At 50.7% G+C, this 57671-nt stretch carries 47 protein-coding genes, 1 other RNA gene and 1 pseudogene (1 of these 49 running past the window's edge); 29 read left to right on the forward strand and 20 right to left on the reverse strand.

Features of this window, described 5'->3' with window-relative positions:
- Together ACNAU7_RS08260 and ACNAU7_RS08265 are read right to left on the reverse strand one after the other, a co-directional pair.
- On the reverse strand, window positions 1-1184 hold a 1184-nt coding region (locus tag ACNAU7_RS08260), incomplete at its 3' end, for an aldehyde dehydrogenase family protein (RefSeq protein ID WP_416301924.1).
- Between the two features lie 4 nt (window positions 1185-1188).
- Entirely contained in the window at window positions 1189-1842 is a 654-nt protein-coding gene (locus ACNAU7_RS08265; protein WP_107819002.1) for a MarC family protein, read from the reverse strand.
- Between the two features lie 149 nt (window positions 1843-1991).
- On the opposite strand from ACNAU7_RS08265, the gene gatC reads away from it, so the two are divergent.
- The 7 genes from gatC to ACNAU7_RS08300 all read left to right on the forward strand — a co-directional run bounded on the left by gatC (window position 1992) and on the right by ACNAU7_RS08300 (window position 8251).
- Window positions 1992-2282 (forward strand): Asp-tRNA(Asn)/Glu-tRNA(Gln) amidotransferase subunit GatC, encoded by a 291-nt coding sequence (gatC, locus tag ACNAU7_RS08270; protein WP_101123396.1) that lies wholly within the window; start codon window positions 1992-1994, stop codon window positions 2280-2282.
- 62 nt (window positions 2283-2344) lie between these two features.
- Entirely contained in the window at window positions 2345-3790 is a 1446-nt protein-coding gene (gene gatA, locus ACNAU7_RS08275; RefSeq protein WP_416301925.1) for an Asp-tRNA(Asn)/Glu-tRNA(Gln) amidotransferase subunit GatA, read from the forward strand.
- Between the two features lie 132 nt (window positions 3791-3922).
- Entirely contained in the window at window positions 3923-4792 is an 870-nt protein-coding gene (locus ACNAU7_RS08280) for a VirK/YbjX family protein (RefSeq protein ID WP_416301926.1), read from the forward strand.
- A 12-nt stretch (window positions 4793-4804) separates the two neighbouring features.
- A complete protein-coding gene (gene gatB / locus ACNAU7_RS08285; RefSeq protein WP_416301927.1) occupies window positions 4805-6235 on the forward strand; it encodes an Asp-tRNA(Asn)/Glu-tRNA(Gln) amidotransferase subunit GatB in 1431 nt (476 codons plus the stop codon).
- Window positions 6236-6326: 91 nt separating this feature from the next.
- Window positions 6327-7337 carry a 2Fe-2S iron-sulfur cluster-binding protein gene (locus ACNAU7_RS08290; RefSeq protein ID WP_211709513.1) on the forward strand — a complete coding sequence of 337 codons (1011 nt, stop codon included), beginning with the start codon at window positions 6327-6329 and terminating at the stop codon, window positions 7335-7337.
- Between the two features lie 187 nt (window positions 7338-7524).
- Window positions 7525-7884 carry a hypothetical protein gene (locus ACNAU7_RS08295; RefSeq protein ID WP_416301928.1) on the forward strand — a complete coding sequence of 120 codons (360 nt, stop codon included), beginning with the start codon at window positions 7525-7527 and terminating at the stop codon, window positions 7882-7884.
- 13 nt (window positions 7885-7897) lie between these two features.
- Entirely contained in the window at window positions 7898-8251 is a 354-nt protein-coding gene (locus tag ACNAU7_RS08300; RefSeq protein WP_118811633.1) for a hypothetical protein, read from the forward strand.
- A gap of 400 nt (window positions 8252-8651) precedes the next feature.
- Here ACNAU7_RS08300 and pdxH read toward each other — a convergent pair whose 3' ends face one another.
- Window positions 8652-9284 carry a pyridoxamine 5'-phosphate oxidase gene (gene pdxH / locus ACNAU7_RS08305; RefSeq protein WP_003707815.1) on the reverse strand — a complete coding sequence of 211 codons (633 nt, stop codon included), beginning with the start codon at window positions 9282-9284 and terminating at the stop codon, window positions 8652-8654.
- A gap of 204 nt (window positions 9285-9488) precedes the next feature.
- Between pdxH and ACNAU7_RS08310 the strand changes: the two genes are divergently transcribed.
- Together ACNAU7_RS08310 and ACNAU7_RS08315 are read left to right on the forward strand one after the other, a co-directional pair.
- Entirely contained in the window at window positions 9489-9641 is a 153-nt protein-coding gene (locus tag ACNAU7_RS08310) for a hypothetical protein (RefSeq protein WP_003752481.1), read from the forward strand.
- Window positions 9642-9649: 8 nt separating this feature from the next.
- The gene (locus ACNAU7_RS08315; RefSeq protein ID WP_416301929.1) at window positions 9650-10699 is read left to right on the forward strand and encodes a pseudouridine synthase; all 1050 of its coding nucleotides are present in this window, start codon (window positions 9650-9652) and stop codon (window positions 10697-10699) included.
- 68 nt (window positions 10700-10767) lie between these two features.
- On the opposite strand, the gene ACNAU7_RS08320 is transcribed toward ACNAU7_RS08315, so the two are convergent.
- Window positions 10768-12309, reverse strand: a complete 1542-nt coding sequence (locus ACNAU7_RS08320) for an OFA family MFS transporter (protein WP_416301930.1) — start codon at window positions 12307-12309, stop codon at window positions 10768-10770.
- A 705-nt stretch (window positions 12310-13014) separates the two neighbouring features.
- Entirely contained in the window at window positions 13015-14370 is a 1356-nt protein-coding gene (gene xseA / locus ACNAU7_RS08325; protein WP_416301931.1) for an exodeoxyribonuclease VII large subunit, read from the reverse strand.
- 196 nt (window positions 14371-14566) lie between these two features.
- Between xseA and nadE the strand changes: the two genes are divergently transcribed.
- On the forward strand, window positions 14567-15388 hold the full coding sequence (gene nadE, locus ACNAU7_RS08330; protein WP_416301932.1) for an NAD(+) synthase: 822 nt from the start codon (window positions 14567-14569) through the stop codon (window positions 15386-15388).
- Between the two features lie 69 nt (window positions 15389-15457).
- Here nadE and dnrN read toward each other — a convergent pair whose 3' ends face one another.
- The gene (dnrN, locus tag ACNAU7_RS08335; protein WP_416301933.1) at window positions 15458-15931 is read right to left on the reverse strand and encodes an iron-sulfur cluster repair protein DnrN; all 474 of its coding nucleotides are present in this window, start codon (window positions 15929-15931) and stop codon (window positions 15458-15460) included.
- A 296-nt stretch (window positions 15932-16227) separates the two neighbouring features.
- On the opposite strand from dnrN, the gene trxA reads away from it, so the two are divergent.
- The gene (gene trxA, locus ACNAU7_RS08340; RefSeq protein ID WP_416301934.1) at window positions 16228-16560 is read left to right on the forward strand and encodes a thioredoxin TrxA; all 333 of its coding nucleotides are present in this window, start codon (window positions 16228-16230) and stop codon (window positions 16558-16560) included.
- A gap of 51 nt (window positions 16561-16611) precedes the next feature.
- On the opposite strand, the gene ACNAU7_RS08345 is transcribed toward trxA, so the two are convergent.
- Window positions 16612-17559 (reverse strand): class I SAM-dependent methyltransferase, encoded by a 948-nt coding sequence (locus ACNAU7_RS08345; RefSeq protein ID WP_416301935.1) that lies wholly within the window; start codon window positions 17557-17559, stop codon window positions 16612-16614.
- Window positions 17560-17895: 336 nt separating this feature from the next.
- Between ACNAU7_RS08345 and ACNAU7_RS08350 the strand changes: the two genes are divergently transcribed.
- The gene (locus tag ACNAU7_RS08350) at window positions 17896-19284 is read left to right on the forward strand and encodes a DEAD/DEAH box helicase (RefSeq protein ID WP_416301936.1); all 1389 of its coding nucleotides are present in this window, start codon (window positions 17896-17898) and stop codon (window positions 19282-19284) included.
- 595 nt (window positions 19285-19879) lie between these two features.
- Here ACNAU7_RS08350 and ACNAU7_RS08355 read toward each other — a convergent pair.
- Together ACNAU7_RS08355 and ACNAU7_RS08360 are read right to left on the reverse strand one after the other, a co-directional pair.
- Window positions 19880-20434: a hypothetical protein gene (locus tag ACNAU7_RS08355; protein ID WP_025458473.1), complete on the reverse strand. Its 555-nt coding sequence runs from the start codon at window positions 20432-20434 to the stop codon at window positions 19880-19882.
- Window positions 20435-20518: 84 nt separating this feature from the next.
- On the reverse strand, window positions 20519-21019 hold the full coding sequence (locus tag ACNAU7_RS08360) for a hypothetical protein (protein ID WP_416301937.1): 501 nt from the start codon (window positions 21017-21019) through the stop codon (window positions 20519-20521).
- A gap of 96 nt (window positions 21020-21115) precedes the next feature.
- Between ACNAU7_RS08360 and ACNAU7_RS08365 the strand changes: the two genes are divergently transcribed.
- Window positions 21116-21346, forward strand: a complete 231-nt coding sequence (locus ACNAU7_RS08365) for a hypothetical protein (protein ID WP_416301938.1) — start codon at window positions 21116-21118, stop codon at window positions 21344-21346.
- Window positions 21347-21422: 76 nt separating this feature from the next.
- Window positions 21423-22616 (forward strand): aspartate aminotransferase family protein, encoded by a 1194-nt coding sequence (locus tag ACNAU7_RS08370; protein ID WP_416301939.1) that lies wholly within the window; start codon window positions 21423-21425, stop codon window positions 22614-22616.
- A 106-nt stretch (window positions 22617-22722) separates the two neighbouring features.
- On the opposite strand, the gene clpX is transcribed toward ACNAU7_RS08370, so the two are convergent.
- Entirely contained in the window at window positions 22723-23967 is a 1245-nt protein-coding gene (gene clpX / locus ACNAU7_RS08375; protein ID WP_416301940.1) for an ATP-dependent Clp protease ATP-binding subunit ClpX, read from the reverse strand.
- A gap of 189 nt (window positions 23968-24156) precedes the next feature.
- On the opposite strand from clpX, the gene rbfA reads away from it, so the two are divergent.
- The 3 genes from rbfA to truB are packed head-to-tail and all read left to right on the forward strand — an operon-like array spanning window position 24157 to window position 26041.
- Complete coding sequence (gene rbfA / locus ACNAU7_RS08380; RefSeq protein ID WP_416301941.1) at window positions 24157-24528, forward strand: 30S ribosome-binding factor RbfA; 372 nt, start codon at window positions 24157-24159, stop codon at window positions 24526-24528.
- Between the two features lie 10 nt (window positions 24529-24538).
- Window positions 24539-25063 (forward strand): hypothetical protein, encoded by a 525-nt coding sequence (locus ACNAU7_RS08385; protein WP_416301962.1) that lies wholly within the window; start codon window positions 24539-24541, stop codon window positions 25061-25063.
- Between the two features lie 57 nt (window positions 25064-25120).
- Window positions 25121-26041: a tRNA pseudouridine(55) synthase TruB gene (gene truB, locus ACNAU7_RS08390; protein WP_416301942.1), complete on the forward strand. Its 921-nt coding sequence runs from the start codon at window positions 25121-25123 to the stop codon at window positions 26039-26041.
- Window positions 26042-26105: 64 nt separating this feature from the next.
- Here truB and ACNAU7_RS08395 read toward each other — a convergent pair whose 3' ends face one another.
- Window positions 26106-27278 (reverse strand): alpha-hydroxy acid oxidase, encoded by a 1173-nt coding sequence (locus ACNAU7_RS08395; RefSeq protein WP_416301943.1) that lies wholly within the window; start codon window positions 27276-27278, stop codon window positions 26106-26108.
- A 288-nt stretch (window positions 27279-27566) separates the two neighbouring features.
- Between ACNAU7_RS08395 and iscR the strand changes: the two genes are divergently transcribed.
- The 6 genes from iscR to iscA all read left to right on the forward strand — a co-directional run bounded on the left by iscR (window position 27567) and on the right by iscA (window position 31282).
- A complete protein-coding gene (gene iscR / locus ACNAU7_RS08400; RefSeq protein ID WP_416301944.1) occupies window positions 27567-28013 on the forward strand; it encodes a Fe-S cluster assembly transcriptional regulator IscR in 447 nt (148 codons plus the stop codon).
- Between the two features lie 28 nt (window positions 28014-28041).
- The gene (locus tag ACNAU7_RS08405; protein WP_416301945.1) at window positions 28042-29256 is read left to right on the forward strand and encodes an IscS subfamily cysteine desulfurase; all 1215 of its coding nucleotides are present in this window, start codon (window positions 28042-28044) and stop codon (window positions 29254-29256) included.
- Window positions 29257-29361: 105 nt separating this feature from the next.
- Entirely contained in the window at window positions 29362-30117 is a 756-nt protein-coding gene (locus ACNAU7_RS08410; protein WP_416301946.1) for a DUF3944 domain-containing protein, read from the forward strand.
- Window positions 30118-30292: 175 nt separating this feature from the next.
- Window positions 30293-30421 carry a hypothetical protein gene (locus ACNAU7_RS08415; protein ID WP_003712319.1) on the forward strand — a complete coding sequence of 43 codons (129 nt, stop codon included), beginning with the start codon at window positions 30293-30295 and terminating at the stop codon, window positions 30419-30421.
- 67 nt (window positions 30422-30488) lie between these two features.
- Window positions 30489-30875 carry a Fe-S cluster assembly scaffold IscU gene (gene iscU / locus ACNAU7_RS08420; protein WP_002213175.1) on the forward strand — a complete coding sequence of 129 codons (387 nt, stop codon included), beginning with the start codon at window positions 30489-30491 and terminating at the stop codon, window positions 30873-30875.
- A gap of 86 nt (window positions 30876-30961) precedes the next feature.
- Window positions 30962-31282: an iron-sulfur cluster assembly protein IscA gene (gene iscA / locus ACNAU7_RS08425; protein ID WP_002216984.1), complete on the forward strand. Its 321-nt coding sequence runs from the start codon at window positions 30962-30964 to the stop codon at window positions 31280-31282.
- Here iscA and ACNAU7_RS08430 read toward each other — a convergent pair.
- Window positions 31242-31463 carry an alternative ribosome-rescue factor A gene (locus ACNAU7_RS08430; RefSeq protein ID WP_003751095.1) on the reverse strand — a complete coding sequence of 74 codons (222 nt, stop codon included), beginning with the start codon at window positions 31461-31463 and terminating at the stop codon, window positions 31242-31244. The two genes, iscA and ACNAU7_RS08430, sit on opposite strands and share 41 nt — an antisense overlap.
- Before the next feature lie 81 nt (window positions 31464-31544).
- On the opposite strand from ACNAU7_RS08430, the gene hscB reads away from it, so the two are divergent.
- From hscB to ACNAU7_RS08455, 5 genes and pseudogenes are all read left to right on the forward strand, one after another.
- Window positions 31545-32045, forward strand: a complete 501-nt coding sequence (hscB, locus tag ACNAU7_RS08435) for a Fe-S protein assembly co-chaperone HscB (protein ID WP_416301947.1) — start codon at window positions 31545-31547, stop codon at window positions 32043-32045.
- 181 nt (window positions 32046-32226) lie between these two features.
- Complete coding sequence (locus ACNAU7_RS08440) at window positions 32227-32481, forward strand: hypothetical protein (protein ID WP_153063546.1); 255 nt, start codon at window positions 32227-32229, stop codon at window positions 32479-32481.
- Between the two features lie 144 nt (window positions 32482-32625).
- Window positions 32626-33150 (forward strand): ankyrin repeat domain-containing protein, encoded by a 525-nt coding sequence (locus tag ACNAU7_RS08445; RefSeq protein WP_070814418.1) that lies wholly within the window; start codon window positions 32626-32628, stop codon window positions 33148-33150.
- Window positions 33151-33390: 240 nt separating this feature from the next.
- The gene (gene gyrA / locus ACNAU7_RS08450; RefSeq protein ID WP_416301948.1) at window positions 33391-36141 is read left to right on the forward strand and encodes a DNA gyrase subunit A; all 2751 of its coding nucleotides are present in this window, start codon (window positions 33391-33393) and stop codon (window positions 36139-36141) included.
- A gap of 364 nt (window positions 36142-36505) precedes the next feature.
- A pseudogene (locus ACNAU7_RS08455) lies at window positions 36506-36715 on the forward strand (TonB-dependent receptor); the annotation flags it as partial.
- Window positions 36716-37281: 566 nt separating this feature from the next.
- Here ACNAU7_RS08455 and ACNAU7_RS08460 read toward each other — a convergent pair.
- The 8 genes from ACNAU7_RS08460 to ffs form a co-directional block, all read right to left on the reverse strand.
- Window positions 37282-49443: a YadA-like family protein gene (locus ACNAU7_RS08460; protein ID WP_416301949.1), complete on the reverse strand. Its 12162-nt coding sequence runs from the start codon at window positions 49441-49443 to the stop codon at window positions 37282-37284.
- Between the two features lie 350 nt (window positions 49444-49793).
- Window positions 49794-49964 carry a rubredoxin gene (locus tag ACNAU7_RS08465; RefSeq protein ID WP_002217326.1) on the reverse strand — a complete coding sequence of 57 codons (171 nt, stop codon included), beginning with the start codon at window positions 49962-49964 and terminating at the stop codon, window positions 49794-49796.
- 588 nt (window positions 49965-50552) lie between these two features.
- Complete coding sequence (locus ACNAU7_RS08470; RefSeq protein ID WP_308031799.1) at window positions 50553-51644, reverse strand: acyl-CoA dehydrogenase family protein; 1092 nt, start codon at window positions 51642-51644, stop codon at window positions 50553-50555.
- Between the two features lie 133 nt (window positions 51645-51777).
- Window positions 51778-52326 (reverse strand): carboxymuconolactone decarboxylase family protein, encoded by a 549-nt coding sequence (locus ACNAU7_RS08475; RefSeq protein WP_416301950.1) that lies wholly within the window; start codon window positions 52324-52326, stop codon window positions 51778-51780.
- A 159-nt stretch (window positions 52327-52485) separates the two neighbouring features.
- Window positions 52486-52857: a DUF2628 domain-containing protein gene (locus ACNAU7_RS08480; RefSeq protein ID WP_416301951.1), complete on the reverse strand. Its 372-nt coding sequence runs from the start codon at window positions 52855-52857 to the stop codon at window positions 52486-52488.
- A gap of 190 nt (window positions 52858-53047) precedes the next feature.
- Entirely contained in the window at window positions 53048-54739 is a 1692-nt protein-coding gene (dld, locus tag ACNAU7_RS08485) for a D-lactate dehydrogenase (protein WP_416301952.1), read from the reverse strand.
- A 96-nt stretch (window positions 54740-54835) separates the two neighbouring features.
- Window positions 54836-55255 (reverse strand): hypothetical protein, encoded by a 420-nt coding sequence (locus tag ACNAU7_RS08490; protein WP_301669056.1) that lies wholly within the window; start codon window positions 55253-55255, stop codon window positions 54836-54838.
- Window positions 55256-55475: 220 nt separating this feature from the next.
- An RNA gene (gene ffs, locus ACNAU7_RS08495) (signal recognition particle sRNA small type) lies at window positions 55476-55572 on the reverse strand.
- Between the two features lie 262 nt (window positions 55573-55834).
- Between ffs and ACNAU7_RS08500 the strand changes: the two genes are divergently transcribed.
- Window positions 55835-57671: the beginning of a DUF3683 domain-containing protein gene (locus ACNAU7_RS08500; RefSeq protein WP_416301963.1), read on the forward strand. It continues 1997 nt past the right edge of the window; the window shows 1837 of its 3834 coding nt (coding positions 1-1837); its start codon is at window positions 55835-55837; its stop codon lies off the right edge, out of view.

Genomic DNA, 57671 nt, shown 5'->3' on the forward strand with positions numbered 1-57671 from the left:
AACCGCCAGGCGCGTTCAGTATCGGCGGTATAAATGCAGGCTCCGAGCCCGAACGGGGAATCATTGGCAAGGCGGATGGCATGTTCTTCGTTTTCGGCGCGCAAAATCAGAGCGGCCGGCCCGAATACTTCTTCTCTCCAGACGCGGCAGGCAGGATTTATCCTGTCTAAAACCGTCGCGGGGTAAAACCACCCCGTCCCCGGAGGGACTTTACCCCCGGTCAGACATACCGCGCCGTTTGAAACGGCATCTTCGACCTGCCCGTGAACCCAGTCCCGCAAATCTTCACGGTGCAACGGTGCAAGCGTGGTATCGGGATGTTTGGGGTCGCCCATTTTCAATTTGGCGCATTCGGCGAGAAACAGCGGAATAAAGCGGTCGGCTACTGCTTCGGTTACGATGATGCGTTTGGCGGCGTTGCACGATTGTCCTGCGTCGCGGAAACGGGAATAGCAGGCTTCTGCGGCGGCGCGTTCCAAATCGGCATCGGGCATCACGATAAAGGCGTTGCTGCCGCCGAGCTCCAACACGGTTTTCTTGAGGTTTGCGCCCGCGTGTGCCGCAAGGATGCGCCCCGTATGCGTCGAACCGGTAAACGCCATCGCATCGGTATCTTCAACCGCCTTGAACGTGTCTGCCTCATCCAGCCACGCGCCTGCCAAAGGAATGCCGTCTGAAACCAAATCGAACAGTGCCTGACTGACGCGCGCCACACTGGGCGCGGGTTTGACGGCGCACGCATTGCCCGCGCAAACGGCAGGTACGGCAAAGCGCAATACCTGCCAGACGGGGTAATTCCACGGCATAACGGCAAACACCACGCCCAAAGGCTCAAACCTTACCTGACTCAAACTCGCCTGCGTCGCAATGGTTTTGTGGGCGAGCAGTTCGGGAGCGAGGCGGGCGTAATAGCGTATCAGTTCGATAGACTTGCCGATTTCCGCACGGCATTCGTGCAGGCAGCGTCCGACTTCCTCACACACCATTTCCGCAAAACGCTCTTTCTCCGCCTCCAAACGGCCGGCAAATTTTTGCAGACGGGCAGCACGTTCGGTTACGCCCAGTTGCGCGAACGCCCCGCCGCGCATTTTCAAATCCGCCAGTTGCCGTTCAAACTCCGCATAATCTTGGGCGGGGCGGCGGTAAAGCGTTTCGCCCGTAAATACATTGACACTGTGAAACATCGAATCAACCTGCCAGTTGCGGGAATATCGTTTTCAGTCCCGACACAATAATCTCCACCGATACCGCCGCCAGCATCATACCCATAATGCGGTTTAAAATCGTCAGCCCCGTCGTGCCCAGCAGGCGGCTGACCTTCCCGGCAACGATTAAAATGGCATAACAAATCGCACTGACCACCAAACCGGCCGCGATAATCAGCGCGATGTCGCCGTATGTTTTAGCCGCCGATGCATAAATAATCACGGTTGAAATACCGCCCGGGCCGATGGTAATCGGTATGGCGATGGGCACGACGGCAATCGCCCCGGCATTGCGGGCGGGGCGCGCCTGCCCCGTTTCCGGTTGCGCGCCGAGATTCTGCTTGGCGGGATTGTCGTTGCCGTTCATCATCGAAATAGCAATCAACAGCACCAAAATCCCGCCGCCGACCTGAAACGAACCGACGCTGATACCCAAAACCTTCAACAGCGCACCGCCGATCAGCGCAAATACCGCAATCACGGCAAACACGGCGACGGCGGCCGTCCGCGCGACCTTCCTGCGCTCCTTCGTACTGTGCCCGTTGGTCAGGTCAAGGTAAAGCGACAACGCGCTAAACGGATTAATCAGCACCAAAAAAGCCACAATCAGCTTGCCGATTTCCATACCCAATCCCATTATTTCCCCTCCTTCAAACCCGTGCGGCAGGCATTCGATGTTGCAAATTGCCGCCGCAACGGATTTTTCCGTTATAATTAAAAATTCAAGCAATACGCCCCATCATACCCGAACGACGGTATCTTTACCATCAGACAAGGATGCTTTTCATGGCACTGACACTTGCCGACGTAGACAAAATCGCCCGACTCTCCCGACTGCACCTGACTGCGGCAGAAAAAGAAAAATCGCTTCAAGAATTAAACGACATTTTCACTATGGTCGAACAGATGCAGAACATCAACACAGACGGCATCGAACCGATGGCGCACCCGCACGAGGCCGCCCTGCGCCTGCGCGAAGACGAAGTAACCGAAACCGACCGCGCCGCCGAATATCAGGCGGTCGCTCCGGAAGTACGCAACCGTCTGTACATCGTACCGCAAGTTATCGAAGAATAATCCGAATACGCTTCAGACGGCATCAGCAATACCGCCCGAAGCCCTTTAAGGATGGAAGATTTATGACACAATACACATTGAAACAGGCAAGCGTCCTGTTGCAGTCCAAACAGATTTCCGCCGTCGAACTGGCAACCGAATACCTCGCCGCCATTGCCGAAAAAAATCCCGCCCTTAACGGCTATATCACTATCGACCAAGATAAAACCCTCGCAGAAGCCCGTGCCGCCGACGAACGCATCGCGCAGGGCAACGCCTCCGCGCTTACCGGCGTTCCCGTCGCCTACAAAGACATTTTCTGCCAAACCGGCTGGCGCAGCGCGTGCGCTTCCAAAATGCTCGACAACTTCATCTCCCCCTACACAGCCACCGTCGTCCAAAACCTGCTCGACGAAGGCATGGTAACGCTCGGCCGCACCAATATGGACGAGTTCGCTATGGGTTCGACCAACGAAACCTCGTTCTACGGCGCGGCCAAAAACCCGTGGAATCTTGAGCACGTACCTGGCGGTTCTTCCGGCGGTTCCGCCGCCGTCGTTGCCGCGCGCCTCGCCCCTGCCGCACTCGGTTCGGACACGGGCGGCTCTATCCGCCAACCCGCGTCGCACTGCGGCATTACCGGCATCAAACCCACATACGGCACGGTTTCCCGCTTCGGTATGGTCGCCTACGCCTCCAGCTTCGACCAGGCCGGCCCGATGGCGCAAACTGCCGAAGACTGCGCGATTCTGTTAAACGCGATGGCAGGTTTCGACCCCAAAGACTCCACCAGCCTCGAGCGCGAAAAAGAAGACTACACCCGCGATTTGGACAAACCGCTCAAAGGCGTGACAATCGGCCTGCCCAAAGAATACTTCGGCGAAGGCAATAGCGCCGATGTTCAAACGGCATTGCAAAATACTATCAACCTCCTCAAAACCCAAGGCGCGGAATTGGTCGAAGTTTCCCTGCCGCAAACCAAGCTGTCCATTCCCGCCTACTACGTCCTCGCCTCTGCAGAAGCCGGCACCAACCTTTCACGTTACGACGGCGTTCGTTACGGACACCGTGCCGCCCAATTCGGCGATTTGGAAGAAATGTACGGCAAAACCCGCGCCGAAGGTTTCGGCAGCGAAGTCAAACGCCGCATCATGATCGGCACTTATGTACTGTCGCACGGCTACTACGATGCCTACTATCTCAAAGCCCAAAAACTGCGCCGCCTCGTTGCCGATGATTTTCAGACGGCATTTGAACGGTGCGACCTCATCCTCGCGCCGACCGCACCCGCTGCCGCCCCAAAAATCGGAGCGGATTCTTCGCCGGTTGAAACCTACTTGAGCGATATCTACACCATCGCCGTCAACCTCGCCGGACTGCCAGCATTGACCCTGCCTGCAGGTTTCAGCATCGGCAGACTGCCCATCGGCGTTCAGCTTATCGGCAACTATTTCTCCGAAGCACGAATACTCGGTGCGGCACACCAAATCCAACTCAACAGCGATTGGCATCAAAAAACCTGTAAATAAAATCATCTTAAAAAATTCTATCCTCCGGAATTTAAAACAATTTGAAAAGGTTATATGGAATAATTCTTACACCGTGCATATCGGTTGCACGCTGTAATACTCCATAAACAGTTATGCTTATGTTGGACACTTATGACGACACCCTATACCTTTCCCCGTTTTAAGGAAATATTTGCTACCTCTTCGTATTATGGATTTAAGCATTTAAAATTCAGAATACGCTGCTTGGCCGCGCTTCCTCAAATTAAACAATTTGAGAATTTCATCAATGCCTCCCCATGCTGGCGTACTTTCTTCCAAAAGTCGGCAGCAGCAAGCTATCCATTGATACATACCTACTTGGACAAGAGGTTTATCTTTGCATCAGACCGTTTGGAGGCATTAATTACCGATTTGACAAGGGCGGAGAAATTATTCGGTTCTTCTGTAATTGAGAAATTCAACCAGGAACAACCTTATGTTTTAGCCCAAATAACCGATCATTTAACCTTGCAGCTGAATCGCAACGACCTCTGCAGCAATGAAGGTTTTTGGGCTGTTTCCTTAAGGGACGAGTCAGGAAAACGCCTTTACACGTCGACATTTGCTTTCACAAAAGACAACGGGCTGCTCATTACTTCAGTACAGGGCCCCGCCGGTGAAGACGCAAAAGACATCGTGCGCTCTTTAACCAAAACCATGCACGGCCTGCGCCCGCAGCAATTCATGATCATTGTTTTACAACTGCTGGCCGCGCGTTTTGAGATTAACAGCCTGCTTGGGATTTCACAGGAACATCATGTTAAAATCCGCTGGAAATTAAAAAAAAGGGTGTTAATTAATTACAATGAATTTTGGCAGTCTGTCCAAGGACAAAAACTAAGCAACGGTTATTGGTCTCTTCCGCAAAGCTTCCCTAGGAAATCAGAAGCAGAAATAGAGAGCAAAAAACGTTCGATGTATAGGAAACGCCATCAAATGCTCGATGATATCGAGAATTCCATTAATCAGAAATTTGTTTGAGAAAGCTTCAACATGACCTGGGAAACCGTAATCGGCTTGGAAATCCATGTCCAATTGAACACCAAATCCAAAATCTTCAGCGGCGCATCGACCGCATTCGGCGCAGAACCCAACGCGCACGCCAGCGTAGTGGAGTGCGCGCTGCCGGGCGTACTGCCGGTAATGAACCGGGAAGTCGTTGAAAAAGCCATCAAATTGGGTTTGGCTTTAGATGCGAAAATCAATCAGAAAAACGTGTTCGACCGTAAAAACTACTTCTATCCCGACTTACCAAAAGGCTATCAAATCAGCCAGTTGGACTTACCGATTGTCGAACACGGCAAATTGGAAATCGTAGTCGGCGACGATGTGAAAACCATCAACGTAACCCGCGCCCATATGGAAGAAGACGCGGGCAAGTCCGTACATGAAGGCTTGAACGGCGCGACCGGTATCGATTTGAACCGCGCCGGCACGCCTTTATTGGAAGTCGTATCCGAACCCGAAATGCGCTCCGCCGCCGAAGCCGTTGCCTACGCCAAAGCCTTGCACAGCTTGGTAACCTGGCTGAACATTTGCGACGGCAATATGGCGGAAGGTTCGTTCCGCGTCGATGCCAACGTATCCGTTCGCCCGAAAGGTCAAGAAGAGTTCGGCACGCGCCGCGAGATTAAAAACCTCAATTCCTTCCGTTTCTTGGAGCAGGCGATTAATTACGAAGCAGAAGCGCAAATCGAGATTTTGGAAGACGGCGGCAAAGTACAGCAGGCAACCATGCTGTTTGATCCCGAAAAAGGCGAAACTCGCGTAATGCGCCTGAAAGAAGACGCGCAAGACTACCGCTACTTCCCCGACCCCGATTTGCTGCCCGTCATCATTTCAGATGCCCAAATGCAAAAAGCCAAAGCAGAAATGCCCGAGTTGCCGAAAGAAATGGCAGCGCGTTTCGTGGCGGACTACGGCGTGTCCGAATACGACGCGCGCCTGCTCACCGCAAGCCGCGCACAGGCCGCCTATTTTGAAGAAGCCGCCAAAGAGAGCGGACAAGGCAAGCCGACTGCCAACTGGATGAACGGCGAACTCGCCGCCGCGCTGAACAAAGCCGGCCTGGAACTTGCCGACAGCCCGATTACCGCCCCGCGCCTCGCTGCGCTGGTGGGCAAAATCGCCGATGGCACATTAAGCGGCAAACTGGCGAAAAAAGCCTTTGAGGCCATGTGGGCAGAACCCGAATCCACCATTGCCGAAATCATTGAAAAACACGGCTTGCAGCAAATGACCGATACCGGCGCAGTTGAAGCCATTGTGGACGAAGTGCTGGCAAACAACGCCAAAGCCGTGGAACAATTCAAATCCGGCAACGAAAAAGCCCTGAATGCGATTGTGGGGCAAGTGATGAAGGCCAGCAAAGGCAAAGCCAATCCCGCGCAAGTTCAAGAACTGATTAAAGCCAAACTGGCCTGATAAGCAAGATGCCGTCTGAAACCCAAATCCGACGTTCAGACGGCATTTTCACAGTCTGACCACATTAAAACAGCATAAAAAACAATATTCCATGAACCACACCGTTACCCTGCCCGACCAAACCACCTTTACCGTCAACGAAGGCGAAACCGTTTTAGCCGCCGCCTCCCGTCAAAACCTCAATCTGCCCCATTCCTGCAAAAGCGGTGTCTGCGGACAATGCAAAGCCGAACTGGTCAGCGGCGATATTCAAATGGGCGGACACTCGGAACAGGCTTTATCCGAAGCAGAAAAAGCGCAAGGCAAGATTTTGATGTGCCGCACCACCGCGCAAAGCGACATCAGCCTCAACATCCCCGGCTACAACCCCAACGCCCTCCCCGTCCGCACCCTGCCAGCACGCATCGAAAATATGGTTTTCAAACACGATGTCGCCCTCTTGAAACTTGCCCTGCCCAAAGCCCCGCCGTTTGCCTTCTATGCCGGGCAATACATTGATTTACTGCTGCCGGGCAACGTCAGCCGCAGCTACTCCATCGCCAATTCGCCCGACCAAGAAGGCATTTTGGAACTGCACATCCGCAGGCGCGAAAACGGTATCTGCTCGGAAATGATTTTCGGCAGCGAACCCAAAGTCAAAGAAAAAGGCATCGTCCGCGTTAAAGGCCCGCTCGGTTCGTTTACCTTGCAGGAAGATAGCGGCAAACCCGTCATCCTGCTGGCAACCGGCACAGGCTACGCCCCCATCCGCAGCATCCTGCTCGACCTTATCCGCCAAGACAGCAACCGCGCCGTCCATCTTTACTGGGGTGCGCGTCATCAAGATGATTTGTATGCCCTCGAAGAAGCACAAGGGTTGGCAGACCGTCTGAAAAACGCCCGCTTCACCCCCGTATTGTCCCGCCCCGGAGAGGACTGGCAAGGAAGAAAAGGGCACGTACAAGACATCGCGGCACAAGACCATCCCGACCTGTCGGAATACGAAGTATTTGCCTGCGGCTCCCCTGCCATGACCGAACAGGCAAAGAATCTGTTTGTGCAACAGCATAAGCTGCCGGAAAACTTGTTTTTCTCCGACGCATTCACGCCGTCCGCATCATAATTCCCCGGTATAGTGAAAGGGCAGTAATTATGCAAAAAAAATAATACTTTCTTTAAAAGAAAAAATAGAGGGTATAGGTAATAATGTAGATCATATCTTACTCGCAACTTTAATTCTTAAATGGTTACATGATTATCCTAGTTTAGAGAAAGAATTTTTAGATCACTATTCAAATATTTCTAAATTTATGAATATAGAAATTTCAGATATCCCTAATTATCCAATAAAAAAATCACTAATTAGTTTTTACGATTTAAAAGCTCTTAAACGGGAAATAGATATTTCCATGCAAAGAAAAAATTCATATATTTATCAATCGCTACAAAATTTTTTAGAGAATTTATTTATTATTCAAGAACCAGATATGGAATGTAATATTTGCCATGGCACTTATGGTTTTGATTTATGGAAGGAAATCGAGACTAATAGATTAGTTTATTGCTGCAAAACATGTGCATTCTCAGAATATGTTAATGGGGAATTTAGAAATAATGAAAATCACCTTACCATTCCAACAAATGATGATTTGAGTTTATTGAATACATAATTAGTAGAATAAAATGAAACAACGTAATCAAAAAACTAAAATTTGGACAGAGAATGAAGTTGAGCAGTCATTAAATGAATTTAATGATATTTTGCTTAATAATACATTTCTTATTGATGATTTAAAAAAGAAGTTTTTAGCAACAAGTGCTTATTGTTTATCTCTACTTCCGGAAGAAGAAGATATATATAAAATATTAGTCAATGGCACTAAAATTGTAAATTTAGAATTTAACAAGCATGCAAATACATCATATATTACAAATGTAATTGATATTGATGAGTATATAGAAACATTAAATAATGAAGCTTGCAAATTATTTTTTAGGTTGGCAAAAAAAATTGGTATGCAGAATATAAATATTTAGTCTGCGTAGCCTGTGCAACATACTAATCGTGAAATGGTAGGGTGTGCATTCATGCATACGCGGTTTGGGCTTCACGGAATTTTATTTCAGGCCGTCTGAAAATACTGCGTGGGTAACAAGTTGCCCACCCTGCGCGTGCTTGCCGTGTATGCTAAAAATGACATTACTATCAGCTCAGGCATCCATACCGGCTAAGTTATAGAATAAGTTATAGAAAACCATGTTTACATTTTTCATCATGAGAAGCTTATGACTGAATTAAATCTTGTTTTAGATAACCTCAAAAAGAGGATTCGGGCTTTCCGTTCGGAACACAAAAAACTTCCTGTCCGTGTTTTCCCGTGAAAAAATGCCGTCTGAAACCCAATTCCGGCTTTCAGACGGCATATGTTTTTCCCGTTCAAGGCGACAGCCGCTCGCGTATCCAGCCGCCGTCCAGCAAACGGTATTGGATGCGGTCGTGCAGCCTGCTCGGCCTGCCCTGCCAAAACTCAAGCAAATCGGGAATCACAATATAGCCGCCCCAATGCGGCGGACGGGGAACGTGCAGAGGATGTTTGAGTCCGACCGCCGCCGCCTTTGCCACCAATACCGCCTTGTTCGGAATTACCTCGCTCTGCGCGCTTGCCCACGCACCCAAACGGCTCTGATACGGGCGGCTCTCAAAATATTCGTCCGACAACTTCTCCGCCAGCCTTTCAACACGCCCTTCCACGCGCACCTGACGCTCCAGCTCCGGCCAGAAAAACGTCATCGCCGCAAATGGACGGGCATCCAGCGAACGCCCCTTGCGACTGTGATAATTCGTAAAGAAAACAAAACCTTCAGAATTAACTTCCTTCAGCAGCACCATACGGCTGTTGGGTCTGCCGCGTCCGTCGACCGCCGCCACATTGACCGCCGTCGGCTCGTTGACCTGTGCGCGTACCGCCTCGTCCAACCACCGCTCGAACTGCTCGATCGGATTGTCGGCGCAATCGGCTTCCGACAATTCCCGTTTGCTGTAATCTTCCCGAATATTATGCAAATCCATTTACCGATCCTCTTAATAGTGGATTAACAAAAACCAATACGGCGTTGCCTCGCCTTAGCTCAAAGAGAACGATTCTCTAAGGTGCTGAAGCACCAAGTGAATCGGTTCCGTACTATCTGCGGCTTCGTCGCCTTGTCCTGATTTTTGTTAATCCACTATATCATTTGAAAGATTCTACCCCCGCACACAAACCGATTTCAACCGTTGCACAAACTTTGTCCCAAAAGCCGCAGCGACGATTTCATCCGCAAAACAGCCGCATCAGGTACAATATCGAACCGTCCGACTGAGGACGGCATTTTATCAACCCGTCCTGCCGCACACGCCGCAGAAGAACCGCCTTATCAGGCGAGTTAGGAAAAATGATGTCCAAACAACCCACCAGCAAACGCCAATGGCGCGACGGCTCAGCCCCGTCTGCCAAGAAAGCCACCAAACCTTTCAAAAGCAAAGCCCGTCCCAAAGACGAAACGCGCAAAACCGCATCCCAACCTTACGGACAAAAAGCTTCAGACGGCATCAAGCCTCAAAACGTCCCCAAACAGCGCGTCGCCAAAGCCAAAAAACTCGTCGTCCGCAATCCCAACCAAAAAATTATGGAACACGCGCGCGATTTGAAAGAACGCCGCAGCGACCTGTCGCGCATGGAACCCGAACGCCTGCAAAAAGTGCTTGCCGCGTCCGGCGTCGGCTCGCGCCGCGAAATGGAAGAATGGATCAACAACGGCTGGGTAACGGTCAACGGCAAAACCGCGCAACTGGGCGACAAAGTTACCTCCGACGACCACGTTACCGTCAAAGGCAGCATCATCAAGCTCAAATGGGCGGACCGCCTGCCGCGCATCATCCTGTATTACAAACAAGAAGGCGAAATCGTTTCCCGCGACGACCCGCAAGGCAGGGTCAGCATCTTCGACCGCCTGCCGCAGGCCGCCAGCAGCCGCTGGGTCGCCATCGGACGCTTGGACATCAACACCAGCGGCCTTCTGATCCTCACCACCTCCGGCGAACTCGTCCAACGTTTCGCCCACCCTAGCTTTGAAGTCGAACGCGAATACGCCGTCCGCGTCTTGGGCGGGCTGACCGGCGAACAAATGCGCGTCCTCACCGAAGAAGGCGTGATGCTCGAAGACGGCTTGGCAAAAGTCGAACGCATCTACGAACAAGGCGGCGAAGGCGCGAACAAATGGTACAACGTCGTGATTAAAGAAGGCCGCAACCGCGAAGTGCGCCGCATTTTTGAAAGCCAAGGGCTCACCGTCAGCCGCCTCGTGCGCGTCGGCTTCGGCCCCATCGGACTGCCCAACCGCCTCAAACGCGGACAGTTCTACGAACTCAACCCCGCCGAAGTCGCCAACATCCTCAAATGGGCGGAAATGCTGCTGCCGGGCGAATACCGCCGCAAAAAAGCCTAAACCCGCCAAAACACAAAAATGCCGTCTGAAACATCTGCTGTTTCAGACGGCATTTTATTCGGGCGTTTTCAGGAGAAAAGGTCGAGTGCTTTGACAAAGACCATCACCACGCCGTAGGCGAGTGGTATGACAGCCAATGCCCAACGCCACCAGACCGATATGCCGCCGCCGGAAACTTTTTCGCCCACAAGGTAAGCGTCGGATATGGCGGTTTCGTCGTCGGGGTTGCCGCTGCGTGCGGCGGTTTTGATGTCTTTTTCGTGGTGTTTTTCGTGTACGGATTTGACGGCGAGGTTGCACAACAAACCGATAATCAGCAGGCCCGCCATGATGTACATGGTTACGCTGTATGCCTGTGCCGCCGGTATGCCGCTGTCGATTTGGCTTTGGCGTATGTAATTGACCAATACCGGGCCGATGACGGCAGCGGTTGACCAGGCCAGCAGGATGCGCCCGTGAATCGCGCCGACCTGATAGGTGCCGAACAGGTCTTTCAGGTAGGCGGGAATGGCGGCAAATCCGCCGCCGTACATGGAAATAATCACGCAAAAGCCGATGATGAACAGGGCTTTGCTACCGCCCTCGCCGATGGAGGGAACGGAGAAATACAGCAGCGAACCGAGTACGAAGAAGATGGTGTAGGTGTTTTTGCGTCCGATTTTGTCGGAAACGCTCGACCACAAAAAGCGCCCACCCATATTAAACAGGCTCAGGAGGCTGACGAAGCCTGCCGCCGCACCTGCGCCGACTGCCGCCTGCCTGCCTACGGAGGTTTCGGAAAAGAGTTCCTGAATCATCACGGATGCCTGACCCAATACGCCGATGCCGGCAGTTACGTTCAGGCACAATACCCAGAACAACAGCCAAAACTGCGGCGTTTTCATGGCTTGGGACACGTTGACATGATTACTGCTGACCAGCTTGTTTTGCGTTTTCGGCGCGGTATAGCCTTCAGGTTTCCAGCCGTCGGCAGGTACGCGGATGGTAAACGCGCCGAACATCATCAGTGCGAGGTAAAGCAGGCCCAATACGGCAAAGGTTTCGGCAACCCCGACCGAAGCGGCATTTGAAAAGGCGTTCATCAGTGATACGGAAAGCGGAGAGGCCAGCATTGCGCCGCCGCCGAAACCCATAATCGCCAAACCGGTCGCCATACCCGGCTTGTCGGGAAACCATTTCATCAGTGTGGAAACCGGCCCGATGTAGCCCAAACCCAAGCCTACGCCGCCGATAACGCCGTTGCCCAAATAAAGCAGGAAGAGGTTGTGCGTACTCACGCCTAATGCGGATACGAAGAAGCCCAGGCTGAAGCAGCAGGCGGCGGCAAATATGGCTTTGCGCGGCCCTACCCGTTCCATCCACGTACCGAACAGGGCGGCCGACGCGCCCAGCATCGCGAGTGCGATACTGAAAATCCAACCTACGGTCGTCAGCTTCCAATCTCCGGCCGCCGATTCGGTTATGCCGATAAGTTTGGTCAGCGGCGCGTTGAATACGGAATAGGCGTAAATCTGCCCGATGGCAAGGTGCACCGCCAATGCTGCGGGCGGTACGAGCCAACGGTTGAAACCCGGCTTGGCAATGCTTGCCTCACGGTCTAAAAACTTCATAACATCCTCTTTCTGTCAGTTGAAAAATAAAATTTCATTTGCTCAATGGAAACTTATTGAAAATTATAAAAAAATATCGGGTCGGGTTTTTATCCGCCCCAAGATGCGCCGTCTGAAGCATTTCGGGTGTACGGAGAGGTTTCTGTTTTTTCCGATAAATTCCTGCGGCTTTTCGCTTCCGGATTCCCGCTTTTGCGGGAATGACGAATTAAAGATTATCTTAAGGTCAAGGGACTGGATTCCCGCTTTCGCGGGAATGACGGCGGCGGGTTGCTGTTTTTTGTTTATAAATTTCTGTAACTTTGAATTTCAGCCATCTTCAATAAATTATAGTGGATTAACAAAAACCAGTACGGCGTTGCCTCGCCTTAGCTCAAAGAGAACGATTCTCTAAGGTGCTGAAGCACCAAGTGAATCGGTTCCGTACTATTTGTACTGTCTGCGGCTTCGTCGCCTTGTCCTGATTTTTGTTAATCCACTATATCGAAACGTATCAATCGTCATTCCCGCGCAGGCGGGAATCCATCCAGTTCGTTCGATTTCGTTTTTTTAAGTTTCGAGTAACTTCTGACTCGTCATTCCCGAGCAGGCGAAATCTGTTTTTTGAGTTTCGGTCATTTCTGATAAACCCCGGCGGCTTTCCGCTTCCGAATTCCCGCTTTCGCGGGAATGACGGCAGAGGGGGAGCGGTTTTTCCGATTGGGTTTAAATACAATCAAACAAATCCTGCTGCCCTTGTTCTTTGCTTACGCGCACGTCGGTCTCGCCGTCGGCGAAAGTAATGTGCAGCTTCTGCCCCTGCTTCAAAACATCGGCGTTGCGGATGACTTGTCCGCGTGTATTTTTGACGACGGAGAAGCCGCGTTCCAAAATGTGCTGCGGCGAAACGGCTTCGAGCAATGCGGCTTGGGCAGCCAGACTTTGGCGGCGACGGGCGAGCAGCTGGCTGAAGGCGGCAGGCAATGCCGTCTGAAAGCGGTCGATGTTGTGTTTGTAAATGGAAACATCAGGACGGTAATGTTGCAGGGCTTGGGTTTGACGTTCAAAACGGGCGGTGTGGGCGCGGAGGTTTTGCTTCATAGAGTAAGACAGCGTTTGCGCCAGCTTGCCGATTGAAGCGCGCTGCTCGTCAAGTTTTTGGCGCGGATGACGGATTTGCCGCGCCAGCCAGTCGAGTTTTTGGCTGGCATCGAAATAGCGTTGCTCCAAAACGGTTTTCAGACGGCCTTGCGCCTGGGCTAGACGATGTAGCGATTCTTGGCGGTTGGGGCTGACCAGCTCCGCCGCTCCGGTCGGTGTCGGTGCGCGCACGTCGGCGACGAAATCGGCGAGCGTGAAATCGGTTTCGTGGCCTACGCCGCTGACGACCGGAATCGTGCAGGCTTCAATGGCGCGCACGACCGGTTCTTCATTAAACGCCCACAAGTCTTCGATGCTGCCGCCGCCGCGACAGACAATCAACACATCGCATTCGGCGCGTTGCGATGCGGTTTTAATCGCTTGGGCAATCTGAAACTCGCTGCCTGTGCCTTGAACGACGGTCGGATAAACGATAACGGGGATTTCGGGCGCGCGGCGTTTCAAGGTAGTAACGACATCACGCAAAGCCGCCGCCGCCAAACTGGTTACGATGCCGATACATTGCGGACGGACGGGCAAAGGTTTTTTGCGTTCCGCCGCAAACGCGCCTTCCGCCTGCAACTGCGCCTTCAACCGCTCGTAGGCTTCGTAAAGCTGCCCCAAACCTTTGAGCCGTACTTCGTTTACGGTAATCTGAAATTCGCCCCGCGCCTCGTAAATACTGATTTTGCCCGACACTTCGATATGGTCGCCTTCTTTCAAAGGTTTCGCCAAACGCGCCGCCGCACCCTTGAACATCGCGCAACGCACCTGCGCGCGGCTGTCTTTGAGTGAGAAATAATAATGCCCGCTGGCGGCACGGGTCAGGTTGGACACTTCGCCGACAATCCACAAACCGGCAAGGTGGTTTTCCAAAAGACTTTTGGCAAATGCGTTCAACTCGGAAACGGACAACACGTCAGAATGAAAAAAATCAGACATCGAATCAATCAAATAATAAAAAATATGAATGTGTTTTGAAGCCCAAGGCGACATCGGGCCGCCTAAATTGTCAACAATATTATAACACGCGCCATCTTGCCGCCCGCCTTTTCCCGTATGACTTTTTTAAGCGGGGAATGGGAAAAATATTCATCAACCTGCCTGCAATCTATTCAAATTGAACCGCCGACAAGCTATGATGCGGATATTTTCGACAGGAGGAAAAATGGATACGCAGGCAGTTATCACACATATCGCCCGATGGTTGGACGAATACGCCGCTCAGGCAAATGCAAAAGGGTTTGTCGTGGGCGTTTCCGGCGGCATCGATTCCGCCGTCGTCTCCGCACTCGCCGCCCGCACCGGCCGCACCACGCTGCTTCTGGATATGCCGATACGCCAACACCCCGACCAGCTTGAGCGGGCAAGGCTGCACATCCGCAATCTGCAACGGCAATATGCCAATGTAAGCGCGCAAACGGTCGATCTGACCGACACCTTCCAGACCTTTGAGCAAACCGTCGGCATTCATCAGACGGCATTTGACAATCAGCCGCTTTCCCTCGCCAACGCCAGAAGCCGCCTGCGTATGCTGACCCTGTACTACTACGGGCAGATACACGGACTGCTGGTTACGGGGACAGGTAATAAAATTGAAGATTTCGGCGTGGGATTTTTTACCAAATATGGCGACGGCGGCGTGGACATCAGCCCGATTGCCGACCTAACCAAAACGCAGGTTTACCGGCTTGCCGAAGCATTGGGCGTGGACGAGGCGATTCAAAAAGCCCCGCCGACCGACGGCCTGTGGGATACGGAACGCACCGATGAGGAACAGATGGGCGCAAGCTATCCCGAACTGGAGTGGGCAATGGGCGTGTACGGCACGCGCAAACCCGAAGATTTTGAAGGGCGGCAGCGCGAAGTTCTGAAAATCTATACGCGGCTGCACCGCGCGATGCAGCACAAAATCAACCCGATTCCCGTGTGCCGCATTCCGCCCGAATTGCTGGGCTGAAACATGAAAATGCCGTCTGAAACGGAAAACCGTATTTCAGACGGCATGGAAATATCCGGCTCCCGTTCCTTAAGAATCGAGTACGCGGGCAAACAGAATATCGTTTTCAAAATGAATGTGGTCGTTCAAGTCGTCCACCATTTCTTTGGTCAAAGCGTAAAGCCGTGTCCAGCTTCCGCAGGCTCCTTCGGGCGCTTGGAAATTATCGGTCAGCTCTTTGAGCCGTGCGATGGCGCGGTCGTGTTCTTCATGTTCGTGCATCATCACGCTGATGGGCATCGCCGCACCCCGGCCGACACCCTGATTAATCATCGGAAACAGCATCCTTTCCTCTTTCATCATATGCATCAGCAGTTCGTTCTGCATATAGGCAAGCAGCTCGGCAATTTCCGCCGGAAAGGTGTCGGCATGAACTTGGGCCACTTTTTGCGCCAGCGGCACCAATTCTTCAAATTGTGCACGGTGTACATTGTGGTAGCGTTGCAGGATATGATCGACAGTCGCACCAAAGGGAGCAGTTTCCCAAACGGAAAAATCAGTCATGGCAGGGTTCCTTTTATAGGGTTTTAGGGTTTATTTTTAACATTCATATTTTAAGAATCTATTTAAACAAAGCATACACCGCCCGCGCGCTTCTGTACAGCCTCAAACATATTTATTACATTTTGATAATAAAAGTAATTTTCAGAAATATAATGCAATCCGTGCCATCGACTGAATTTGCAAAGACGATGGGGACGGTACAAAAAAACTATTATCCGAACATCCCCCTTGAAATTTTTACGTTCAAGCCCTATCCTGCACGCTATCGTGCCAATCCCAACCGAAAAGGAAAAATAATGAGCAGCGAATTGATTGTACACACCAGCGATGCCGCTTTTGAAAAAGACGTTTTAAATGCAGATACCCCCGTCCTGCTGGACTTTTGGGCTCCTTGGTGCGGCCCCTGCAAAATGATTGCCCCGATTTTGGACGACATTGCCGCCGAATTTGAAGGCCGTCTGAAAGTAGTCAAAATCAACATCGACGACAACGAAGCCACCCCGTCCCGTTTCGGCGTGCGCGGCATTCCGACCCTGATGGTGTTCAAAAACGGTGAAGTCGTCGCCACCAAAGTCGGCGCATTGGCAAAAGGTCAGCTGACCGCCTTTGTCGAAGCCTCCATCGCCTGATAAAGCGCAATCGAAAAGCCGCCGGAAGATTCCGGCGGCTTTTTCGCACCCTTAAGATTTGTGGCGGATTTCCCAACACTGATGGATTTTCTTGTTGCGGAAATCGTCGGGAACGGATTGTTTGGAAATGTCTTTCACGGCGTATTGTTCCGATACCGCATCGTCCAAAACGAAGCTGCGCAGGTTGTTGGAAAAGTACAAAATGCCGTCTAAAGCGAGCAGCTTCACCGCGCCGTCAATCAGCTTTTTGTGGTCGCGCTGGATGTCGAGGATGTCGGACATTTTCTTGCTGTTGGAAAAACTGGGCGGGTCCATCACAATGAGGTCGAACCGCCTGCCTTCCCCATATGCCGCCTGAAGATATTGGAACACGTCGGCGCGGACGATTTTGTGCCGTTCCGTATCGATGCCGTTCAATTCAAAATTGCGTTTCGCCCAATCGAGATAAGTGTTGGACAAATCGACGGTTTCGCTGAATGCCGCGCCGCCGGTGGCGGCATAGACGGTAAAGCTGCCGGTGTAGGAAAACAGGTTCAAAAAACGTTTGCCCGCCGCCGTTTCGCCGACTTTTTTGCGCGTGTTTCGATGATCCAAAAAAAGCCCCGTATCCAAATACTTATCAAGGTTGACCCAAAACTTGCGGTCGTTTTCGGTGATGACGAAATCTTCGCCCGCCTTGCCGGTTTTTTCGTATTGCTGCAAACCTTTTTGGCGTTCGCGGCGTTTGAGATGGATTTGTTCGGGCGCAAAACCGGTAACGAAGGCGACGGCTTCCAATACTTCGGCAAGCCACGCTTCGTATTCTCCGGGCTGCATCAGCCAGCCAGTATCGTATTCCTGAAGGTGGATTTGGTCGCCGTAAACATCAACGGCAAAGGGGAATTGGGGAATGTCGCGGTCGTAAATGCGCCAGGCTTCAATGCTGTTGCGTTTCGCCCATTTCATGAGGTGTTTGATGTTTTTGCCCATGCGGTTGGCGAAGGGTGTGATGTCGGTCATGGTTTCAGACGGCCTGAATAAGTATTGGGAAGGGTTTGGATTTTAACGCACTTGATGCTTTTTTGCTTGACCGTTGTCTATAAAATCTATATTATCCGCCGTTCGCCTTTTTATACGAAGCCATCGTCTTCCAACCTAAACCGCCGTTTCGGGCGCGTTTCTTTTATTGCTTGCTTATTGCCAAGCCTTTCTGTGCAGGTTGTCGTCGATGTTAACCACAAGCAAGATGCTTGCGACAACCCTGTAACTTCACATTTTCCGTATCGTTACTTTCCTTTGCTTCAGGTCGTCTGAAAACCGTTCAGACGTGCGCGTTGTTGTCTCTTTAGGATAGCCATGTCTATTAAATTTGCCGATTTGAACCTTGATAAAAACATTTTGTCCGCCGTGAGCAGCGAGGGTTACGAAAGCCCGACCCAGATTCAGGCGCAAGCCATTCCGTTTGCTTTGGAAGGGCGCGACATCATGGCTTCGGCGCAAACCGGATCCGGCAAAACCGCCGCCTTCCTGCTGCCGACGTTGCAGCGGCTGACCAAACGCAGCGAAAAACCGGGCAAAGGCCCGCGCGCATTGGTGTTGACGCCGACCCGAGAATTGGCGGCGCAAGTGGAGAAAAACGCGCTGGCGTACGCCAAAAATATGCGTTGGTTCCGCACCGTCAGCATCGTCGGCGGCGCATCTTTCGGCTACCAAACCCGCGCCCTGAGTAAACCGGTTGACCTGATTGTCGCCACGCCGGGCCGTCTGATGGACTTGATGCAAAGCGGCAAAGTCGATTTCGCCCGCTTGGAAGTGCTGATTCTGGACGAAGCTGACCGCATGTTGGACATGGGCTTTATCGACGACATCGAAACCATCGTCGAAGCCACCCCGGCCGACCGTCAGACTTTATTGTTCTCCGCCACTTGGGACGGCGCGGTCGGCAAACTGGCGCGCAAACTGACCAAAGACCCTGAAGTCATCGAAGTCGAACGCGTGGACGACCAAGGCAAAATCGAAGAGCAGCTGCTGTACTGCGACGATATGCGCCACAAAAACCGCCTGCTCGACCACATCTTGCGCGATGCCAACATCGACCAATGCGTGATTTTCACGTCCACCAAAGCCATGACCGAAGTCATCGCGGATGAATTGTACGAAAAAGGTTTCGCCGCAAACTGCCTGCACGGCGATATGCCGCAAGGCTGGCGCAACCGCACGCTGATGGATTTGCGCAAAGGCCGCTGCAAAATTTTGGTTGCCACCGATGTAGCCGCACGCGGTATCGACGTGCCGACCATTACCCACGTTATCAACTACGACCTGCCGAAACAAGCGGAAGACTACGTCCACCGCATCGGACGCACCGGCCGCGCAGGCCGTACCGGTATTGCGATTACTTTTGCCGAAGTGAACGAATACGTCAAAGTCCACAAAATCGAAAAATACATCGGCCGCAAACTGCCCGAACTGACCATCGAAGGCATGGAACCGACACGCAAACGCAAACCGGCCGGCGGCAAGCCGAAAGGTAAAGGCGGCCGGGGCGATCGCAAATCCGGCGGTTGGCGCGGCGATCATAAACCGGGCAAAGAATGCTTCGGCGGCAAAACGCGCGGCGAAGGTTTCAAGAAAGAAGGCTTTAAAAAAGACGGTTTCAAAAAAACCGGCGAAGGCTTCAAAGGCAAACGCAAAGCCGGCGATTCTTTTGCAGGCAGAGGCGAACGCCGTTACAAAGACCGCTAAGCCCCAACCTGCCGCATAAACCAATGCCGTCTGAAACCGATTTCGAGTTTCAGACGGCATTTTTGCAATGTTTCAGCACCGCCCGGCTTTGATACCCAAAGGATTAATCTGCAATATAGTGGATTAAATTTAAACCAGTACCGCGTTGCCTCGCCTTGCCGTACTATCTGTACTGTCTGCGGCTTCGTCGCCTTGTCCTGATTTTTGTTAATCCACTATAAAAACCCTTTTCCGCTTTGGAAAAGATTAAAAATTTCCGTAAATTCAAATATCTAGATTCCTTCCTGCACGGGAATGACACGGAAGGGTTTCAGATGCAGGGTGGGCATTCCTGCCCACCAAATCCCGCCCTTGCAACGGTGGGCAAGAATGCTCGCCCTACGGCTTGACTGTTCGATATGATGCCGTCTGAAAACCCAACGGCGGCATGACAATGCCGCCCTGCCAACGCACGTAAATCAGAATTGCCATCCCGACATCAAACGCTTGGAAAGGAAATGCCGTCTGAAAATCAAACAGCGACATAACAATGCCCCCTCAAACAAATACAAAAATGCCGTCTGAAAGCCCTTCAGACGGCATTGGCGCGCCGGATTTACCGCCTCCTGCCGAAACCGCGCATAGCGGGGCGGCGGTAATTGGCGGGCGGGCGCGTTGTCGGGCGGTAACGCTGCGCCTGCGCCGCCTGTTGTTTTGCACGGAGGCTGCGCGTGTTCAAATCCCTGCTGGTGCGCGCATTGGGATGTGCGGACTGATGGTAGGCGGCACGCGCGCGCCGGGCGACGGGACTGTCTTGGTTGCCCGCCCGTGTGAATTTGTTTGCCAGCGCGTTGCCGATAAACGCGCCTGCCGCCGCGCCGACCAGGCTTTGCAGCAGCCAGCTTCCGGTGGATTGATCGTAAATATACTGCTGCCCGTCTTTGCCGGTAACGGGCTGACCGTTATTGCCGTTTGCCTGTGCTTCGGCAGGAATGGTGTCTTTGACTGCTTCGGGAGTCAGTTGGTAAACCGTATCGTCTGCCTGCTGTGCGAGCTGCTGCTGCAGGGCTTCAATCTGTTTCTGCTGCTGCTTGAGCCGCGCCTGCGTGTCGTCTTGGCAGGCGGTCAGTGCGAATGTTGCGATAAGCGCGGAGGCGATGATTTTTTTCATGTGTGTCCTGTTTGGGTGGAAAATCGGTTTTATTGTATCGCCGTCGGGAATTTTGGCAAGCATTCTGCCGGCAAATCGTGATGTTTACAGGGGCAGGGTGTGCAGTTTGCGGACAAATGCGAGGCTGTTGGCGACTGGGTTACCTTTGTTTTCGACTTCGTGTTCGGTTTCTACGGTCAGCAGGCGGCGGTTTTTGTGTTTGTTCAAACTCAATTCGGCTTCGGCAGGGACGAAAAACAGACGGTGTTTTTCGGCAAAGCGGCGGGCGCGCTTGTTTGCGGTTTTCAAAATCTGCAGCAGCGATACGTCCAAATGGAAGCGGCGCACGCCCAATACGAGAATCCGTGCGGCAAAAAAATCGGCGGCATCGGTAAACTCGGCGGGGCTGCTGCGGCTGAAGTCGTGCCGTTCGGCGGCCATCAGGGCGGCAACGGTGCGGATTTGCGGAATCATCGATTCGCTGATGAGTGTGTCGTCCCGCCCTGCATCGAGAAGCATGGGGGAAAAATCCTGTGCATCATCGACAATAATGCTGCAAGTGTGCAGGGTTTCGTTTTGTGCGGCGGTTTGGGGCATTGCATTCATGGTCATTTTCCTGATTCTGCCGTGTGTTGCCGAATCGGGCGACCTGTGTGAAGGTAACAAAAAAGCCGCCCCGTTTTCGAGCGGCCTGTTTTGCGTATGGGATGGATTTCAAGCAAGCGCAAAAAAGTACCGCACGTCTGTGTGGTACCAATAGCAGTAAGCGGTTGTAAACATTTTGCCTTGCATGATGAAATGCCGTCTGAAGATAAAAATATGAACGATATTCTAAATCAAAACGCCGCCTCGCCTCAAGCATTTTATCGAAATTTTTTTGATTTTTCATCTATCCGATTGAAAATATTCTGGTTTATTTTTACCGCTGCCTGATATTGTCGGCAATTTCCCTTTATCCGCCTTGAAAAACGGTGCATAATCCCGAACAAAACCGCAATCAGGAGCAATTATGCAAAACTATCTGACCCCCAATTTCGCCTTTGCCCCGATGATTCCCGAACGCGCTTCAGGCAGCCGCGTTTGGGATACGGAAGGGCGTGAATATATTGATTTTTCAGGCGGCATCGCCGTTAATGCGCTGGGACACTGCCACCCTGCCCTTGTCGATGCTTTAAACGCGCAGATGCACAAGCTGTGGCACATTTCCAATATCTATACGACGCGGCCGGCGCAGGAATTGGCGCAAAAATTGGTTGCAAACACTTTTGCCGACAAGGTTTTTTTCTGCAACTCGGGCGCGGAGGCGAATGAGGCGGCGTTGAAGCTGGCAAGGAAATACGCCCGCGACCGTTTCGGCGGAGGCAAAAGCGAAATCGTCGCCTGTATCAACAGTTTCCACGGACGCACGCTGTTTACCGTGTCCGTCGGCGGCCAGCCGAAATACAGCAAGGATTATGCACCGCTGCCCCAAGGCATTACGCACGTTCCGTTCAACGATATTGCCGCGCTGGAAGCTGCCGTCGGCGAACAGACCTGCGCGGTCATCATCGAGCCGATACAGGGCGAAAGCGGCATCCTGCCCGCCACTGCGGAATATCTGCAAACCGCGCGCCGTCTGTGCGACAAATACGGCGCATTGTTGATTTTGGACGAAGTTCAAACCGGAATGGGGCATACGGGCAGGCTGTTTGCCTATGAACATTACGGCGTTGTTCCCGATATTTTGAGTTCGGCAAAGGCATTGGGCTGCGGCTTTCCGATCGGCGCGATGCTGGCGACAGAAAAGATTGCCGCCGCCTTCCAACCGGGCACACACGGCTCGACTTTCGGCGGCAACCCGATGGCGTGTGCGGTCGGCAGCCGCGCCTTCGACATCATCAACGCGCCGGAAACCTTGCACAACGTCCGCGATCAGGGGCAGAAACTTCAGACGGCATTGCTGGCTTTTGGCAGGAAAACAGGCGTGTTTAAGCAAGTTCGCGGGATGGGGCTGCTGCTTGGATGCGTGTTGGACGCGCCTTATCGCGGGCGTGCCGCCGAAATAACCGCCGCCGCGTTGAAACACGGCGTGATGATTTTGGTTGCAGGTGCGGACGTATTGCGTTTTGCGCCTTCGCTGCTGTTGAACGATGAGGATATGGCGGAAGGTTTGGAGCGTCTGGAAAACGCGCTGGTAGAATTTGCCGCCGCAAACCGCCCCTAGGCAGAAAGCAGATGCCGTCTGAAGTCAGGAAGGCTTCAGACGGCATCAGAAACAAAAAACCGCTTCGGAAACGTGGTTCAACGTTCCGAAGCGGTTTTGTTTGCCATCATGACTCGAACACCAATTCCGGTTCCCTGCCCTCTTCAATGACTGCCTTACCGACCACCACTTTTTTCAAGCCTTTCAAATCGGGCAGGCGGTACATCGTATTGAGTAGGCAGCGTTCGACGATGGAACGCAGGCCGCGCGCGCCGGTTTTGCGCTCCATTGCCTGACGCGCGATGGAACGCAATGCGCCTTCTTCAAATTCCAACTCGACATTTTCCATACCGAACAAGGCTTGATACTGCTTGACCAAAGCATTTTTCGGCTCGGTCAAAATATTAATCAGCGCGTCCTCATCCAGTTCTTCTAAAGTTGCAATCACAGGCAAACGTCCGATTAATTCCGGAATCAGACCGAATTTAATCAAATCTTCCGGTTCGACGATGCCGAACAGCTTGGTAATGTCGGCATTTTCGTCCTTGCTGTGAACAGACGCACCGAAACCGATACCGCCTTTTTCAGTACGCTGGCGGATTACTTTTTCCAAGCCTGCAAACGCGCCGCCGCAGATAAACAGGATGTTGGTGGTATCGACGTTGATAAATTCCTGATTCGGATGCTTGCGGCCGCCTTGGGGCGGAACGCTGGCCACCGTACCTTCAATCAGTTTCAGCAAGGCTTGTTGCACACCTTCGCCGGATACGTCGCGGGTAATCGACGGGTTGTCGCTTTTGCGCGAAATTTTATCGATTTCGTCGATATAGACGATGCCGCGTTGTGCTTTTTCAACATCGAAATCACATTTACCCAAAAGCTTGGTAATGATTTGCTCAACGTCTTCACCGACATAACCTGCTTCGGTCAAAGTTGTAGCATCCGCCATCACGAACGGTACGTCCAGTTTGCGCGCCAAAGATTGTGCCAGCAGGGTTTTACCCGATCCGGTCGGACCGATAAGCAGGATGTTGGATTTCGACAATTCGACATTACCGCTGACTTTAGGATGGCGCAGGCGTTTGTAATGGTTGTACACCGACACCGCCAAGGCCTTCTTGGCTTGTTCCTGACCGATAACGTGGTCGTTGAGGTTGGCGACGATTTCGGCGGGCGTGGGCAGCTTGCCGGATTCTTCCGGCTCCCCTCCGGCACTTTCCGAAGGCGTGCCGTCATTTCCGTCTTCATGCAATATTTCAATACAGTTTGAGACGCACTCGTCGCAGATAAAGGCGTTTTCGCCCTCAATTAAATGTTTGACGTGTGATTTGGATTTTCCGCAAAAGGAACAGGTACGGTTTTCGTTGGACATGGCTTTCTTTACAATGTATGCGTTACAGAAACGGCACGCGCCGTTCGGGTTGCCAAGTATAATAACTATATCCGTTCTTATCAATGTATTACCTTAAAATCCCGCCGATTCGGCTATAATACGCCCTTTCGCAACCGCCCCAGCGGCAAAAATGCCGTCTGAAACCAAATCTGAAATCTGAGGATATTCATGAGAAAACCCCAACGCGGCTACGCCCGCCAAGACCGTGTCAAAGAACAAATTATGCGCGAGCTTGCCGAACTCGTCCGTACCGGACTGAAAGACCCGCGCGCCGGCTTCATTACCGTCAACGAAGTCGAAGTTACCCGAGATTACAGCCATGCCACCGTGTTCTATACGGTGTTAAACCAAGACGCGCGCGAAATTACGGAAGAAGTGCTGGAACACGCACGCGGACACCTCCGCAGTGAATTGGCCAAACGCATCAAACTGTTCAAAATCCCCGAACTCCATTTCAAATACGACGAATCCTTAGAGCGTGGTATGAACCTGTCTGCCCTTATCGACCAAGTGGCGGCGGAAAAACTGGTTGAAGACTGATACTGCTAAAATGAACAATCTGATTCCCGAACATTTAGCCGCCTATGCACATAGTGATAGCCTGCAAATTGAAGGCAGGCATCGTTGCTTTTCATTATCCTGCCAAGGTAGAGATACTTTCCACATCCGTTACTATGGAGAGCCTTTTGATGGATTGATTACCGATACTGATAAGGCTCCGGTAAAAATTGTGGCGGTAGAAGCTGTAAGCGGCGATGAAATCGTACTGTTTGATGGCGCGGAACATGGCTATAACGCTATGTTTTGCAACAAATATAGCCTAAATCAAAAGCAAAACAGAATGTTAACTGATTTGGATGAGTATACTTACCGAGTTCTGATCCATCTTTATTACAATATAGACTATGAAGATGAATATGAAGATTTCGTCAATTCTGAAGGACAAGTCCCCTTAATTGATGGCCGAATCATTAGTTTTGACTCATTAAAACGAAATGGCTTTGATGCAATCAGCGTTGATCTAATTGATGAAAAACAATCTGTTCGTGAATTATTGAATGAAGAATTAAGCTAACACGCAGGTCGTCTGAACCCTTTCAGACGGTCTGAACATTAATATTCCCTAATTAATATGACCAATAAACCCGCCAAACGCCCGGTCAACGGCGTTCTTCTTCTCGACAAACCCGAAGGCCTTTCCAGCAACACCGCCCTGCAAAAAGCGCGGCGTTTATTCCGTGCCGAAAAAGCAGGGCATACCGGCGTACTCGATCCTTTGGCAACCGGACTTTTGCCCGTCTGCTTCGGCGAAGCGACCAAGTTCGCCCAATACCTGCTGGATGCCGACAAAGCCTACACCGCCACGCTGAAACTCGGCGAAGCCAGCAGCACGGGTGATGCCGAAGGCGAAATCATCGCTGCCGCACGCGCCGATATTTCCTTGGCCGAATTTCAGACGGCATGCCAAGCACTGACAGGCGACATCCGCCAAGTGCCGCCGATGTTTTCCGCCCTCAAGCACGAAGGCAAACCGCTGTACGAATACGCCCGCAAAGGCATCGTCATCGAACGTAAACCGCGCGACATCACCATTTACGCCATTGATATTACCGAGTTTGACGCGCCCAAAGCCGTGATAAGCGTGCGTTGCAGCAAAGGCACCTATATCCGCACCCTTAGCGAAGACATCGCCAAACACATCGGCACGTTCGCCCACCTGACCGCTCTGCGCCGCACCGAAACCGCCGGCTTTACCATTGCCCAAAGCCACACGCTCGAAGCCTTGGCAAACTTGGACGAAACAGAACGCGACAGCCTACTTCTGCCCTGCGACGTATTGGTTTCACACTTTCCCCAAACCGTTTTAAACGATTATGCCGTCCATATGCTCCGCTGCGGACAACGTCCGCGTTTCGAGGAAGACCTGCCTTCCGACACGCCGATACGCGTCTACACTGAAACCGGAGAATTTGTCGGTTTAGCAGAATATCAAAAGGAAATATGCCGTCTGAAAGCCTTGCGCCTGATGAACACGGCGGCATCCGCCGCCTGAATGGGAATGAAAAATATAATGCCGTCCGAACCCTGTGTTCAGATGGCATCGTATTTTTCAGTATCTAAACCGTTTCCCTACCCCAATCTTTACCCCTTAAAATCGAGGCATCGACATCTTGAATATCGCGGTATCCCGTAAACGCCATAGATATATCCATTTCTTTATACAGGATTTCCAGCGCACGGGTTACGCCTTCTTCACCATACGCACCCAAACCATACAGAAACGCCCGGCCTATCATCGTGCCTTTCGCACCCAAAGCCCACGCCTTCAAAATATCCTGACCGCTGCGGATGCCGCTGTCCATCCAAACTTCGATGTCGCTGCCGACTGCACTAACGATGTCGGGCAAGGCTTTGATGGCGGACACGGTATCGTCGAGCTGGCGGCCGCCGTGGTTGGAAACGACCAATGCGTCCGCACCGCTTTTCGCTGCTTTTTCCGCGTCTTCAGGTTCCATAATGCCTTTGATAATCAGCTTGCCGCCCCACAAATCTTTAATGCGGGCGACGTCGTCCCAGCTCAGGCGCGGGTCGAATTGTTCGGAAGTCCATGAAGACAGCGAGGACAAATCGCCGACGTTTTTGGCGTGTCCGACGATATTGCGGAACGTGCGGCGTTCCGTGTTCAGCATTTTCATGCACCATTCGGGCTTGGTCGCCAGATTGATTAAATTGGCGATGGTCGGTTTCGGCGGCGCGGACAGGCCGTTTTTGATGTCTTTGTGGCGTTGACCCAAAACCTGCAAGTCGGCGGTCAATACCAATGCCGAACATTTGGCATCCTTCGCGCGCTTAATCAGGTTTTCCATAAACTCGCGGTCGCGCATCACATAAAGCTGAAACCAAAACGGCGCGCTGGTGTTCTCGGCAACGTCTTCAATCGAGCAGATAGACATGGTGGACAACGTAAACGGAATACCGAACTTCTCCGCCGCCCGCGCCGCCAAAATTTCGCCGTCTGCGTGTGCCATACCGGTAAAACCCGTCGGCGCAATCGCCACCGGCATTTTCACATCCTGCCCGATCATTTTAGTCTCAAGGCTGCGTCCCTCCATATTGACCAATACTTTTTGACGGAAGCGGATGTCTTTGAAATCCGAAGTATTTTCCCGATAAGTCGTTTCCGTCCACGAACCCGAATCGATGTAATCGTAAAACATACGCGGCATTTTGCGCTTGGCAACGCGGCGCAAGTCTTCGATGCAGGTCATTTTGCTCAAATCACGTTTCATTTGTCGCCCCCTGAATACCTGAATAACTTTATATGAAATAGATAATGTATATCAATATTGATTATAAGGCAAATCATTTCAACATTTACTGCACCCGTCGCCGCTCCCACTTCAAGCGGCATAAGGTTTAGAATTCAAAAATAACAAATTAAAATCAAAATATTAAAAACCAATCAATCTGCCGATTTAAACAGCCAATCGCGCAATCCGCCCCCATACTTGACTGAAACACTCAGATATTGGACAATTCCGCCCACTATAAAAAAGCCGACACGGGCAACCACCGCCATGAGACTGACTACTAAAGGGCGTTTTGCCGTTACCGCTATGCTGGATTTGGCGATGAACGCGCAAACCGGTGCTGTCAAACTCAGTGCCATCAGCGAACGCCAAAACATATCCCTCTCCTATCTCGAGCAATTGTTCGGCAAACTCCGCCGCGCCGGACTGGTTGAAAGCCTGCGCGGGCCCGGCGGCGGCTACATCCTCGCCGCACCGGCGGCACACATCAACATCGCCCAAATCATCGCCGCCGCCGAAGACCGGCTGGACGCGACCCAATGCGGCAGTAAAGCCAACTGCCACCACGGCGCGCCCTGCCTGACGCACGACCTTTGGGAGAATTTAAACAAAACCATCAACGACTACCTCGGCAGCGTTACCCTGCAAAGCATCATCGAACAGAAAAACAGCGGTGACGGCAGCCGCGTCGTCCAATTTACACACATCCATTAAATAACACCCGAAAAAGAAAGAGCAAACCATGACCGTCAAAACCCCCGTTTATCTCGACTACGCCGCCACCACCCCCGTTGACAAACGCGTTGCCGAAAAAATGATTCCCTATCTGGCCGAAACCTTCGGCAACCCCGCCTCCAACAGCCACGCATTCGGCTGGGAAGCAGAAGAGGCCGTCGAAAAAGCCCGTGCCGACATCGCCGCCCTGATTAATGCCGACCCTAAAGAAATCATCTTCACCAGCGGCGCGACCGAGTCCGACAACCTCGCCATCAAAGGCGCGGCAAACTTCTACAAAACCAAAGGCAAACACCTCATCACCGTCAAAACCGAACACAAAGCCGTTTTAGATACAATGCGCGAACTCGAACGCCAAGGTTTCGAAGTAACCTACCTTGGCGTGCAGGAAAACGGTTTGATTGATTTGGAAGAACTCAAAGCCGCCATCCGCGACGACACCATCCTGATTTCCGTAATGTGGGTGAACAACGAAATCGGTGTGGTGCAAGACATTCCTGCCATCGGCGAAATCTGCCGCGAACGCAAAATCGTCTTCCACGTCGATGCCGCCCAAGCCTGCGGCAAAGTGCCTGTCGATGTCGAAGCTGCCAAAATCGACCTGCTCTCGATGTCCGCGCACAAAGTGTACGGCCCCAAAGGCATCGGCGCGCTGTACGTCCGCCGCAAACCCCGCGTCCGCCTCGAAGCCCAAATGCACGGCGGCGGCCACGAACGCGGCTTCCGCAGCGGCACCCTGCCGACCCACCAAATCGTCGGTATGGGCGAAGCCTTCCGCATCGCCAAAGAAGAATTGGCACAAGACACTGCGCACTACCTGAAACTGCGTGATATCTTCCTCAAAGGCATCGAAGGCATCGAAGAAGTCTATATCAACGGCGACCTCGAACACCGCGCCCCGAACAACCTGAACGTCAGCTTCAACTTCGTCGAAGGCGAAAGCCTGATTATGGCAGTGAAAGAACTCGCCGTATCCAGCGGCTCCGCCTGTACTTCCGCAAGCCTTGAGCCAAGCTACGTTTTACGCGCACTTGGCCGCAACGACGAATTAGCACACTCATCCCTGCGCGTCACCTTCGGCCGCATGACTACCGAAGAAGAAGTGCAATTCGCCGCCGAACTGATCAAATCCAAAATCGGCAAACTGCGCGAACTGTCGCCGCTGTGGGAAATGTTTAAAGACGGGATTGATTTGAATTCGATTGAGTGGGCGGCGCATTGATAATCTAAATAGGCTATCTGAAAAAGGAGAAGGATTTTGTTTCAGATAGCCAAAAAACTATTCTTATTAATTTTATTTCTAACTCCTAAAGGGATATAAAAAGAAATGGCGTATCGTTGTGACACTGATCTGGAATTTTTGGCAGAGATTAAATCAGAAGATTTAAATGACCTTGTATATTGCCTAACTCATGATAAAGATGGTGAGAAAAGATTTACAGAAGAATTAAGTGAGAGTAGCGCATATAAAGAATACTATCCGGACCACCATCAGTATTGGAAATTGATAGCAGCAGAAATTCAATGTTTTGGTGCAAATACTTTTGCTACATTATTAAGAGGAGGAGAAGGAATACTTTACAAGGAAGTATTAACTGATGTATGTGATAAATTAAAAGTTAATTATAACAATAGCTCATCAGTTGAAAAGATAGAAACACATCTATTAATGAAAATTCTAGAGGATTCAATAGAAAAATTAAGTCATTCTGAATTGCAAGACTTGGCAAGAAATTTAGGACTTAAAAACTTTTCAGGAATTACACCAGAAGCACTAGTGGGTATATTTCAAGCAGTATTTAGAGCAGGTGGGTTTAAATCATACCAGCTGACCTTAATCATTGTTAATTATATTATGAAGGCTATTTTAGGAAGAGGGCTAAGTTTAGCAGGTAACGCAGCTTTAACAAGAACAATGTCTGTTTTAGCTGGCCCGATTGGTTGGACTATTACAGGATTATGGACTGCGATTGATATAGCAGGTCCTGCTTACCGTGTAACAATTCCTGCTGTAATTCATGTTGCGGTACTTCGCCAAAAATATTTGTATGATGAGAAAGCAAGAGATGTTTCTTTTAGATAATTACAGTAATCGCAGGTTGGGTTAAAAACCCAACAAACCTATCAATCCACTCGAAGTGTTGGGTTTAACAAACCAACCTGCCTATATATTAAAAACAACAAAGGTCGTCTGAAACCTCACAAAGACCTTTTCAGACGACCCCAATGCCACAACCTTCAAATTAAGGATGCAACCCATGAACGAACAAGAACTTGACCTCGACAATCTCGACAACCTGCTCGAAGATTTTGACGGCGTTACCGTAGAGGGTGGTGTCGATTCGGAAAACGACGACGGCTGCGAAGGCGGCGCGTGTAAAATCTGACCCAGCCCGTCTGAAAATCGGCAAACAAACCACTGAAACCATCAAAAAACATTAAGGAAACCACATCATGGCATACAGCGATAAAGTAATCGACCACTACGAAAATCCCCGCAATGTCGGTACTTTCGACAAAAACGACGAGTCTGTCGGCACCGGTATGGTCGGCGCGCCCGCCTGCGGCGACGTCATGCGCCTGCAAATCAAAGTGAACGACGAAGGCATCATCGAAGATGCGAAATTCAAAACTTACGGCTGCGGCTCCGCCATCGCTTCGTCCAGCCTGATTACCGAGTGGGTCAAAGGCAAAAGCCTTGATGACGCACTGGCAATCAAAAACAGCGAAATCGCCGAAGAATTGGAATTGCCGCCGGTAAAAATCCACTGCTCCATCTTGGCTGAAGATGCGGTAAAAGCGGCCGTTGCCGACTACCGCAAACGTCAGGAAAACAGATAAAGCCCTTCAGACGGCATCGTCCCACAATGCCGTCCGAACCGCCCTCCGCTTCGGGTCTGTCCGGGGCGATACAACAAGGAAGAAATATGATTACCCTTACCGAGAATGCCGCAAAACACATCAATGACTATCTCGCCAAACGCGGCAAAGGCTTGGGCGTACGCTTGGGTGTGAAAACCAGCGGCTGCTCGGGGATGGCGTACAACCTTGAATTTGTCGATGAAGCCGATGGCGACGACCTGATTTTCGAAGGACACGGCGCACGCATTTATATCGACCCGAAAAGCCTGGTTTATCTGGACGGCACACAAGTCGATTACACCAAAGAAGGTTTGCAGGAAGGTTTCAAATTTGAAAACCCGAATGTCAAAGACTCCTGCGGCTGCGGCGAGAGCTTCCACGTTTAAGACATAAAAATGGCGGGACAGTATCAAAACCGTCCCGCCATTTTTTCGCTTCCTGCCTGTTGTAGCTGCCTTTGCCTTTCCTTTTCCGTTCCACCTTGTGCCGGAACAAATCGGATTTCACTAAGGCTTTTAAAGCATTGTCGCGTATTTTGCCTTTATTGTGCTGCACTTTGCCGCCCATATTCAGTCCTTTCGTTTAAGAAGCCGCAGATTATAAGGCAAAAACAGTTTTCTGCCAAAATCTTACATTTATCATCCTACTATGTCCCAATATTTCACCCTCTTCCGGATTGAACCCGCTTTCGATATCGACACCGAAAACTTGGAACAAACCTACCGCGCCTTGGCCGCCCGTTTCCATCCCGATAAATTCGCTTCAGCTTCCGCCTTTGAGCAAAAGCAGGCAGTAATGATGTCTTCCACCATCAACGATGCCTACCGCACCTTGAAAAACCCCATCGACCGCGCCGCCTACCTGCTGAAAACATCGGGTATCGATGCCGACGCGCCGGAGCATACCTCTTTCGCCCCCGAATTCCTTATGCAGCAAATGGAATGGCGCGAAACGCTGATGGAGGCACGGGCGGGCAAAGACCTTGAATCCTTGAAAAATCTCGACAACGAAATCCGCACCGAACAAGAAAAACTGTTCTGCGGTCTGAAACAGTCGTTTGCCCGACAAGATTACGACACCGCCGCACAACAAGTCCGCCAAGGCAGGTTTCTCGACAAACTCCGCAACGAAATTTCCTCGGCATTATAATCCGCACCGTGTTTCAGACGACATAACCGTTGCGTCCGCCATGCCGTCCGAACATAGCGGCTACCCGCCCACAACAGACAAAAGCCGTGGAGGAACATCAAAAAAATAACATTTTTGCGGGAGGCAATGCCGAACCTCCGCCTGCATCCGTTTTTTAATGACGTGCGCCAGCGTTTCGGCATTGCCCCCCATTCTATCCTTTACCGGCAGAAAAGCCTTCTTCGGACGGCATGCCAAAATCGGCATCAGCTTCGGCAAAGACCGTCCCGAAAGCACACATACCTGCACATCAAACTTTTTCAATCCGCCCGTTTTTCCTCCTCGCATTCCCATCCGAAAATATACCGTCTTCACCCACCTGTTCCTACAAATCGAAAAACGCCAATACGTCCCACCAATCACCGTCATCGGCACGATACGCCATCACAACAATTGAACGATTATGTTAATGCGCGGCCGAGTATCTTTAAGCTGGAAAATGCTAAGGATAATTTGAGTCATCGCTATGAGAAACCAGGTATTGATGACTTAGAAGATATTAGAGATGATATGGAAAAATTTTTAACGACAGGAAAATAAAATGAGACTAGATCCTTATAAAAATGATATCGGCATGCAGGTTGTTCGAGCGAACAGACTAGGCGATATCAAATTTCTGCAAAAAACGGCAGACAGCGGCCAGTTTGATCCTTTGAAAATCACGCCGTCTGAAAAATGGAGCTATCTGCACCGCATTAATATGAATCCTCACAGTCCTTCACCGCTAGAAACCGTCCGGTTCTATCTGGACAAAGGCGTAGCAGTCAATGCCCAAGATATATACGGCATGACTCCACTACATTACGCCATGCGTGCCAGAAACGGCGATGCAGCATTAGCGTTGCTGGAGGCAGGAGCAAATCCGAATATAGCCGATGAAGACAATATGATTCCTCTAGCAATGATAGGCTATATGCCCGAACGATTAGATGTTTTGAAAGCTATGCTTGATAGTGGTGCTAATGTTCATTTTTTTAATGGAAACGAAACAGTTATAGACAGCTATCGCTCAGATTCAGAACCGGAGCTAATGCCTATCGTGGCATTAATGGAGCAATATGCGTAAGAGACAAAAAGAAGCAAGGCGAAGGCAGCTACCACATCTTCCCCTCCGTCCCGTTTTCCTATGGAAAGGATTATGCCCCGATGCCGTCTGAAATGCCGCCTGTACAAATTTGTGGAAGCCGGACGCTTCTCGCCGCATTTTGCCCGTGCCTTTCAGACGGCATATCCGGCCGCCGCACCGTTTCATGTTGAAATATGCTAAAATAAGCAACAATTTTTTGCCATACGAAACATTGAAACCATGACCGACGCAACCATCCGCAACGACCACAAATTCGCCCTCGAAACCCTGCCCGTCAGCCTTGAAGACGAAATGCGCAAAAGCTATCTCGATTACGCCATGAGCGTGATTGTCGGGCGCGCGCTGCCGGACGTGCGCGACGGTCTCAAACCCGTACACCGCCGCGTGCTGTATGCCATGCACGAGCTGAAAAACAACTGGAATGCCGCCTACAAAAAATCGGCGCGCATCGTCGGCGACGTCATCGGTAAATACCACCCCCACGGCGATTCCGCAGTTTACTACACCATCGTACGCATGGCGCAGGATTTTTCGATGCGTTATGTACTGATTGACGGTCAGGGCAACTTCGGCTCGGTTGACGGCGACGGCGCGGCAGCGATGCGTTATACCGAAATCCGCATGGCGAAAATCGCCCACGAAATGCTGGCGGACATCGAAGAAGAAACCGTCAATTTCGGCCCGAACTACGACGGCAGCGAACACGAGCCGCTGGTGTTGCCGACCCGCTTCCCCGCGCTGTTGGTCAACGGCTCGTCCGGTATCGCCGTCGGTATGGCGACCAACATCCCGCCGCACAACCTCACCGACACCATCAACGCCTGTCTGCGTCTTTTGGACGAACCCGAAACCGAAATCGACGAATTGATCGACATCCTGCAAGCCCCCGATTTCCCGACTGGGGCAACCATCTACGGCTTGAGCGGGGTGCGCGAAGGCTATAAAACAGGTCGCGGCCGCGTTGTTATGCGCGGTAAGACCCATATCGAACCCATAGGCAAAAACGGCGAACGCGAAGCCATCATCATCGACGAAATCCCGTATCAGGTGAACAAAGCCAAGCTGGTGGAAAAAATCGGCGAACTGGTGCGCGAAAAAACCTTGGAAGGCGTATCCGACCTGCGCGACGAATCCGACAAATCCGGTATGCGCGTCGTTATCGAATTGAAACGCAACGAAAACGCCGAAGTCGTTTTAAACCAACTCTACAAACTCACCCAGCTTCAAGACAGCTTCGGTATCAACATGGTTGCCTTGGTGGACGGTCAGCCGCGCCTGCTGAACCTGAAACAGATTTTGGCGGAATTCCTGCGCCACCGTCGCGAAGTCGTTACCCGCCGCACCCTGTTCCGTCTGAAAAAAGCGCGTCATGAAGGCCATATCGCCGAAGGTAAAGCCGTCGCCTTGTCCAATATCGACGAGATGATTCAGTTGATTAAAGAATCCGCTGACGCGCCTGAAGCCAAAGAAAAACTGCTGTCCCGCGCATGGCGCAGCGGCTTGGTGGAAGACATGTTGAGCCGTACCGACCTCGACCTGCGCATGGCGCGTCCCGAAGGTCTGCCCGCCAACCTCGGCTTACAGGAACAAGGCTATTATCTGAGCGAAATCCAAGCCGACGCCATCCTGCGTATGAGCTTGCGCAACCTGACCGGTCTCGACCAAGAAGAAATCGTCGGCGACTACAAAAACATTATGGCAAAAATCATCGACTTTTTGGACATTTTGGCAAAGCCGGAACGCATCACCCAAATCATCCGCGAAGAATTGGAAGAAACCAAAACCAATTTCGGCGACGAACGCCGCAGCGAAATCAACCCGTTCGGCGGCGACATTGCCGATGAAGACCTGATTCCGCAACGCGAAATGGTCGTTACCCTGACACATGGCGGTTATATCAAAACCCAGCCGACCACCGACTATCAGGCGCAGCGTCGCGGCGGACGCGGCAAACAGGCTGCCGCCACCAAAGACGAAGACTTTATCGAAACCCTGTTTGTTGCCAACACGCATGATTATTTGATGTGCTTTACCAATTTAGGCAAGTGCCACTGGATTAAGGTTTACAAGCTGCCCGAAGGCGGACGCAACAGCCGCGGCCGTCCGATAAACAACGTCATCCAGTTGGAAGAAGGCGAAAAAGTCAGCGCGATTTTGGCAGTACGCGAGTTTCCCGAAGACCAATACGTCTTCTTCGCCACCGCGCAGGGAATGGTGAAAAAAGTCCAACTTTCCGCCTTTAAAAACGTCCGCGCCCAAGGCATTAAAGCCATCGCGCTCAAAGAAGGCGACTACCTCGTCGGCGCCGCGCAAACAGGCGGTGCGGACGACATCATGCTGTTCTCCAACTTGGGCAAAGCCATACGCTTCAACGAATACTGGGAAAAATCCGACAACGGCGAAGCGGAAGATGCCGACATCGAAACTTCAGACGGCATCGAAGACGAAACCGCCGACAGCGAAAACGCCCTGCCGAGCGGCAAACACGGTGTTCGCCCGTCCGGCCGCGGCAGCGGCGGTTTGCGCGGTATGCGCCTGCCCACCGACGGCAAAATCGTCAGCCTGATTACCTTCGCTCCTGAAACCGAAGAAAGCGGTTTGCAAGTTTTAACCGCCACCGCCAACGGATACGGAAAACGCACCCCGATTGCCGATTACAGCCGCAAAAACAAAGGCGGACAAGGCAATATCGCCATCAATACCGGCGAACGAAACGGCGATTTGGTCGCTGCAACCTTGGTCGGCGAAACCGACGATTTGATGCTGATTACCAGCGGCGGCGTGCTTATCCGCACCAAAGTCGAACAAATCCGCGAAACCGGCCGCGCCGCAGCAGGCGTGAAACTGATTAACTTGGATGAAGGCGAAACCTTGGTATCGCTGGAACGTGTTGCCGAAGACGAATCCGAATCCGAACTCTCCGACGCTTCTGTAATTTCCAGTGTAACCGAACCGGAAGCCGAGAACTGAAAATCATCTCCCGATGCCGTCTGAAGATTCAGACGGCATTTATTTTTCCCTCATCCGTCATCCAGCTTCTCACAATATAGCGGATTAACAAAAATCAGGACAAGGCGACGAAGCCGCAGACAGTACGGATAGTACGGAACCGATCCACTTGGTGCTTCAGCACCTTAGAGAATCGTTCTCTTTGAGCTAAGGCGAGGCAACGCCGTACTGGTTTTTGTTAATCCACTATAAAATTTGAAAACAGCTTCCCGACTTTAACTTATCAAAAGCATATTGCATCCTTTTTAAAGGTTATAGAAAAACAATATTGTAAGGATATAATAAATTCCTAATAAAACAATATGTTAATAAAAAAGGTACAGTCAAATCCCTTAAAAGCGGCTACGGCGTACATGACATTTATGCCAACCGGCAGCCTTTAGGCAAAGGCAATATGAACGTCAACTTTGCCGTCAATAATATCGGCAACAAAAAATACCGTTCACACAGCCAACGCTTCCCCGACAGCGACGGGCGTGTACCGTTCTACGAACGCGGCAGAGAGTTTGTCTTCGGTTTGAACTACCGCTTCTGACCTGCCGTTTTAAAGAAATGCCCTGCTCAACAACACGGAATGGACACCAGATTTCCTGCTCCAATACAGATGTTTTATCGGCTTTTTTACTTCAGGAATCGGAATGTCCAAAGTCAGCCGAAGGGTTCTCCGTGGAACACCAATACTGGATGAAACACATCCCGTATCTTGCCCGAATTAGAAAGAAGCCAATAAACCAAACCTTCCCGTCCTTCAAAGCAGAACTCAGCCGTCAGGGAAATTCCGATAAAGCAGGCCGATCCTTTTGTCCCATGCAAACCTATGCCGTCTGAAGGCCCTTTCAGACGGCATAGGTTGAAAATGCGGCACACCCAAATATAGTGGATTAACAAAAATCAGGACAAGACGACGAAGCCGCAGACAGTACAAATAGTACGGAACCGATTCACTTGGTGCTTCAGCACCTTAGAGAATCGTTCTCTTTGAGCTAAGGCGAGGCAACGCCGTACTGGTTTAAATTTAATCCACTATAAAAAGGGCGGCAAATCGCCGCCCTTCCCTTCAAACCTTCCGCCTGCCCCAACAGCAGACAGGCGAAAAAGCCCTTACCACTGATAACCGACAGATGCGGAAGCACCGAAATGGCCGCGCGAATTGCCGGAAGCCGTGCCTTTGATAATCCAATTTCCGCCGTCGGAAATACTGGAGTAGCCGATGGCATAACCGGCTTCGCCGCGATAAGTGCCGCCGCCGATCGCCATCATACTCTTGCCGGGCAAATAGGCCTGAACCAAACCTGCGGTTGCAATCGCTTGGGCGATGCCCGCACGCGCGTTGCCGTCCACATTGTCGATGCGGTTGTTCAAGTTTTGCGCCACGCCTTTAAGTTGTGCAACGTTTGTAACATCCCCCTCTTTAACGCCCGGGGCGACATTGGTAATGCGGACGGGTTTGTTGTCCTTCTTACTGCCGACATTCAATGCGTCCCCATCCACGCTCAAAGTGGGCGCATCCGCCCCCGCACCGAGCGAAACGCTGGAAAACTGCGGGGTCATCGAAGTGGCGATGCCGATATTCTTACCGTTGCGGGTAATCTCGATGTTGTTGCCGGCATCAATGTTGACGGTTTCATCCATCTTTACCTTGCTCGGCGAAACATTGCCGCTGATGACTTTGCCCGAAGAACCTTTAACTACTTTGGAATCCAAATTCCAACCGCTGTTTTGCAGCTGATCGACGTTTACGGCATCGCCCGGCGCAGTACCGCGCGCCAAATTGGAAATGACCGTGCCGCCCGTACCCTTATCCAAACCCTTCTCTTTCAGATATTGCGCCTTCGCCTCGTCTTTCGCTGCTTTTACAGCGACCTCGGCGACGGCATCAACAACATCTTTCGGCTGATTTTTCAGCAGGTTTTCGATTTTGAGTTTCGCCGCTTCGGCGGCTGCGGCCTGTTTGCCGGCAAGTTCGCCCATTTGTACCGTTGTCAGACCTTTTTCGACCTGATTGGCAGATTTATACTTGTCTCCCTTATTTCCAGGATCCATTGCCGCCACATTACCCGTTGCAACCTTTTCCGCCTCTTCGTCGGAAAGCGCGGTCGAATTAACCGGGTCTTTCAGCGTGCCGTCTTCCTTAACCTGATCGGCGGGATACCATTTATCGCCGACTTTTTTCACTGCGTTGCCTTCCGCATCGCGGGAAACGTTTTCAATCTGACCGATGGGCAGTTCGACATCGAATTTCACATAAGTATTGGTGATTTTCCTGCCGTCCTTATTGATTTCATCCACAGTCGCAGCCTTGACCTTGGTGTTTTTGCCGTCGGCGAAGCGGAGGTTGTCGTCTGGATTGACTTTTTCAAGATCACTTTTGGACAAGGCTTTACCGCCGCCTGCGAATGCGGCTTTTGCCTTTTTCCCATCTGCCAAACCCACGTTCCATCCCGAATCGTTGATTGCATTGGCGACCGTATTGCCGGTTACAAAGCCCGAGCCGCCATTGTCTGCCGATTTAATATCCGCAGCGGGAATTTCCTTATACGTACCCGGATTCGTATCCGTCTTCGGCTTCCCGTTTTCATCGCGCTCATAGTATTTGCCGTCGATAATGACCGCTTTGACTTTCGAGCCGTCGTTTTTGGTTATCTCGACTTTGTTGGTCACCTCGCCTTCTTTGGCAGACACGGTAATCACGCGTGTGCCGTCGGCGGCGGTGCTTCCGCGCACCTCGATGCCGTTGCTGCCTTTGAAGTCCACTTGGTTGGCGTTCTTCACAACATCGGTATAGCCGTTGCCGTCTTTGGTCGATACCACCCAGCCCATATTTTGCAAATCGCCTACAGTTGCGGCGGCGTTCTTGTTCACCGGAGAATTCTTACCGTTCAAATCAACCAGATAGACATCGCTTCTGTTGCCGTCTTTGCCTTGCGGCGCGGTTTCGACTTTTTCGGCAGCATTAAGGCTGGAAGCTACGCCGGTCAGCTGCGTCGGTTTACCGTCAGTCGAACTAATGTTCAGCGCGGAAGACGGTTGGTTCTTCGCATCCGTACCGTTGTTGGTCGCAGGTTTGGCATCTTCGCGGGCGAAGTTGACTTGCGGATTGATGGTCGTAACATTGCCACCGGCAACTTCAACCGCATCATCTTTCGGCTTGCCGTTTTCCACATTGTCTGCTTTGTAGAACTTGCCGTCCACCTTGACAACCGTGTTGCCTTGGTCGTCCCGATAGGTTTCGGGTGCGCCGACCTTGACAGTGTTGAACACGACATCGCTTGCAGTCGCATAAGTGACTTTACCGTCTGCATCCTGTTTCACGGTTAAGTTTTTACCTGCAATCATTTCAACCGCTTTGCCCGGGTTGATGACTTCGTCGCCTGTCGATGCGTCATCTTTCTTACCGTCGGCAGTTGCAGAAGTCTTCAGCGTAAAGCCAGAGTTGTTAATCATATTCGCAACGTTTTGGGCAGTCGCCACTTTGTTCAATGGAGCTGCCGCAGCTTGGGCTGCTTTAAGTGCATCTTGAGCAGCTTTTTTCGTTGCTTCATCTGCATCTGGTGCCAAATTGTTTACTGCGTTTTGCGCATTTGCTAAATTATCAGCAAGTCTCTTCGCTTCATCTGCAGTAATAGGACCTTTTACCGCACCTGGTTTGGCTTTGTCCGCAGTAATTTCACCCGCATCCACATCAAACTTCACGGTGCTGCTGGTCGCATCGCCTGCAGTTTCTACTACAGCGACGGTACCTTTGCCGTTGATAAAGTTCACGGTATCGTACGGTTTCACAAAGTCACGAGCTGCACCATTGTTTTGTAAGTTCCAACCTGCATTCAATACATCGCCTACAGTCGCCGCATTATGTGTATTTACATAATTTGGTTGTGCCGCATCTGTTGTATTTGGCGCTGCTGCATTGGTCGTTGGTGCATTAGTATTTGCTTTTGCACCCTCAAGATTGCCTGCTACATTAGACAACGTAGTTGGGCTTATTGTACCTTTTGGTCCGTTCACAGAAGTGATGACATCTGTATTTGGAACATCATCGCCAGTACCATCCGCTTTGGTATTGAAAATTAGGTTACCCGCTGTATCTTTCTTACCTGTCGGATACACTTTCGTGCCATCCGCTTTGGTATAAACCACTGGCGTTACCGCATTATTCGTTGACACTTGGTCATCTACTTTGACAGTAATTGTACGTACACCTTTGTCATCTGTTTTACCAGTAACAGTCGCTGTACCTTCGCCTACGAATTTCACTTCGTTTGCATTTTTCACTGTGTCAGAGTACTCCTTAGTCAAATCACCAGTCGTTTTTTCTGCAGATACAATCCAACCCATGTTACGTAGGTCACCTACAGTTGCGGCTGTGTTGTCGCTTACTTTAGGTTCCCCTGTGGCAGGTTTAGACAAATCAACTAAACCACGGTTTTTATCGTTTGTTCCTGGTACATCCGCACCATTCACTTGATCACCATATTTTTGTAAGCCAGATGTGACATTTCCTAATTGTGTAGGAGAAGTCGTTTTCTTATTCGGCTCAGTTACATTTGGATTGACTAAGTTAGTGCTCAATGGATTTGTGGAAGTATCTACTGGCTTGATCACATTGCCATTACCGTCGATAGGTTCTCCATTGTTGTTCACTTTCGTGCTTGGGTTACCTTGTTCATCGATTGGTTGACCTTTGTCATTTACTTTGTAGAATTTATCTCCAATTTTAGATACTGGTGTGCCATCTGCTGTTGTATATGTTACAGGCAATCCTGTTACATTGTATGTAACAGTGCTTGCAGTACCTTCTGCATTCGTTGTTACAACCGCAGTTGTATTGGCACCATTGATAAAGTTTACAGTGTCATATGGTTTTACGAAGTCTTTCGCAGTGCCATTGTTTTGCAAGTTCCAACCTGCATTCAATACGTCAGATACAGTAGCTGCGTTGTTGCCTACGAATTTAGGATTTGCTGCTCCATCTTTCATAGGGGTTAACAAGTCAGCTGCATCTGCTGCTGTGATTGGTGCTGCGGTATTGCTTTTATCAGCAATTGGCGCACCATCTACGTCATGGGCTGTTTTATCAGCATCGTTAACTGTTGGTAAGTTACCTTTCACATTATTCAATGTAGTTGGCACTGCTACCGCTTTATTCGGTGCATCCGTTGTGTTCACCACATTAGGGTTAGTCAAGCTATTACCAAATGTAACAGGTTGTTTACCGTCTTTGGGTGTTACAGTAGTCACTTTTGTAGCTGGATCTTTTGTGAATGTCACATCACCTGCTGGATAGTAGTTGCCATTGTCAGCTTTCACATATCCATTTGTTGGATTGCCGTCTGTATCCGTTTTAATATCCGGAGTGCCATCAGCTTTCACAGGATAGTAATTATCGCCCACTTTAGTCAATTGAACTGGACCATCTGGTGTTGCAATTGTCGTAGCGATTGGCAAGCCTGTTACGTTGAAAGTCACATCGCTTGTTGTGCCATCTGCTTTAGTTGTAACAACAGCTGTTGTATTACCACCGTTCACGAAGTTCACAGTATCGAATGGTTTCACGAAGTCTTTCGCTGTACCATTATTTTGTAAATTCCAACCTGCATTCAATACATCACCTACGGTTGCAGCATTATTTTTGATAGTGTCTGCATTATCCGGTTTAGCTGCTTCGTTTGTCGGCACAGTTGTATCTTTTTTCGCACCATTTAGGTTGCCAGCTACATTAGACAAGGTAGTTGGTTTAGTTGTACCTTCTGGTCCATTAACGGATGTAATAACGTCACCGTCATCTACCTTTTGGTCTCCCGCACCTTTACCATCTGGCGTTGTGTGATACTCAATCTTACCCTGCGCATTTTTAACTGGATATACTTTCGTGCCATCCGCTTTGGTATAAACCACTGGCGTTACCGCATTGTTCGTAGATACTTGGTCATCCACTTTCACCGTAATCGTACGCACATTGCCATCTGTCTTACCCGATACGATAGCCGTACCTTCGCCAACGAATCTCACTTCATTCGCATTTTTCACCACATCTAAATATGCACCTTCTGCACCCGTCGCTTTATTTGACGATACTTTCCAGCCCATATTTTGTAAGTCACCTACCGTAGCCGCCGCGTTTTTATTTACCGGTTTAGCGTCTGTGCCTACCAAATCAATCAAGTTAGGACGTGCATTACCCGTTGTCGCCGTACCATTCGGATTGGTATCCACTGGTTTAACGTTCAGAGTAGAACCCACACCCGTAATTTGAGTCGGTTTGCCATCCGTTGAAGACACATCTAGTGCTGTGCTAGGCACTTTACCTGTATCATTATTCTCAGCTAGTTTCGCATCTTTTCTTGTGAAAGACACTTGAGGATTCTCAGCTTTCACCTTATCAGCCGGAACTTCTTGGGCACCTTTATTCGGCACACCATTAACCACCTTACTCGCTGGATAGAATTTACCATCATTCGCTTTCACGACTGATTGACCATTCTCATCCTTATAAGTTTCTGGCGCACCTACTTTCACTGTGTTGAACTCAACATTATCTTTTGTTGAGAAAGTGAATTTACCATCAGCTTGGGCAATCTTGATGTTTTTATCCGCTTCAAACGTCACAGTCTCGCCCGCTTTCACTGGCTGAACTTTCGTACCCGTATTTTCACCGCTTGTTGTGGCAGCCGAAGTTGCATTCCAAGCAGCCGCTTTAATGGCATCTGCCACGTTGCCTACGGTAGCGATTTTGTTTTCATCGCCCGCAGTTACTGTCGGCACGGCTGCTGTAGTGATACTACCGGTATTAACTTTTAAGCCGTTGGTATCGGTTGTAAGGGTGTTATCGGCAGCTTTTACTTTAACGCCTTCATTTGTTACTTCTAAAGACTTATCTGCTGCTTTCACCTTGATTTTATTGTCGCCGGTTTTTTCTAAACCATCGCCAAGGTTTGCGCTGTATTTCACAGTAGATGTTTTTCCATCTTCACTTTCCACAGCGACAGATGTGCCATCGCCATTGACGAAGTTCACAGTATCGTATGGTTTTACAAAATCTACAGCATTACCATTACCTTGTAAATTCCAACCAGCGTTCAATACGTCAGATACTGTCGCTGCATTCGTTGGATTTACCTGATTTGCAGTATTTCCTAAAGTTGGGGCTGCTTGAGATTTAGTCGCATTACTTGGGTCTGTTGCAGCAGCATCATTATTTTTAGTGCTCGGTAAATTACCTGCTACATTGGTAATCGCATTGCCGCCGTTGTTTAAGCCGTTTTCGGTCAAGCTGACGGTAGGCGAAGTTTTGCTGTTCGGCGTGATGACTATGCCGTCTGAACTGATTTTCACCGTCGGTTTGCCGTCGGCTTTAAACTCTGCACTGGTCAGGTTAATTAATTCCGGATTCAAGCTGTAAGTTACTTTGCCGCCCGCATCCTGTTTCACAGTTAAGTTTTTACCCGCGACCATTTCAACGGTTTTACCCGGGTTGATGACTTCGCTGCCTACCGATGCGGTATCTTTGTTGCCGCCTTCAGCTTTGGATGTTTTCAGCGTGAAGCCGGAATTGTTAATCATATCCGCAACGTTTTTAGCCGTAGCAACACCTTTGTCATCCAAAGCATTATTTAATGCCGTTTCGGCATCTTTGACTTTATTCTCAGCCGCTTCTTTTTTCGCTTTAGTTGCAGTGTTAGGCAATCTGACCAACTCGTCTTTTGCATCTTTTAATGCTTTTTGGAGCGCGGGATCAGTTGACGGCGCAATCACAGAACCGTCGGTGCTTGAAACCAGCTCGGCAGTTTTAACATCAGGCACTTTCACATCAACGGTAATGGTGCGTACGCCGTTCTCGGTTTTACCCGATACTGTGGCGGCGTTTGTGCCGACGAATTTCACTTCGTTAGCGTTTTTCACTACATCTTTATATTCGCCTGTTCCATCGGTTGTTTTATTAGATGAAACTACCCAGCCCATATTCGCCAAATCGCGCACAGTGGCGGCAGAGTTTAGTATGTTATTGTCTAATGCTGTTTGACCGTGAGCTGTACCTAAATTAACCAATTTCGGTCGTTGGTCGGCCTTTGTCTCCATATTCAACACCGAACCTACGCCTGTAATTTGCGTCGGTTTCGCGTCCTTACCCGCGCCGCTGCTGATATTCAACGCGGTCGTCGGGGCTTTTCCTGTCTGATTATTATCGGCAGGTTTTGCCACTTCAGTTGTCAGGCTGACCGGTTTTTTGCCGTCTTTTTCTTCGCCGACTTTGACAGATTTAAATTCAACATTATCTTTTGTCGAGAATGTGAATTTACTTCCATTTTGAGCAATCTTGATGTTTTTATCTGCTTCAAATATAACGGTTTCGCCCGGTTTCACAAGTTGCGTTGCTTCGCCTGACACCTCTCCATTTTCAGTTTTAGCAGCAATGGCATTCCAACCCGCCTTGTTGATGGCTTCAGTGACATTTTCTACCGTCGCAATCTGTTTGCCCGCATCAGTTTTTGCTTTATTTGCAGCTTCAAGTTTTGTTTGTGCCGCTTGCTGTGCAGTAGCATCCCCAGCCTCGGTCGCTTCAGCCAATTCCTTGGTCGCCTCTGCAATCGCTTTATCTAGTGCAGTTGTTGCCTTACCTGTTGATTCCGTTGCAATATCGCCCGTGTTTACTTTTACGCCATCTGTACCAACGGTAATTGTGCTATCCGCTGGTTTTACAGAAATAGTATTGTTTGCCGTATCTTTCTGTAAACCATTGCCAACGTTCACATCGTATTTCACGTTGACATTGCCGTTTTCTTTGCCGTTTGCACCTTTATCTTTTTCAACAGTTACGGTTGTGCCACTGCCGTCCAAGAAGTTCACTTGGTCGTCTTTATTGATTGTATCGACTTTGGTTTTGCCGTTGCCCGCAATATTCCAACCGCTTGCTTTTAATTGGCTTACGTTTACAGCATCATTGTCGTCTTTACCGTCAGCAACATTGGTGATTTTGACCGAATCAGTGCCATTCGCGCCGGAAACTTTGATTGTGTTGCCGTCGTTGGTGATTTTCGGACCATTATTACCGAATTGAACAGAGCTAAACTCCGGTGTATCAGTGGTTGCAAACTCAAACGATTTATTCGTATTGTTGTGTGTAACCGTTAAGTTTTTGCCTGCTTTAAAGGTCACCGTATTACCAGCTTTCACATTGTCTGCTACATCCGTTGTTGCACCATTACCTGAAGCCGCTGCTTTCCAATAGGCATCATTAATCGCACTTGCTACCGTTTCTGCTGTTGCAAATGTATTGCCTGTTCCTTCTGCTTTAACCTTACCTGCATTAGCTGTATCGGCTGTGATTGTCGTGGTGTTTACACTGTATTTCACTGTCGAGGTTTGACCATCCTTGCTTTCAACAGACGCAGTTGTACCATCACCGTCCACAAAATCCACAGTATCGTAGGCTTTTACAAAGTCAACCGCTGTGCCCTTGCCTTTCAAGTTCCAACCTGCATTTAATACGTCACCCACGGTAGCGGCATTGTTTGGATTGACATAATCTGTGCCTTTCATATTCGTTGTATTTGGCACTGCTTGAGTTTTCGTGGCATTACTTGGCGCAGCTGCTGTATTTGCAGTATCGCTATTTTTAGTAGCAGGAAGATTAGATTTCACATTAGAAATCGCATTGCCACCGTTGTTCAAGCCGTCTTGATTCAGCGTTACCGTTTTCTCCGGCGTATTTGCAACCGCATCTGCCGGTTTTGTCACCGTAATGCCTGCATTGGTCAGCTTGGTGATCGGCGCATTTTCACCTGTGCCTTTAAACTCTGCCGATGTCAGCCCGCTTAAAATCGGATTGAGCGAGTAGGTAAAGTTCGTACCTGCCTGTTTGATTATCAGGTTGTCGCCCGCTTTAAAGGTTACGCTGCCGCCCGCGCTGATTTTTTCGGTGGTTTTGGTATGACCGGACGTTGCGAAGCTGCCGCCGTCGGTACCGGACGTAATGCTCCACGCGGCATTGTTGACGGCATTTGCCACCGCATCAACTGTCGCCAGTTTGCCTTTATCTGCTTTAACAGGACGCACTTGACCCGCTTTTTCATCAGTACCTTTGTTAGTATCTGTAACCGTTTCGGTCGAGCCTGTCACCGCCTTCACTTTGCCGTCTGTGCCGACAGTGATTGTTTTATCATCGGTATCAACCGCAACTTTGTTGCTATCAGCCGCATCAATTTTGAGGCCTTTGCCGGTATTGACCTTAATGCCGTCTGCACCAACAGTCACACCATTGCCTGCTTTGGCTTTAATTTTGTTGGTCGTAGCATCTTTTTCCAAACCATCGCCGAGATTTACGCTGTATTTGATTTTACTGGTTTTATTATCTGTATTTTCAACAGATACACTTGTGCCTTCGCCGTCAATAAAATTAACGGTGTCATAAGCGGTAACAAAATCTTTTGCCGTGCCTTTTTCTTGCAAGTTCCAGCCTGCATTCAATACATCGCCTACGGTTGCCGCATTGGTTTTGATGTCATCTACATTATTCGGTTTGTCTGCTTTAGTTGTCGGTGCATCTGTATCTTTTTTCGCACCATTTAGGTTGCCGGCTACATTGGTAATCGCATTGCCGCCGTTGTTTAAGCCGTTTTCGGTCAGACTAACATTCGGTTTTTGCTCACCGCCGGTCGTCGGCGCAGCGGGCGTAATGGTAATGCCGTCTGAACTGATGTTCACCGTCGGTTTGCCGTCGGCTTTAAACTCTGCACTGGTCAGGTTGGTTAATACAGGGTTCAGGCTGTAGGCAAAATCAGCTTTTTTGACTTTCTTTTTAACTTTTTTGGTTTTATCAAAATCATCCTGAACTTCAATTTCAACTTCGGTTTCATCACGGTCTAACTTCAAGTTGTTGCCGACTTGGAGTTGGACTTTATCTTGTGAACGGATTGCGGTTTCATAAGCCTCATCCGTGGAATTTGTATTTGCTTTTTTAGATGTGAATTCACCTGAAGATCCCGTTACCACATTACCGCTTGTGTTAAAACCTGCTGCAATTTTTTTGGTGATGGAGTTTAACTGGGAGCCGTTGATGGCATCGGTAGAATCTTCCGCCACGCGACCGGCCGCCACGTTTTTTAATTGGCGTTCTGCGCCGGAGCTACCGAAAGACACGACGTCGCCTTCAGAGGTGTTAGTGCCGCCCGCCCATTTAAATGTATAAGCAATATCCTTTGAGTCATCGGAAACAATATTGCCTTCGCTGTCGTAGTTCACACTTAATTGGCGCGTACCCAGCAACTCAGTAGTAGAACCCGTACCGATTGCAACGGCATTTTGAAGGGTTGCATGCGCCCCTGTACCCAATGCCAAAGAACCGATAACATCGGCACGCGCACTTGTACCGATGGCTGTTGCCAAATCACCTTTGGCTAAAGAATGCACCCCTAGAGAAGTAGAAGCATGACCGTTTTTATTTTCAGCCTTGCTAAAGTCAAGACTGGATACGTCCATAGCGTGCCCAGTCAGCTCTTGAAAGGCTGCTGCAACGGTACCTGTTGTCGTCTTAGTCGCCGCGAAAGTATAATGGCGAGTAACCTCTTTACCATTAATTTTCTCAACTACATCTTTTACAATTACACCACCTTTTTCATTTACGCCAATGGCTTTTTCAAAAGTTGTGGATTGTTTAGAGGCTGATTCAACATCCGCACCGCCAATCATAATAGAGGAATCGCCTCGCGCGTTAGTGCCCAAGCCGATTGCCAATGCACCTTCTTTACCGGTTGCCTTAGCTTTATAACCGATTGCCACATCGCCTTCTTTTGCCAAAGAAGCCGTACCTGCCGCCACTGCATACTTACCATCGGCAAAAGATCCCATACCGATGGCTACCGCCGCTTCGGCATTAGCTTGAACTTGTGAACCCGCACCGATTGCCGTTGCACCGAAAGCACCTTTACGCACCAAAGCATTCGTACCAAGTGCCGTTCCCAATGGTGTTCCTGAATGAGCTTGTGCTCCTAATACTACGGAACCATCTTGTGCATACGTTGCTTTATATTTTGTATCTAACTTGGTATCAACAAGTCTCTTATATGCATCACTAATCGTGTCCTTAGATATCTCTGCATCTTGATTATGATCTTCTGTTTCTGTAACAGCAAAATTTTCTTTTGTTGATTTATAATATTTTTTATTTGCAAATTGAGTAATATCATTTCCACCTAAAGCAATAGCACCCATACCTGCAATAGTTTGAGCGCCTATTGCCACAGATTGGTCCCCGATAGCACGTGCATTACGACCTAACGCTGTGGCTTCATTAATATCTACATTTGTGTATCCGTTAGTACCACCTGCTATTTTTTGATAATCCGCAACATCTTTAACACCAAACGCTTTTTTCAGCACGTCCTCATTAGAGTCAACATCGGTCCTATTATAGGCAGGCATTTTATTAGCATCTAAGTTTCTAAATCCTGCTCCGGCACCGGCTCCTATAGCAACAGAAGAATTTACAGAACGCCCATCATCTTTATTTACTCCTGTATAAGCACCGGTACCAATAGCTACACCGCCAGCATCTCCACCATTAAGATTTTTCCCAGCATTGTTAGTTCCCGACATAGCACCATAACCAATGGCAATACTATGACCTTGACCTTGATCTCGAGTATTAGCTTCTGTACCAAAAACAAGATCATACTGTTGTCTTGCTTTACTTTTTTGACCAAAAGCTATTGACATCTTTCCAATGGATTCACTTTCAACGCCTATGGCATAACTATCGTCACCTGTAGCTTTCGCTCCCAGTACCAATGCCAAAGACGTAGGACCAAGTGCTTTTGCGCCTATACCGATAGCTACAGCATTATTATGTTTAGAAATAGCACTCTTACCGATAGCTACAGAATTTGGGTTTTCTGCTTTCGCTCCGTTTCCTATCGCTATAGCGTCATCTTTACCAGTGCTTGCATCTTTCCCTATAGCTATCGTTCTACTTCCAGTTGAATTTGCTGACGCTCCTATCGCTACCGAATCTCCTCCAGCCGCAACAGACCCTGTTCCTTGAGCAACTGCTCCACTACCTGTTCCAGCATCATTTAATGCCGCATAAGCCGAATGACCGCTTAATAATGCCAATGCGATGGCTGAAGATTTAATAAGGTTCGCTGAAGAGCCGGACGCACTTTTTTTGGCACTCGATGAGCTTTGTTTTTTGTGTGCTTTGGTTAATTCGGATACTGCCACCCAAGATTGGGTTGCCCGGTTGTAAATGACACGGAAGATTTTGTTCATTGATTCTCTCTGCTTGCAATACACCGCCCGCGCTTTTGACGTTTCCGGCCGCCGGACGGCAAACGACCATACACAATTATTGACAATCCCATTGTATTGCGAAAGTCAGCCTAGGAGAATCGCTCTAATTGTCAACATTCCCTTATGATCAAAGGGATTACACTTTTTTACGAAAATTCGGGGGGGGGGTGATTTTTGACGTTTTTTGCCGAAAATTTACATTTAGACGACGGAAAGGAAAAAGCCGTGTCGCATCTGTGCAACACGGCTTGGCGGGCTGAAAGGGATAAAGCGGTGTTCCCTGCCGCCGTAGGCGGAACGCTGGGATTTTCCGAGGGATTCGGCTGCCGCTATATCACGAAATCCAACAGGTAGAAATCTTCTTTGCCTACGCCGCATTCGGGGCATTTCCAGTCGTCGGGGATGTCTTCAAACTTTGTCCCGGGGGCGATGCCGTGTTCGGGGTCGCCGTGTTCTTCATCGTAAATCCAGCCGCATGGGCCGCACATATATTGCGCCATTTGTGTTTCCTTGTTTTTTGTATAGTGGGTTAACAAAAACCGGTACGGCGTTGCCTCGCCTTAGCTCAAAGAGAACGATTCTCTAAGGTGCTCAAGCACCAAGTGAATCGGTTTCGTACTATTTGTACTGTCTGCGGCTTCGCCGCCTTGCCCTGATTTTTGTTCATCCGCTATAAATCAGGGTTTGGGAGGATGGTGAGGTATCCGCCCGGTTTTTTTGGGGGTTGGGGTTTTTTTCGATAGATTCCTGTGGTTTTTCGGTTACTGGATTCCCACTTCCGTGGGAATGACGGTTTGGAGGTTTCGGTTTTTTCGATGGATTCCTGTTGCGTTAGGGGGCTGGATTCCCGCTTTTGCGGGAATGACGATCCCCGCTCCCGCGTCATTCCCGCGCAGGCGGGAATCTAGTCTGTTTGGTTTCTGTTTTTCCGATGGATTCCTGTGATTTTTCGTTTGCTGGATTCCCGCTTTTGCGGGAATGACGGTTTTGGGGTTTCTGTTTTTTCCGATGGATTCCTGTTGCGTTGGGGGCTGGATTCCCGCTTTCGCGGGAATGACGCGGTGGGGGTTTCGGCATTTTCCGCCTGTTTATTTTGCGGCTTCGATTGCCGCTATTTCTTTGCGTAGGTGTTTGATTGCGGGGGTTACGATGGCAACGAACATTGCTTCGCGGACGCGCCTTTGGGCGGGACTGCGCATCAGGTAGCCTTTCGCGCCGGAATGCAGGGCGGCGGATTGGGCGGCGGCAAGTGCCAGTACGGCGGCGGCTTCGCGCAGCTTGAGGGTGGCGAGGTTGTCGGGCGCGCCGTCCCACGCCAAGCCGGCGAGCCGTTCGGTTTCTGCCCACGCGCCGTCCAACCTTGCTTTGAGGCTGTCGTAGCCGTCGTCGAGATAGCTGTTGACTTCGGCGTTGACGACGTTGGCGAGGCGGATGATGCCAAGGCTGCCGTCTATCACGCCCGCGCCGATTCCGATTTGCAGGAGGATGAAGCCTGCTTTGATGCTTTGGATGTAGTCGGCAAACTGTTCGGGCGCGGCGATGATGTCTTCGTCGGGGATAAATACGTCTTTGAAGTTCAGGCTGAAGGTGCGCGTGCCTTCGAGGGCGCAAAATTCGGGGCAGTTTTGCAGGCTTACGCCTTCCCATTGTCCGCCGGTGATAAACATAACGTAGCCGCCGCCGATTTGGGCGGTATTTGCCCAAATGTGGTCTTCGCCGATGTTGGACACCCACGGCAACGCGCCGTTGACTGTATAACCGCCCTCCACGCGTTCGGCTTGGAGGTTGTGTTTTTCGATGCCGGCAAGGTGTTTGACGGTATTGGACATACCCGTACCTGCCAATACTCTGCCTTGCAGGATGTCGGCGAGGTATTTGTCTTTGACGGCTTGGTTGGGCGTTTGATGCAGATACCACGCGCAAGCCGCCTGACACCACGCGCTGAAGGAGGTTGCGCCGCATTCTTTGCCGATTTCGCGCAAGACGGCGATTTGCGTTGCCAAACCCAAGCCGTTGCCGCCTTCGGCTTCTGTACCGACTGCGCCGAATCCGCCGATTGCGCCGAGTTCGCGCATAAATGCTTCGGGGTAGTATCCTTTGCGGTCGATGTCGTCCACTATGGGTTTGAGCTTGGTTTTGACGAGTTCGGCAACGTTGGCAATCAGGGTTTGGGCGTTCATCTTTGTTCCTTAAGGTTTGCGGGGGAATCGGAGGCGCGCCTGATGCGCGGCTGCTTCCCTGCCGCTTAGGCGGCTTGTTTTTGTTTGAGGGGGGGGGTTGAAAAACCGCCCGATATTCGGGCGGTTTGCCGTATCAGGCGTAAGCCTGCAATTCGGGGTTGATTTCGGTTTGTCCGAGGTTGTTGACGTAGTTGCACAAAGTTGCCAAGGCTACGCCCATTACGACTTCGACTGCCTGCTGCTGGTTGTAGCCCGCATCGAAAAATGCTTTGAGTTCGGCATCGGATACCGCGCCTTTTTTCGCCATTACGGCTTGGGTAAAGGCGGCGAGCGCGCCGAGTTTGGCATCGTCAAATTCGCCTGCCGCCAAAGCGCGCGCGGCTTTGACGGATTGTTCGGACAGGAGTTTTTTCAGGGTTGCGAGTTTGGTGTGTCCTGCCACGCAGAAACCGCATTGGTTGGTACGGGCAGCGATGATCTGGATGACTTCAACTTCGCCTGCGGTCAGGCTGTTAGCGGCGTTGAGCTTGCCTACCTCTTGGTAAAACGCCAAAGCTTCGGGGGCATTGGCCAACACGCCGATAAGGTTGGGGATAAAGCCGTTGTTTTGAAGTACGGCCTCTACGCGCGGTTTGGCGGCTTCGGGAGCAGTTTCGAGGGTGTGTACGGTTAAACGTGCCATGTTTCTTTCCTTGTTTGCAATATTATTGAAGGGATGGACGCATGGTACGCATTTCGGAATGAAATGGGAAAGACTGATTGGTTATGTGCTGCAAACGAAAAGTTATAAGAAATGCCGTCTGAACATTTTTCAGACGGCATGATGGAAAAGAAAACGCGCTTATCGGCCTTCGCGCCCGAAATATTGCGCTAATGCGGCTTGGGGATTGGCTGCCTCAACCGTTTCGGGCAGTTCGGTGTAACCGCGCGTCAGGAGGTGTTGGGCATAAAGATTGTTGCCTCTCGCCCCAAACCATACAGAAACGGCCAAACCCAATACGTTAAACGCCGAGTCTGTGGCGGGCGTGTCGCCGTAAACCAGTTGGGCAAACACCGCCAGCACGAATATCGCGCCCGTCAGCCCCAGCCCCAAACCCCACATTCTTTTGAAACACGCCCACAGCGTGCCGAACAAAAGGCCCGGCCACGACCAGCCTTGTTTGACGGCTTGGGGCGGCAGGGCGGGATGGGTGTAGATTTTGTATGGTTTCATCGTGTTTCCTTTTCGGTTGAAACCCCGCCCTTTGGGGCGGTAGGATCAGACTTTATTTGAGAGGGGGCGCGCCCGTGTGCCGGCATACGGCTTGAAAGCGATTACCCGACGGGGAACTTCAAACCCGACAATGCCGTCTGAACGGCGTTTTGCCTTCAGACGGCATTGCCTGCCTTCAAAGCGGACGCGCTTATTCCGCCCAGTTTTTCTTTTTGCTGGTTTTGCCGATACCCGGGTTGAAGCTGTTGGTCGGGTCGAGTTTGCGGTAAAACTGTTTGAGCGCGGGCTTGGCTTCGTACAAATGGCCGACGTTGTGTTCAGCAGGATATTGCGCGCCGCGTTGGTCTAAAAGATGCAGCATTTCGTGTTCCAATGCCATGCAGTCGTTGCCTTTTTTGATGATGTAATCCTGATGGAAAACGTGGCACATGAAATGTCCATAGTAGAGTTTATGGATGATTTTATTGTCGATTTTCGGCGGCAGTTTTTCAAACCAGTCGCGGTCGTCGCGGCGCAGGGCGATATCCAGCGCGACCAAGTCCTCCACTTCATCATCATGCACGGCGCGGTAGCGGATGGCGGCTGAGGCGACGGCGAAACGGTGCAGCATCGCGGCTTGGGTTTCTTCGGCGTTGCACTCGAAAAACGCGCCGCCGTGGTGTGAAAAATACTCTTTCAGGAACGCGCGCGCCTCATCCACGCCTTTCCCGCCCATTTTCAGAATCAAATGGTGTTCGTATTTATTGCGGTAATCGCGCATGGATTTGGGCAGGTGGTCGGGCAGGAATTTGCTGACGAACTGCATGGCCTTGTCGGAAAAATGCTTGGGCAGGAAGCTGATTTTTTTGCCGAATCGATCCACACGCGCCTTCAAATCAAATAATTTCGGCAGTTGGTGCGTACCGAATTTTTTGATGACGTAGAACGTGTCTTTGCCGTACACGTCGGCAATGTCGAAAGCGTGGCGGTGGATGTATTCGCCGGAAACGGGCAGGCTTTCAAATTCGCCCAAGGCGGCGCGGCGGATGTCGGTCAGTTCGTTGATGTCGTTGGTGCCGATGTAGAACACGGCAGTTTGTTTTTCTTGCGGGAAGGTGTCCAAACGGACGGCAAAAACCATCAGTTTGCCCGCGCAACCGGACGCTTCGTAATGTCGGGCGGGGTCGGCGTTGAAACGCGCGGCAGTCGGTTCGTCCACTTGGCGGACGTGTTCGCAATAGGCGTGGTCGTGTCCTTTGCCCGCGTCTTGTTTGATGTCTTTGTTTTGATAATGATGACCTTGCAGGTTGGTCAGGATTTCTTCGGGCGTGTCGCCCAAGTCTATGCCCAAGTGGTTGACCAGTTCCAACCTGCCTTCTTCGTTGATTTGGGCGAACAACGCCATTTCGGTGTAGGCCGGACCGCGCTGTACCAACGCGCCGCCGGAGTTGTTGCACACACCGCCTAAAACGGACGCGCCGATGCAGGAAGAGCCGATGACCGAATGCGGTTCGCGCCCCAAAGGTTTCAGCAGCAATTCAAGCTGGTTCAGGGTAGAGCCGGGCAGGCAGACGACTTGTTCGTTGTTGTTGATGGTTTGGATGATGTTCATCCGCATGGTGTTCACAATCACGATGTCGCGGTCGTAATCGTTGCCGTCGGGGGTCGAGCCTCCGGTCAGTCCAGTATTCGCCGCCTGCGTAATCACAATCACGTCTGCTTCGACGCACGCCTGCAGAATTTTCCACATTTCCAAAATGGTCCCGGGGCGAACCACCGCCAACGCCCTGCCCTCGCCGAAACGGTAGCCTTGGCGGTATTGTTCGGTTTTCGCGGGGTCGGTGATGATGTATTTTTCGCCTACGGTTTGGGTCAGGCTGCTGATTAATTGCGAGGCGTTCACGGTACTCTCCTATCGGGATAAGCGGCGGCGCAAAACCCGGTACGCCGCCGTATGTTCAATTTGAATATTTTGGTGCGGCAAGTTGCACGCTGCAAATTATTTTTGGTTAAAGAAATAATGTAATTTAATATTTTTGGCATTTGCCGCGTTTTCCAGATCGGCCTTGTCGCTTTCGCTGTCGCCCATCATATAGACACTGACATTGTTTCCGACTTTCTTTGCATGGTTTAAGGAATAAAGTGCGGTCGCCTTATTAAGCATTTGGCTGCTTCCCACCACGCCGACGTTGATATTGTCCGCGCCGAGCATTTCAATCATATTTGATGCCGAAGGCGAGCCGGATGTTTTAATCATTCCGACAGCCACCGCATCGGAAAGCGGGTTATTTGTCGCGGGAACCTGCACAACGACAGAACGTTCTCCCTGCGGCATTTCAACCATCAGCCGGCCGACATTGACACCTGTTGCGCAAGCTGCAAGCATACCGGTAAGGGTTATCATTAGAAGTTTTTTCATTTGCCTACTCCTTTAGTCTTTAATCAAACTTTCCTGTTCGTCATAAACTTGAAACTGAACCATACTTCATTTTTATGAAGCCGGTTCTTCATTGGCCTGTATGGATACATTGTAATGATGCGTTATGGCAAAGTAAAGAAAATGCCGTCTGAACGGCTTTCAGACGGCATCGGTGCAATACGGGAACGCCGGAACATCGAAGCTCCGGCGTTTCAAATAGGGCGGCGGGCCAAACCCCCGGCACTGGCGCATCGGAGTGGGCTGCTGGCTTCCGCCCCTGACCCGGTGTTCTGATTTGCCATGCGGGGAGACCCGCCTCAAGAAGCCGCACATTATAGCGGTTTTTGGGAAAAACTCAACCGTTTTGATGCGGTCATACGCCGGAAACGGCATCTGAAACTTATCATCCGATAATATTGTCAACAATTTCTCAAAGCGTTATTTTGTTTCTATAAGGGTATTTCCTGTTTCGGCATTGAAAAATATCAAAAATTGAACTACATTATCGCCTTTTCAAACCCGCCTGAAACCGACTTTTCAGACGGCATTCAAATAAAAACTGCCAAACACGGACACACCATGACCACGACTACCGCCCCGCAGCGTATTCGGGAAATTCCCTACAACTATACTTCTTATACCGACCGCGAAATCGTCATCCGATTATTGGGCGACGAAGCGTGGCAAATCCTGCAAGACCTGCGCGGACAGCGCAGGACGGGGCGTTCGGCACGAATGCTGTTTGAAGTATTGGGCGATATTTGGGTGGTCGTGCGCAATCCGTATCTGATCGATGATTTGCTGGAGCACCCGAAACGCCGCGCCGCGCTGGTACGTGAAATGCGCCACCGCTTAAATGAAATCCGCAAACGCCGCGACGACAATCAGCAAGTCGATGTGTTGGTTGCCGCAGCAGAAAAAGCAGTGGAGCGTTTTGATAGCAGTTTTGATGAAACCAGCCAAAAACGCCATCAAATTTTGGAACGCTTAAGCAAAATTACCAAGCCGCACAACATCATGTTTGACGGATTGGCGCGCGTAACGCACGTTACCGATGCGACCGACTGGCGCGTGGAGTATCCGTTTGTTGTCGTTAATCCTGATACCGAGGCAGAAATTGCGCCTTTGGTGCGTGCCTTAATCGAATTGGACTTGGTTATTATCCCGCGCGGCGGCGGTACGGGTTATACCGGCGGCGCAGTACCTTTGGATGCAAACAGCGCAGTCATCAATACCGAAAAACTCGACAAGCATCGCGGCGTGGAATACGTTGAGCTGGCGGGCTTGGACGGCAAGCATCCGATTATCCGGTGCGGCGCGGGCGTGGTTACGCGGCGGGTGGAAGAAACCGCGCATCAGGCGGGCTTGGTGTTCGCCGTTGATCCGACTTCTGCCGACGCGTCCTGCGTGGGCGGCAATGTGGCGATGAACGCGGGCGGCAAAAAAGCCGTACTGTGGGGTACTGCCTTGGACAACCTCGCCTACTGGAACATGGTCAATCCTCAAGGCGAATGGCTGCGTATCGAGCGCGTGCGCCACAATTTTGGCAAAATCCACGATGAAGAAACCGCCGTGTTTGACGTTCACACGCTGGATTCAGACGGCATCAATATCGTAAAAACCGAACGCTTGGAAATCCCCGGACACAAATTCCGCAAAGTCGGTTTGGGCAAAGACGTTACCGACAAATTCTTGAGCGGCCTGCCCGGCGTGCAGAAAGAAGGCACGGACGGCATCATCACCAGCGTCGCCTTCGTATTGCACAAAATGCCGAAACACACGCGCACCGTGTGTATGGAGTTTTTCGGTACGGTCGCCACCGCCACGCCATCTATTGTCGAAATCCGCGACTTTTTGCTTGCCCATGAAAGCGTACGACTGGCGGGTTTGGAACATTTGGACTGGCGTTATGTCCGCGCAGTCGGCTACGCCACCAAAGCGGCGGGCAAGGGACGGCCGAAAATGGTTTTGCTGGCGGACGTGGTTTCAGACGACGAAGCCGCCGTAGAGGCAGCCGCCGAACACATCTGCGAACTTGCCCGCGCCCGCGACGGCGAAGGCTTTATCGCCATATCTCCCGAAGCGCGCAAAACCTTCTGGCTTGACCGCAGCCGCACCGCCGCCATCGCCAAACATACCAACGCCTTTAAAATTAACGAAGACGTAGTAATCCCACTCGAAAGGCTCGGCGAGTATTCGGACGGTATCGAACGCATCAACATCGAGCTTTCCATCCAAAACAAACTTAAACTCTGTGCCGCCTTGGAGCAATATCTATCCGGCAAACTCCCCATCGACAAAATGGGAACAGACCTGCCAACTGCCGAACTGTTGGGCGAACGCGGCAAACACGCCCTAGCCCACGTTTCTGCCGTCAAAGCGCGTTGGGAATGGCTGCTTGATAACTTAGACGCGC

The sequence above is a fragment of the Neisseria sp. LACPHL-SPEC-2024-00856 genome, assembly GCF_047915665.1.
In the GTDB taxonomy this organism is placed as follows: domain Bacteria; phylum Pseudomonadota; class Gammaproteobacteria; order Burkholderiales; family Neisseriaceae; genus Neisseria; species Neisseria polysaccharea.

Bases quoted from the DNA above. Each gene is read 5' to 3' on its own strand.
- ACNAU7_RS08265 (WP_107819002.1), bottom strand. From the start codon at position 1,842: ATGGGATTGGGTATGGAAATCGGCAAGCTGATTGTGGCTTTTTTGGTG.
- gatC (WP_101123396.1), top strand. From the start codon at position 1,992: ATGGCACTGACACTTGCCGACGTAGACAAAATCGCCCGACTCTCCCGA.
- gatA (WP_416301925.1), top strand. From the start codon at position 2,345: ATGACACAATACACATTGAAACAGGCAAGCGTCCTGTTGCAGTCCAAA.
- ACNAU7_RS08280 (WP_416301926.1), top strand. From the start codon at position 3,923: ATGACGACACCCTATACCTTTCCCCGTTTTAAGGAAATATTTGCTACC.
- gatB (WP_416301927.1), top strand. From the start codon at position 4,805: ATGACCTGGGAAACCGTAATCGGCTTGGAAATCCATGTCCAATTGAAC.
- ACNAU7_RS08290 (WP_211709513.1), top strand. From the start codon at position 6,327: ATGAACCACACCGTTACCCTGCCCGACCAAACCACCTTTACCGTCAAC.
- ACNAU7_RS08295 (WP_416301928.1), top strand. From the start codon at position 7,525: ATGAATATAGAAATTTCAGATATCCCTAATTATCCAATAAAAAAATCA.
- ACNAU7_RS08300 (WP_118811633.1), top strand. From the start codon at position 7,898: ATGAAACAACGTAATCAAAAAACTAAAATTTGGACAGAGAATGAAGTT.
- pdxH (WP_003707815.1), bottom strand. From the start codon at position 9,284: ATGGATTTGCATAATATTCGGGAAGATTACAGCAAACGGGAATTGTCG.
- ACNAU7_RS08315 (WP_416301929.1), top strand. From the start codon at position 9,650: ATGTCCAAACAACCCACCAGCAAACGCCAATGGCGCGACGGCTCAGCC.
- ACNAU7_RS08320 (WP_416301930.1), bottom strand. From the start codon at position 12,309: ATGAAGTTTTTAGACCGTGAGGCAAGCATTGCCAAGCCGGGTTTCAAC.
- xseA (WP_416301931.1), bottom strand. From the start codon at position 14,370: ATGTCTGATTTTTTTCATTCTGACGTGTTGTCCGTTTCCGAGTTGAAC.
- nadE (WP_416301932.1), top strand. From the start codon at position 14,567: ATGATGCGGATATTTTCGACAGGAGGAAAAATGGATACGCAGGCAGTT.
- dnrN (WP_416301933.1), bottom strand. From the start codon at position 15,931: ATGACTGATTTTTCCGTTTGGGAAACTGCTCCCTTTGGTGCGACTGTC.
- trxA (WP_416301934.1), top strand. From the start codon at position 16,228: ATGAGCAGCGAATTGATTGTACACACCAGCGATGCCGCTTTTGAAAAA.
- ACNAU7_RS08345 (WP_416301935.1), bottom strand. From the start codon at position 17,559: ATGACCGACATCACACCCTTCGCCAACCGCATGGGCAAAAACATCAAA.
- ACNAU7_RS08350 (WP_416301936.1), top strand. From the start codon at position 17,896: ATGTCTATTAAATTTGCCGATTTGAACCTTGATAAAAACATTTTGTCC.
- ACNAU7_RS08355 (WP_025458473.1), bottom strand. From the start codon at position 20,434: ATGAAAAAAATCATCGCCTCCGCGCTTATCGCAACATTCGCACTGACC.
- ACNAU7_RS08360 (WP_416301937.1), bottom strand. From the start codon at position 21,019: ATGAATGCAATGCCCCAAACCGCCGCACAAAACGAAACCCTGCACACT.
- ACNAU7_RS08365 (WP_416301938.1), top strand. From the start codon at position 21,116: ATGGGATGGATTTCAAGCAAGCGCAAAAAAGTACCGCACGTCTGTGTG.
- ACNAU7_RS08370 (WP_416301939.1), top strand. From the start codon at position 21,423: ATGCAAAACTATCTGACCCCCAATTTCGCCTTTGCCCCGATGATTCCC.
- clpX (WP_416301940.1), bottom strand. From the start codon at position 23,967: ATGTCCAACGAAAACCGTACCTGTTCCTTTTGCGGAAAATCCAAATCA.
- rbfA (WP_416301941.1), top strand. From the start codon at position 24,157: ATGAGAAAACCCCAACGCGGCTACGCCCGCCAAGACCGTGTCAAAGAA.
- ACNAU7_RS08385 (WP_416301962.1), top strand. From the start codon at position 24,539: ATGAACAATCTGATTCCCGAACATTTAGCCGCCTATGCACATAGTGAT.
- truB (WP_416301942.1), top strand. From the start codon at position 25,121: ATGACCAATAAACCCGCCAAACGCCCGGTCAACGGCGTTCTTCTTCTC.
- ACNAU7_RS08395 (WP_416301943.1), bottom strand. From the start codon at position 27,278: ATGAAACGTGATTTGAGCAAAATGACCTGCATCGAAGACTTGCGCCGC.
- iscR (WP_416301944.1), top strand. From the start codon at position 27,567: ATGAGACTGACTACTAAAGGGCGTTTTGCCGTTACCGCTATGCTGGAT.
- ACNAU7_RS08405 (WP_416301945.1), top strand. From the start codon at position 28,042: ATGACCGTCAAAACCCCCGTTTATCTCGACTACGCCGCCACCACCCCC.
- ACNAU7_RS08410 (WP_416301946.1), top strand. From the start codon at position 29,362: ATGGCGTATCGTTGTGACACTGATCTGGAATTTTTGGCAGAGATTAAA.
- ACNAU7_RS08415 (WP_003712319.1), top strand. From the start codon at position 30,293: ATGAACGAACAAGAACTTGACCTCGACAATCTCGACAACCTGCTCGAA.
- iscU (WP_002213175.1), top strand. From the start codon at position 30,489: ATGGCATACAGCGATAAAGTAATCGACCACTACGAAAATCCCCGCAAT.
- iscA (WP_002216984.1), top strand. From the start codon at position 30,962: ATGATTACCCTTACCGAGAATGCCGCAAAACACATCAATGACTATCTC.
- ACNAU7_RS08430 (WP_003751095.1), bottom strand. From the start codon at position 31,463: ATGGGCGGCAAAGTGCAGCACAATAAAGGCAAAATACGCGACAATGCT.
- hscB (WP_416301947.1), top strand. From the start codon at position 31,545: ATGTCCCAATATTTCACCCTCTTCCGGATTGAACCCGCTTTCGATATC.
- ACNAU7_RS08445 (WP_070814418.1), top strand. From the start codon at position 32,626: ATGAGACTAGATCCTTATAAAAATGATATCGGCATGCAGGTTGTTCGA.
- gyrA (WP_416301948.1), top strand. From the start codon at position 33,391: ATGACCGACGCAACCATCCGCAACGACCACAAATTCGCCCTCGAAACC.
- ACNAU7_RS08460 (WP_416301949.1), bottom strand. From the start codon at position 49,443: ATGAACAAAATCTTCCGTGTCATTTACAACCGGGCAACCCAATCTTGG.
- ACNAU7_RS08465 (WP_002217326.1), bottom strand. From the start codon at position 49,964: ATGGCGCAATATATGTGCGGCCCATGCGGCTGGATTTACGATGAAGAA.
- ACNAU7_RS08470 (WP_308031799.1), bottom strand. From the start codon at position 51,644: ATGAACGCCCAAACCCTGATTGCCAACGTTGCCGAACTCGTCAAAACC.
- ACNAU7_RS08475 (WP_416301950.1), bottom strand. From the start codon at position 52,326: ATGGCACGTTTAACCGTACACACCCTCGAAACTGCTCCCGAAGCCGCC.
- ACNAU7_RS08480 (WP_416301951.1), bottom strand. From the start codon at position 52,857: ATGAAACCATACAAAATCTACACCCATCCCGCCCTGCCGCCCCAAGCC.
- ACNAU7_RS08490 (WP_301669056.1), bottom strand. From the start codon at position 55,255: ATGAAAAAACTTCTAATGATAACCCTTACCGGTATGCTTGCAGCTTGC.